38 protein-coding genes and 2 pseudogenes (1 of these 40 running past the window's edge) are annotated in these 55,344 nt (G+C 68.3%); 14 read left to right on the top strand and 26 right to left on the bottom strand.

Annotated features, from left to right (window positions below; genetic code table 11):
• Positions 1-5,140 carry the 3' portion of a malto-oligosyltrehalose trehalohydrolase gene (gene treZ, locus A6A40_RS20170; protein WP_108547668.1) on the top strand. The gene continues 467 nt to the left of window position 1, outside the view, so only the last 5,140 of its 5,607 coding nucleotides appear in the window; the start codon falls outside the window, past its left edge; it ends in the stop codon at positions 5,138-5,140.
• Between the two features lie 39 nt (positions 5,141-5,179).
• On the top strand, positions 5,180-7,960 hold the full coding sequence (gene treY, locus A6A40_RS20175) for a malto-oligosyltrehalose synthase (protein ID WP_108547669.1): 2,781 nt from the start codon (positions 5,180-5,182) through the stop codon (positions 7,958-7,960).
• A gap of 234 nt (positions 7,961-8,194) precedes the next feature.
• On the opposite strand, the gene A6A40_RS20180 is transcribed toward treY, so the two are convergent.
• On the bottom strand, positions 8,195-8,641 hold the full coding sequence (locus A6A40_RS20180; protein WP_108547670.1) for a response regulator: 447 nt from the start codon (positions 8,639-8,641) through the stop codon (positions 8,195-8,197).
• 229 nt (positions 8,642-8,870) lie between these two features.
• On the opposite strand from A6A40_RS20180, the gene A6A40_RS20185 reads away from it, so the two are divergent.
• On the top strand, positions 8,871-9,089 hold the full coding sequence (locus A6A40_RS20185; protein WP_108547671.1) for a hypothetical protein: 219 nt from the start codon (positions 8,871-8,873) through the stop codon (positions 9,087-9,089).
• 26 nt (positions 9,090-9,115) lie between these two features.
• Here the strand turns inward: A6A40_RS20185 and A6A40_RS20190 are convergent, their stop codons facing one another.
• The 9 genes from A6A40_RS20190 to A6A40_RS20230 all read right to left on the bottom strand — a co-directional run bounded on the left by A6A40_RS20190 (position 9,116) and on the right by A6A40_RS20230 (position 17,651).
• A complete protein-coding gene (locus A6A40_RS20190; protein WP_108547672.1) occupies positions 9,116-9,898 on the bottom strand; it encodes an oxepin-CoA hydrolase, alternative type in 783 nt (260 codons plus the stop codon).
• Complete coding sequence (locus tag A6A40_RS20195; protein WP_236783912.1) at positions 9,895-10,341, bottom strand: PaaI family thioesterase; 447 nt, start codon at positions 10,339-10,341, stop codon at positions 9,895-9,897. Before A6A40_RS20195 ends, A6A40_RS20190 begins: the two co-directional genes overlap by 4 nt.
• Positions 10,342-10,352: 11 nt before the next feature.
• Positions 10,353-11,075 (bottom strand): ABC transporter ATP-binding protein, encoded by a 723-nt coding sequence (locus A6A40_RS20200; RefSeq protein ID WP_108547674.1) that lies wholly within the window; start codon positions 11,073-11,075, stop codon positions 10,353-10,355.
• A complete protein-coding gene (locus A6A40_RS20205) occupies positions 11,072-11,797 on the bottom strand; it encodes an ABC transporter ATP-binding protein (RefSeq protein ID WP_108547675.1) in 726 nt (241 codons plus the stop codon). Before A6A40_RS20205 ends, A6A40_RS20200 begins: the two co-directional genes overlap by 4 nt.
• On the bottom strand, positions 11,784-12,755 hold the full coding sequence (locus A6A40_RS20210; RefSeq protein ID WP_108547676.1) for a branched-chain amino acid ABC transporter permease: 972 nt from the start codon (positions 12,753-12,755) through the stop codon (positions 11,784-11,786). Before A6A40_RS20210 ends, A6A40_RS20205 begins: the two co-directional genes overlap by 14 nt.
• Positions 12,752-13,630, bottom strand: a complete 879-nt coding sequence (locus A6A40_RS20215) for a branched-chain amino acid ABC transporter permease (RefSeq protein WP_108547677.1) — start codon at positions 13,628-13,630, stop codon at positions 12,752-12,754. The genes A6A40_RS20210 and A6A40_RS20215 overlap by 4 nt, the downstream gene beginning before the upstream one ends.
• A gap of 88 nt (positions 13,631-13,718) precedes the next feature.
• Complete coding sequence (locus tag A6A40_RS20220; protein WP_108547678.1) at positions 13,719-14,897, bottom strand: ABC transporter substrate-binding protein; 1,179 nt, start codon at positions 14,895-14,897, stop codon at positions 13,719-13,721.
• A gap of 37 nt (positions 14,898-14,934) precedes the next feature.
• On the bottom strand, positions 14,935-16,503 hold the full coding sequence (locus A6A40_RS20225; protein ID WP_108547679.1) for a class I adenylate-forming enzyme family protein: 1,569 nt from the start codon (positions 16,501-16,503) through the stop codon (positions 14,935-14,937).
• On the bottom strand, positions 16,500-17,651 hold the full coding sequence (locus A6A40_RS20230; RefSeq protein ID WP_108547680.1) for an acyl-CoA dehydrogenase family protein: 1,152 nt from the start codon (positions 17,649-17,651) through the stop codon (positions 16,500-16,502). Before A6A40_RS20230 ends, A6A40_RS20225 begins: the two co-directional genes overlap by 4 nt.
• A 263-nt stretch (positions 17,652-17,914) precedes the next feature.
• Here A6A40_RS20230 and A6A40_RS20235 point away from each other — a divergent pair, with 263 nt between their 5' ends.
• The 4 genes from A6A40_RS20235 to A6A40_RS20255 all read left to right on the top strand — a co-directional run bounded on the left by A6A40_RS20235 (position 17,915) and on the right by A6A40_RS20255 (position 23,314).
• Positions 17,915-18,622, top strand: a complete 708-nt coding sequence (locus A6A40_RS20235) for a glutathione binding-like protein (RefSeq protein ID WP_108547681.1) — start codon at positions 17,915-17,917, stop codon at positions 18,620-18,622.
• Between the two features lie 155 nt (positions 18,623-18,777).
• Entirely contained in the window at positions 18,778-19,107 is a 330-nt protein-coding gene (locus A6A40_RS31050) for a hypothetical protein (RefSeq protein ID WP_174718537.1), read from the top strand.
• Positions 19,108-19,178: 71 nt separating this feature from the next.
• Positions 19,179-20,801: a bifunctional metallophosphatase/5'-nucleotidase gene (locus A6A40_RS20250; RefSeq protein ID WP_108547682.1), complete on the top strand. Its 1,623-nt coding sequence runs from the start codon at positions 19,179-19,181 to the stop codon at positions 20,799-20,801.
• An 8-nt stretch (positions 20,802-20,809) separates the two neighbouring features.
• Positions 20,810-23,314: a PAS domain-containing sensor histidine kinase gene (locus A6A40_RS20255; protein WP_236783913.1), complete on the top strand. Its 2,505-nt coding sequence runs from the start codon at positions 20,810-20,812 to the stop codon at positions 23,312-23,314.
• A 301-nt stretch (positions 23,315-23,615) separates the two neighbouring features.
• On the opposite strand, the gene A6A40_RS20260 is transcribed toward A6A40_RS20255, so the two are convergent.
• The 4 genes from A6A40_RS20260 to A6A40_RS20275 all read right to left on the bottom strand — a co-directional run bounded on the left by A6A40_RS20260 (position 23,616) and on the right by A6A40_RS20275 (position 31,528).
• A complete protein-coding gene (locus A6A40_RS20260; RefSeq protein WP_108547684.1) occupies positions 23,616-25,664 on the bottom strand; it encodes a hypothetical protein in 2,049 nt (682 codons plus the stop codon).
• Entirely contained in the window at positions 25,661-27,070 is a 1,410-nt protein-coding gene (gene flgK, locus A6A40_RS20265) for a flagellar hook-associated protein FlgK (RefSeq protein ID WP_108547685.1), read from the bottom strand. Before flgK ends, A6A40_RS20260 begins: the two co-directional genes overlap by 4 nt.
• Before the next feature lie 128 nt (positions 27,071-27,198).
• Positions 27,199-29,808 (bottom strand): flagellar hook-basal body complex protein, encoded by a 2,610-nt coding sequence (locus A6A40_RS20270; RefSeq protein WP_108547686.1) that lies wholly within the window; start codon positions 29,806-29,808, stop codon positions 27,199-27,201.
• 229 nt (positions 29,809-30,037) lie between these two features.
• A complete protein-coding gene (locus A6A40_RS20275) occupies positions 30,038-31,528 on the bottom strand; it encodes a tetratricopeptide repeat protein (protein WP_108547687.1) in 1,491 nt (496 codons plus the stop codon).
• Between the two features lie 94 nt (positions 31,529-31,622).
• Here A6A40_RS20275 and A6A40_RS20280 point away from each other — a divergent pair, with 94 nt between their 5' ends.
• Positions 31,623-31,961 (top strand): DUF1491 family protein, encoded by a 339-nt coding sequence (locus tag A6A40_RS20280; protein WP_108547688.1) that lies wholly within the window; start codon positions 31,623-31,625, stop codon positions 31,959-31,961.
• Between the two features lie 8 nt (positions 31,962-31,969).
• Here the strand turns inward: A6A40_RS20280 and A6A40_RS20285 are convergent, their stop codons facing one another.
• From A6A40_RS20285 to A6A40_RS20300, 6 genes and pseudogenes are all read right to left on the bottom strand, one after another.
• Positions 31,970-32,383, bottom strand: a complete 414-nt coding sequence (locus tag A6A40_RS20285) for a hypothetical protein (protein WP_236783914.1) — start codon at positions 32,381-32,383, stop codon at positions 31,970-31,972.
• A 19-nt stretch (positions 32,384-32,402) separates the two neighbouring features.
• Entirely contained in the window at positions 32,403-34,004 is a 1,602-nt protein-coding gene (locus A6A40_RS20290) for a tyrosinase family protein (RefSeq protein WP_108547689.1), read from the bottom strand.
• A 367-nt stretch (positions 34,005-34,371) separates the two neighbouring features.
• Positions 34,372-34,762 (bottom strand): type 2 periplasmic-binding domain-containing protein (locus tag A6A40_RS31555; protein WP_472240642.1); only part of this gene is annotated, 391 nt, incomplete at its 5' end.
• Between the two features lies 1 nt (position 34,763).
• Positions 34,764-35,098, bottom strand: a pseudogene (locus A6A40_RS31560) (ABC transporter substrate-binding protein); the annotation flags it as partial.
• A 1-nt stretch (position 35,099) separates the two neighbouring features.
• A pseudogene (locus A6A40_RS31565) lies at positions 35,100-35,369 on the bottom strand (ABC transporter substrate-binding protein); the annotation flags it as partial.
• 188 nt (positions 35,370-35,557) lie between these two features.
• Positions 35,558-37,219, bottom strand: a complete 1,662-nt coding sequence (locus tag A6A40_RS20300) for an alpha-amylase family glycosyl hydrolase (protein ID WP_236783915.1) — start codon at positions 37,217-37,219, stop codon at positions 35,558-35,560.
• A gap of 227 nt (positions 37,220-37,446) precedes the next feature.
• On the opposite strand from A6A40_RS20300, the gene A6A40_RS20305 reads away from it, so the two are divergent.
• Positions 37,447-39,072: a DUF4384 domain-containing protein gene (locus tag A6A40_RS20305; protein WP_108547691.1), complete on the top strand. Its 1,626-nt coding sequence runs from the start codon at positions 37,447-37,449 to the stop codon at positions 39,070-39,072.
• 15 nt (positions 39,073-39,087) lie between these two features.
• Here A6A40_RS20305 and A6A40_RS20310 read toward each other — a convergent pair whose 3' ends face one another.
• Positions 39,088-39,942, bottom strand: a complete 855-nt coding sequence (locus A6A40_RS20310; RefSeq protein WP_236783916.1) for a PP2C family protein-serine/threonine phosphatase — start codon at positions 39,940-39,942, stop codon at positions 39,088-39,090.
• A 247-nt stretch (positions 39,943-40,189) separates the two neighbouring features.
• Between A6A40_RS20310 and A6A40_RS20315 the strand changes: the two genes are divergently transcribed.
• Positions 40,190-40,624 (top strand): flagellar basal body rod protein FlgC, encoded by a 435-nt coding sequence (locus tag A6A40_RS20315; RefSeq protein WP_108547693.1) that lies wholly within the window; start codon positions 40,190-40,192, stop codon positions 40,622-40,624.
• A gap of 32 nt (positions 40,625-40,656) precedes the next feature.
• Here the strand turns inward: A6A40_RS20315 and A6A40_RS20320 are convergent, their stop codons facing one another.
• Positions 40,657-40,857, bottom strand: a complete 201-nt coding sequence (locus tag A6A40_RS20320; protein ID WP_108547694.1) for a hypothetical protein — start codon at positions 40,855-40,857, stop codon at positions 40,657-40,659.
• Positions 40,858-40,882: 25 nt separating this feature from the next.
• Positions 40,883-41,461, bottom strand: coding sequence for a hypothetical protein (locus A6A40_RS20325; protein WP_108547695.1), 579 nt, complete (start codon positions 41,459-41,461; stop codon positions 40,883-40,885).
• 209 nt (positions 41,462-41,670) lie between these two features.
• Between A6A40_RS20325 and A6A40_RS20330 the strand changes: the two genes are divergently transcribed.
• A complete protein-coding gene (locus tag A6A40_RS20330) occupies positions 41,671-42,573 on the top strand; it encodes a tetratricopeptide repeat protein (RefSeq protein ID WP_108547696.1) in 903 nt (300 codons plus the stop codon).
• A gap of 9 nt (positions 42,574-42,582) precedes the next feature.
• Here A6A40_RS20330 and A6A40_RS20335 read toward each other — a convergent pair whose 3' ends face one another.
• The gene (locus tag A6A40_RS20335) at positions 42,583-43,836 is read right to left on the bottom strand and encodes a methyltransferase (RefSeq protein ID WP_108547697.1); all 1,254 of its coding nucleotides are present in this window, start codon (positions 43,834-43,836) and stop codon (positions 42,583-42,585) included.
• Between the two features lie 122 nt (positions 43,837-43,958).
• Between A6A40_RS20335 and A6A40_RS20340 the strand changes: the two genes are divergently transcribed.
• From A6A40_RS20340 to A6A40_RS20350, 3 genes are all read left to right on the top strand, one after another.
• Complete coding sequence (locus A6A40_RS20340; RefSeq protein WP_236783917.1) at positions 43,959-47,510, top strand: tetratricopeptide repeat protein; 3,552 nt, start codon at positions 43,959-43,961, stop codon at positions 47,508-47,510.
• Positions 47,510-48,202: a tetratricopeptide repeat protein gene (locus tag A6A40_RS20345; RefSeq protein WP_108547699.1), complete on the top strand. Its 693-nt coding sequence runs from the start codon at positions 47,510-47,512 to the stop codon at positions 48,200-48,202. Before A6A40_RS20340 ends, A6A40_RS20345 begins: the two co-directional genes overlap by 1 nt.
• Before the next feature lie 233 nt (positions 48,203-48,435).
• Positions 48,436-48,615 carry a YdcH family protein gene (locus A6A40_RS20350; protein ID WP_108547700.1) on the top strand — a complete coding sequence of 60 codons (180 nt, stop codon included), beginning with the start codon at positions 48,436-48,438 and terminating at the stop codon, positions 48,613-48,615.
• A 106-nt stretch (positions 48,616-48,721) separates the two neighbouring features.
• On the opposite strand, the gene A6A40_RS20355 is transcribed toward A6A40_RS20350, so the two are convergent.
• A complete protein-coding gene (locus A6A40_RS20355; RefSeq protein WP_108547701.1) occupies positions 48,722-54,721 on the bottom strand; it encodes a tetratricopeptide repeat protein in 6,000 nt (1,999 codons plus the stop codon).
• Entirely contained in the window at positions 54,718-55,164 is a 447-nt protein-coding gene (locus tag A6A40_RS20360; RefSeq protein ID WP_108547702.1) for a flagellar biosynthesis repressor FlbT, read from the bottom strand. The genes A6A40_RS20355 and A6A40_RS20360 overlap by 4 nt, the downstream gene beginning before the upstream one ends.
• Between the last annotated feature and the right edge of the window lie 180 nt (positions 55,165-55,344).

Below are 55,344 nucleotides of genomic sequence, written 5' to 3' on the forward strand. Positions count from 1 at the left end.
GTTGGGCGACAGGCTCAACGCGGACGCCCCGCTGCACCGGATGACGGCGGAACAGTCCAACACCTCCATCCGCATCGGCGACGCCGCCATCCTGAAGGGTCTGCGCAAGCTGGAACCCGGCACCCATCCGGAACTGGAGGTCAGCCGCTTCCTGACCGAGGTGGCGCAGTTCCCCAACACCCCGGCCCTGCTGGGCTGGGTCGAGCGGGCCAACAGCTCCGGCTCCACCACGCTGTGCGTCATGCAGGCACTGGTGCCGGATGCCAGGGACGCCTGGGGCCATGTCACCGGCTACCTGAACGACCGCGTCGCCCGCTTCGACGACGACGAGGCGTCGCAGGCGGCCGATGCCGATAGTGTCGCCTTCCTGCGCCTGCTCGGCCAGCGGACGGCAGAGCTTCACCGGGCGCTCGCCACTCCCGGCGGCGGCGACGCCTTCACGCCCGAACCGGCGACGGTGGGGCGGCTGAAGGACTGGGCTGGCGGCGTGCGCACCCTGGCCAAGCGCGTGCTGGAACGGCTGCGCGCGGCGGCGCCGTCCCTCGACCCCGCCATTGCGCCTCAAGCCACGGCCCTCGCCGCCGGCGAAGCGGCGATGATGGCGCAGATCGATGCGCTGATCCCCGCGACAGCCGACCTCAGCGCCATGCGCCTGCACGGGGACTATCACCTGGGACAGATTCTGGTGTCGCGCGGCGACGTGCAGATCGTCGATTTCGAAGGCGAGCCGATGCGTCCGCTGGCCGAACGGCGGGCCAAGCACTGCATCCTGCGCGATGTCGCCGGCATGCTGCGCTCCATCTCCTACGCCGCCGCCATGGCCCGCGACGCGATGCCCGGCGACCTCGACGGCCCGTCCCGCGACGCCCGCAAGGCGTGGCTGTCCTGGTGGGAAGGCGCGGCGTCGGCCGCTTTCCTCGACGGCTACCGCAACGCCATCGGCGACTGCCCCGGCTTCCCGCAAGACGCGCGGGCGGCCCCCATGCTGCTGAAGCTGTTCCTGCTGGAGAAGGCGCTGTACGAGGTCGGCTACGAGCTTGCCAACCGGCCGGACTGGGTGGCGATTCCGTTGGCCGGCGTCACCGCCATCATCCGCGCCGATGCCGGGCCGGAGATCGCCAGCCGCGACCGTGACCGCATCGCCCCGGTGGACGAGCGCCGCCGCTGCCATTCCATGCCCTTCGGGGCGGAGGTGCAGGCCGACGGTTCCGTCCGCTTTTCGATCTGGGCGCCGACGGCGGCGTCCGTCCTGCTGTCGCTCGACGATGGCGGCCCGCCGGTGTCGATGGAGAACCAGGGCGACGGCTGGTTCAGCCTGACCACCGCACGGGCGCAGGCGGGCAGCCGCTACCGCTTCGTCCTGCCGGACGGGCTGGCGGTGCCGGATCCGGCCTCGCGCTACCAGCCGGATGACGTGCATGGCCTTTCGGAGGTGATCGACCCCGGCCTCCATGCCTGGACCGATGCCGCCTGGACCGGCCGGCCCTGGCACGAGACGGTGCTTTACGAGCTGCATGTCGGCACCTTCACGGAGGAAGGCACCTTCCTGTCGGCCATCGAACGGCTCGACGATCTGGTCGAATTGGGCATCACCGCCATCGAGCTGATGCCGGTGGCCGACTTCCCCGGCTCCCGCAATTGGGGTTATGACGGCGTGCTGCCCTTCGCCCCCGACAGCGCCTATGGCCGGCCGGAGGATTTGAAGAGTCTGGTGCAGGAGGCGCACGCCCGCGGGCTGATGGTCTTCCTCGATGTCGTCTACAACCACTTCGGACCGGAGGGGAACTACCTCCACGCTTTCGCCGACAGCTTCTTCACCGACCGCCACAAGACGCCCTGGGGGGCGGCGATCAATGTCGATGGCGAGCGCAGCGGATCGGTCCGCGACTTCTTCATCCACAACGCGCTCTATTGGCTGGAGGAGTTCCATCTCGACGGCCTGCGGCTGGACGCCGTCCACGCCATCATCGACGACAGCGACCGCCATGTGCTGGAGGAATTGGCGGAGCGGGTGCACAGCCATTTCCAGAGCCAGCGCCATGTCCATCTGGTGCTGGAGAACGACGCCAACCAGGCGCGCTTCCTGGCCCGCCACCGCGAGGGCGACCCGCTCTGGCACTCCGCCCAATGGAACGACGACCTGCACCACTGCCTGCACAGCGCGGCGACCGGCGAGGGTGGCGGCTACTACGCCGACTACGCCCATGATCCGGCCAAATGGGGCCGCGCCCTGGCGGAGGGCTTCGCCTTCCAGGGCGACCCGTCGGCCTACCGCGACGGCGAGCTGCGCGGGGAGCCGTCGGCCCATCTGCCGCCGAGCGCCTTCGTCACCTTCATCCAGAATCACGACCAGATCGGCAACCGCGCCTTCGGCGAACGCATCTCCCACATCGCCAAGCCCGAAGCTGTGCGCGCGGCGACCATCCTCTATCTGCTCGGTCCCGGCATTCCCATGCTGTTCATGGGCGAGGAATGGGCGTCGGCCAAGCCCTTCCCCTTCTTCTGCGACTTCGGCGAGGAATTGGCGGAAGCCGTGCGCAAGGGGCGGGCGGAGGAGTTCGCCAAATTCCCCGAATTCCAGGACCCCGACGCCCGCGCCCGCATCCCCGATCCCACCGCGCCGGAAACGGCAGAATCGGCCAGGCTTGATTGGGAGGCCCGTGAGACGGGCGAGCATGCCGATTGGCTCGACTGGTATCGCCGGGCCCTCGCCTTGCGGCGGGCGGAGATCGTGCCGCGGCTCGACGGCGTTCCCGGCGGCGCATCCAGCCATTGCGTGGTCGGCAAGACCGGCCTGACCGTCTGCTGGACGCTGGGCGACGGCAGCCGGCTGCATGCCTTCGCCAATCTGGCCGATTCGTCGGCTTCCGGCTTCCCCGAGGCCACGGGCCGCGTTCTGTGGACCGAGGGCGCCGGGCTGACCGGCGATACGCTCGGCCCCTGGTCGGTGGTTCTGTGGTTGGAGGACGCCTCGGCGCTCGACCGCTTGGCCGACCGCATGGGGATCGAACGCTCCTTCGACAACGCAGCCGGGGAGACGGTGACGGCCAGCGGGGAGACCATTCGCGCCCTGTTATCGGCGATGGGGGTCGAGGCGGGGGACGAGGCCGCCGCGCTTGCCCTTCTCGACCGGCTTGACGAGGAGGACTATAGCCGCGCCCTGCCCCCGGTGGTTGTCCGCCGCGCCGGGGAGGCGGTGACTGCACCGGTCACCCTGCCCCACGGCACCCGCACCCTGCGCTATACCCTGACACTGGAAAGCGGGGAGACGCAGAGCGGCGTGGTCGGCTTCGGCAGCCTGCCGCGCTGCCGCTGCATCACCGTCGGCGACGTGACCTATGCCGAGCGGCGCCTGCCGCTGGGAAAGCTGGACAAGGCCGGCTACCACACGCTGCGGGTGGAGACGGAGCATGGCGTGGCGGAAACCCGGCTGGTCCTGGCACCGTCCCGCTGCCATCTGCCGACGTCGATGCTGGTGGGTGAGAAGCTGTGGGGCCTGTCGGCGCAGCTCTACACCCTGCGCAGCGACCGCAACTGGGGCATCGGCGATTTCGGCGATTTGCGGACGCTGGCCGACATCGCGGCGGCGCGCGGGGCCGCGGTGATCGGGCTGAATCCGCTCCATGCCATGTTCCTCGACAATCCCGAGCATGCCAGCCCCTATTCCCCGGCCAGCCGGCTGTTTTTGAACCCGCTCTATATCGACGTCACCGCGGTCCCGGAGTTCCTGGACGACGCCGATCTGCGGAAGGAGGTTGCTTCGCCCGGCTTCCGGCAGGCGCTGGAGGCGGCGCGTGCCTCGGCCAATGTCGACTACACCGCGGTGTCCAGGCTGAAGCTGCCGATCCTGGACAAGCTGTTCCTTCGTTTCCAGGCGTCGGCCAAGCCGGACCGCCGCGCCGCCTTCGATTCCTTCCGGACCGAGGGCGGCATCGGGCTGACACGCTTCGCCACCTTCCAGGCCCTGCGCGAACATTTCGCGCAGGAGGGCAAGGCCGATTGGCACCGATGGCCGGCGGACTACCATGACGCCACGGCGCCAGCGGTGGAGCGCTTCGCCGAGGAGCAGTCCGGCCGCGTCGCCTATTTTGCCTGGCTGCAATGGCTGGCGGACGACCAGCTGCGTCTGGCGGCGGAACGGGCGGCCGAACTCGGCATGGCCATCGGCTTCTACCGCGACCTTGCGGTCGGAGCCGATGCCAGCGGAGCGGAAACCTGGATGACGCCGCAGGCGGTGGTGGACGCCGCCCATGTCGGCGCCCCGCCCGACCTGTTCAACCCCGCCGGCCAGGATTGGGGGCTGCCGCCCTTCCACCCGCGGGCCTTGCGCGATGCCGGCTATCGGCCCTTCATCGATCTGGTCCGCGCCAACATGCGCCATGCCGGTGCGCTGCGCATCGACCATGCGATGGCGCTTCAGCATGTCTATTGGATCCCCGACGGCCACCCGCCGGGCGAGGGCGCCTATGTCGGCTATCCGATGGAGGATCTGCTGGGCATCCTGGCGCTGGAGAGCCAACGTCACCGCTGTCTCGTCGTCGGCGAGGATCTGGGCACCGTGCCCGCGGGATTCCGCGAGCGGATGACCGCGGTCGGGGTGCTGAGCTACCGCGTCGTCTTCTTCGAATGGACCGAGGACGGCGCTTTCAAAGGGCCGGACGAGTATCCGGAGCTGGCGCTCGCCACCATCGGCAGCCACGATCTCGCCACCCTGCGCGGTTGGTGGGAAAGCGACGACATCGCGTTGAAGGCCGAAAAGGGGCTCTACCCGGCGGATGACGAGGAGGAAAAGCAGCAAACCCGTCGGTCGGCCGACCGCGGCGCCCTGGTCGATGCGCTGCGCGCCGCCGGGATCGCTCTGCCTGCCGGCTTCGGGCCGGACAGCCCCCATGACGAGGCGCTTGACCTTGCCGTGCATGCCTTCCTCGCCCGGACCAACGCCGCTCTGGCTGTGGCACAGCTGGACGACCTGACCCGCGAGCGCGAGCAGGTCAACCTGCCCGGCACCACCGACCAGTACCCCAACTGGCGCCGCAAGCTGTCGATGACGCTGGAGGAACTGGCCGACGCGCCGGAACCGGCGGCGGTCGCCGACATCCTGGCTGCGGCGCGCCCATCCGCCGCCCCCGCCCGCCGTTGATCTAAATACGCCACTCCATACTCCGAGGAGCACACACCCATGGCCCCCGCCGCCGGCAAGCCCATCCCTCGTGCGACGTACCGGGTCCAACTGAATGGCGAGTTCGGCTTCGGCCGCACCGCTGCCATCGCCGACTATATCGCCCGGCTGGGTGTCAGCCATCTCTATGCCTCCCCCTACATGAAGGCGCGGCCGGGCAGCACCCACGGCTACGACATCGTCAACCACAACGAGTTGAGTCCGGAGGTCGGCGACCAGACCGATTTCCGCGATCTGGTGGAGGCGCTGAAGCGCAACAACCTCGGCCAGATCCTGGACTTCGTGCCCAATCATATGGGTGTCGGCGGGTCGGACAATGAATGGTGGTTGAATGTGTTGGAGTGGGGGCCTGATAGCCCGTATGCCGGGTATTTCGACATCGAATGGGACTCCGACTACCGCTATCTCCAAGGCAAGCTGCTGGTGCCCTTCCTGGGCGACCAGTATGGCGCGGTGCTGGTGTCGGGCGGGCTGGAGCTGCGCTTCGACAAGGAGACCGGCAGCTTCGCGGTTTGGGCCTATGGCAGCCACAAGCTGCCGGTTCGGCCGCAGGATTACGGCACCATACTCGGCAGCGACCACCCGGATCTGGAGCGGATCGGCGACGCGTTCGCCCATCTCGCCTATGCCCGGCCCCACCAGATCGCGCGGGCCGGCGTTCAGAAGGTGGAACTGGCGACACTGGTGGCGACACGGCCGGACGTGGCCGATGCGATCAACCAGCGGCTGTCCGTCTTCCGAGGCTATCAGGGAGAAATCGACAGCTGGAGCCATCTGCACGCGTTGATCGCCTGCCAGAACTGGCGGGTCGCCTATTTCAAGGTGGCGGCCGACGACATCAATTACCGCCGCTTCTTCAACATCAATGAACTGGCCGGACTGCGCATGGACGAGCCGGAGCTGTTCGACGTCGCCCACCGCATGGTGCTGGGGATGGTGGAGGACGGCACGCTCGACGGCATCCGCATCGACCACATCGACGGGCTGATCGACCCCAAGGGCTATTGCGAGCGGCTGGTCGCGGCGGCGTGCAAGCCCTTCTATCTGGTGGTGGAGAAGATCCTGGCCCGGCATGAGCGGCTGCGCGAGGATTGGCCGATCGACGGCACCACCGGTTACGAGTTCGCCAACCTGATGGGCGGCCTGTTCGTCGATCCCAAGGCGGAGGAGGCCTTCACCCGCCTCTATGCCGACTTCATCGGCCAGCGCGACGATTTCGAAGAGGTGGTGCGGCAGTGCAAGATCCGAATCATGGAAAGCGAGATGGCGAGCGAGCTGAACGTGCTGTCGCGCAAGGCGGCGCGCATCGCCCGCTCCAACCCGGCCACCGCCGATTTCACCGCCAACATCCTGCATCAGGCGTTGAAGGAGACCATCGCCCGCTTCCCGGTCTACCGCACCTATGTCGATGGCGGCGTGCCGAGCGATCTGGACCGCCGTGACATCGACTGGGCGATCTCCCGGGCACGGCGGGCCGACCAGGGACCGGACGGCTCGGTCTATGATTTCCTGCAGCGGCTGCTGACCAGCGATCTGGTGGCGGCACCCAAGAGCGGCTACAGCCACCGGCAGGTCACCCGCTTCGCCATGCGGTTCCAGCAGTATAGCGGGCCGGTGATGGCCAAGGGGCTGGAGGACACCGCCTTCTACCGCTACAACCGGCTGGCGGCGCTGAACGAGGTCGGCGGCCATCCCGACCATTTCGGCGTCAGCGTCTCCGCCTTCCACCGGGCCAACCAGGACCGCGCCCGCAACTGGCCGGGCAACATGCTGGCCAGCACCACCCACGACACCAAGCGTGGCGAGGACACCCGCGCCCGCCTCTACGCCCTGTCGGAGATGCCGGAGGAATGGGAACGGCAGGTCCAGACCTGGAGCCGGCTGCTGCGCGCCCGTCGCGGCGACGTTGAGGGCACCGCTCCCCCCGACCGCAACGATGAGTATCTGTTCTACCAGCTGCTGCTCGGCGCCTGGCCGGCGGAATTGACCGGTGCGACGGTCGAGCGGATCGAACAGCCGGCGATGACCGCCTTCGCCGAGCGCATCGTCGGTGCCATGACCAAATCGATGCGCGAGGCCAAGGTCCATTCGACCTGGGCCGCACCCAACGAGGCCTATGAGGGGGCGGTCGTCAGCTTCATTCACGATGCGCTCGATGTGACCCGGCGCAACGCCTTCCTGGAGGCCTTTCTGCCCTTCCAGGCGGCGCTGGCGCGCATCGGCATGGTCAACGGGCTGTCCCAGACCCTGCTGAAGCTGACCAGCCCCGGCGTGCCCGACATCTATCAGGGCTGCGAGCTGTGGAATCTCAGCCTCGTCGATCCCGACAACCGGCTGCCGGTGGATTACGATGCCCGCCGCACGCTGCTTGAGGAGGTGGAGGGGGTCGTGGAGCGCGGCGCCGTCTCAACCCTGCTGGAGCGCTGGACCGACGGTGCGGTGAAGCTGGCGGTGACCCGGCAGGCGCTGGCTGTGCGGGCGGAGAAGCCGGAGGTCTTCAGTGCAGGCGAGTATCTGCCGCTGGACGCCACCGGCGACCGTGCCGACCATGTGGTCGCCTATGCCCGCCGGGCCGGCGACGACACGGTGCTGGTGGCGGTGCCCAGGCTGGTCGGACAGTTGGGAGAGGCGCCCGACTGGGGCAATACCGCCATCCCGCTGCCGCGCGGCACCCGCTGGCGCAACCGCCTGACCGGCGCGGACGTGGAGGGCGGCGACGCGGTTTCCGCCGGGACTTTGTTTGCCGACCTTCCGGTCGCCCTTCTGTCGCGGGAGGGGTGAGGGGCGCAGCAGACCTTGCTCCTGATCATCAGTCCCCGGCCATCGGTGATGGAAAAGGGCGCCTGCCGGGTCCGTCCCCGTATTCCACCCCACCAACAACGGCCGGGCGGAGTGATCCCGCCAAATTCGATCCGGCCCCGAAGCGTCCGCCGATGCGCCGACCGGGATGCGCCGAAAACGAAAAACGCCCACCGGATGGCGGGCGCTTTCGAAGGTTGGCTTTCCGTGTGCGGTTCAGGCCGAGCGTACCTTGGGAAGGCCGGCGGTGAAGGGGGCGGACCCGTGGAAGATCTCCAGCGCGTCCGGCTTGGAGGACGGGCGCAGGCCGCCCAGGATTTCCCCGACGGCGCCGATGGCCTGGACCAGCGCGTCCGGCATCACCGGCTTGCGCAGCAGACCCATGGCGAAGCTGCGGGCCTCCGCCGCATGGTGATCGAAACCGGTCATCAACAGCGACGGAATGCCATTCTCCTGCCACAGCCGCCGGGCCAGCACGAGGCCGTTCTCCCCACCGGCGAGATTGACGTCGACCAGCGCCAGGTCGGGACACTCGCGGGCACCGACCCGCGCGGCCTTGGCGGCATCGCGCAGGGGGCCGACCACGGTGTAGCCCGCATTCTCCAGAACGGCCTTCACGGCCGGACCGATCAGCGGATCGTCCTCGACGACAAGCAACTTCAAGACGGCATGCTCCCTTGATCTAACCGAGCGGGCTTATAGCCCGCCCCGTCCGGTTTTCGAAGCCCGTTCGGCTTCGATCCACTGAACCGCCCATGTTTGTCGCGGTTCCGCCCCGTTCAAGAGGTCGAAGGGGTACCCCCTTCCGATCATAGGGTTTCACCGAACATCCGGTTTGGAAACATACACCATTGCCGCCTGTTTTACCCGTACGCGTGAGAGGAAAGAAGCCATGGCATTTGTCGAGCTGACAGAGATATCGGGGGAAACCGTTCTGGTGAACCCCATCGCCGTCGCCTATCTGCGGACGACGGCCGATGGCGGGACGGCACTGCATTTCACCGGGCGGGCGGAGCCGCTGCGGGTGCCGGGCGCGCCGTCCGATGTCGCCCGCTCCCTGGAAAACGCGGCGCCCACCCCGCCCGACCCCACCCTGTCACTGCTGGCCTGAGAGGCGCTGCCGGCCTGTGGAACGGTTCAGCCGCGGGGATAAATGGGCGCCCGCTTTTCGAAGAAGGCGGTGATGCCCTCCGCCGCCTCCGCCCCATGCAGCGCCTCGACGAAGAAGGCGGCCTCGCGGTCGAGCTGGTCGTCAGGTGCGCCGAAGCCACTCTCGATCAGCCGCTTGGCCCTGCCGATGGCCAGCGTCGGCCCCTCGGCCAGCCGCTCTGCCCAGGCCATCGCCTCGGCGAGAGCGGTGCCGGGCGCCACCACCCGGTTGACGATGGCGAGCTGCGCCAGCCGCGCCGCGCCGATCCTGCCGCCCTCGAACATGATCTCTGCCGCCAACTGCGGCGTCGCGGCGCGGGCGAGAAAGGCCGACGCCCCGCCGTCCGGGTTGAGGCCAACCTTCACATAGGCCAGGGTGAACACCGCATCCTCCGCCGCAACGATCAGGTCGCACCCCAATGCCACGGAGAAGCCCGCCCCTGCGGCGGCCCCCTCGACGGCGGCGATCACCGGCTTGGGGCAGGCGCGCATGGCGCGGGTCCAGCCATGGAAGCGCTCCAGGCTGGCACGGGTGACTTCGGGATCGGCCTTGGCGTTGCCGAGCAGCCGGCCCAAATTGCCGCCGGAACAGAAGCTGCCGTTGGCCCCGGTCAGGACGATGGCGCCCACGCCCGGATCCTCGGCCGCCTGAGTCAGCGCGTCGCGGGCGGCGGCCATCATCTCCGGCCCCAGCGCGTTCTTGGTGGCCGCGTCGTCCATGGTCAGCACCATCACGCGGCCCTGGCGCGCGACGGTCAATTGTCCGCTCATAGCTCGGTTCCCTCCCGGTTCTCGCTGCCCGGCCGGTATTTGAACATGCCTTCCGACGTGGCGATCAGGGCGCCGGTATCGCCGTGGCGGATCTCCGCCGCGATGCCGACGATCTTGCGCCCGCCGCCGCGCAGCCGGCCGGTGGCGACCAGCGTACCGGTGCGCGCCTGCCCCAGGAAGCTCGTCGACAGCGACAGCGTCACCACCCGCCGCACCCGGCCGGGAAAGGGACAGTATGTTGCCGAGAATCCGGAAACCGTGTCCAGAAGCGTCGCCAGAACCCCGCCATGCACCACCCCGGCCCGGTTCAGGTGGCGCTCGCCGATGGCCATCGTCAGCTCCGCCTCCCCCTCCTCCCAGCGACTCAAGGCGTAGCCCAGCAGGCGCTGGAATCCCGATTCCGGCTCCCCGTTCAGCAGATCGTCCATACCCAGTTCGTCCATCCCCTGCCCCATCACGCGGCTGTTTCGTGCGCGAAGTAAAGCGCGTGCAGGCGCTCCAGGTCCACCCGGTCGCCGCGTTCGGACAGCACGACCTTGCCCGACTGCATCAGATGGACATGGTCGGCGATCTTCAGCGCGCGGCTGGTGTTCTGCTCCACCAGCAGGATGGTCAGCCCTTCCGCCCGCAGCCGGGCTAGGATGCGGAAGATCTCGTCCACCACAACGGGGGCGAGGCCGAGAGACGGCTCGTCGATCAGGCAGACGCGGGGCTGCTCCATCAGGCCGCGGCCGATGGCGAGCATCTGCGCTTCGCCGCCCGACAGGGTGCCGGCGATCTGGCCGCGCCGTTCGGCCAGACGGGGGAACATGTCCATGACCATCGCCTTGTTGCGCTTCCACTCCCTGCGGCAGCCGGGTGGGAAGGCGCCCATCATCAGGTTGTCCTCCACCGTCATGTCGGGGAAGATCATCCGGCCTTCGGGGATCATCACCAGCCCGTCGGCCACCCGGTCCCAGGTCTTCATCGCCTTGCGGCTCTGGCCGTCGACGCGGATGTCGCCGGAGGTGGCGGGCACCAGCCCCATGATGGCGCGCAGCAGCGTCGTTTTGCCGGCACCGTTCGGGCCGACGATCACCGTGGTCTTGCCGGTCTCCACCGACAGGGACACGTCCCACAGCACGTTGATCGCGCCATAGCCGGCCCGAAGCGTCAGGATATCGAGCGCGTTGGTCATGACGCCTCCGCAAGCGTGGTTTCGCCGGTGTAGCTGCGGATCACCTCCGGGTCGCGGAACACCGCATCCGGAGAGCCGTCGGCGATGATCTGGCCGAAATTCAGCACCAGCACCCGCGGGCAGAGCGCGGCGATGGTGGCGATGTCATGTTCGATGATGACCATGGCGAGGCGGTAGCGGTCGCGCACCGCCGCCAACCGTTCCATGAAGGCGCGCTTGCCGCTGGTCTCCAGCCCGGCCAGCACCTCGTCCAGCAGAAGCAGGCTGGGCTCGGTCGCCAGCGCCTTGCCGACCTCCAGCGCCTTGTGCTCGGTCAGGGCCAGTTCGGTGGTGGCGTCGCGGTCGGCCTTGTCGCGCAGGTTCAGGATGTCGAGGATCTCGTCGATCCGCTTGGGGTCCTTCTTCCCGGCGCCGAAACGCTGGGCGACCAGCAGATTCTCCCGCACCGTGCAGTGGCCGAAGGGGCGCGGGATTTGAAAACTGCGGCCGATGCCGAGCCGCGCCCGCTTCCATTCCGGCAGCTTCAAGAGCGAGGTGCCGCGGAAGTCCAGCCGCCCGGCGGTGGGGCGCACCACGCCGGAAATGACGTTGAACAGCGTGGTCTTGCCGGCGCCGTTGGGGCCGACCAGTCCGATGCTCTCGCCCTCCGCAATGGAGAAGCTGGCACTCTTCAGCGCCTGCACCCCGCCGAAATTGACCTGGACGCCGTCAAGCGTGAGCATGGCGGTTCTCCTTCGCCGGGCGGCGGCTGAGCGCCGGCATCAGTCCGCCGGGGCTGAACAGGATCATGGCGCAGAGCAGGACGCCGAGGATCATCTGGTGGCCGTGCGGCAGGATCGGCTTGAACAGCAGCTGGTCGACCAGATAGATCGCCAACGCCCCCACCACCGGCCCCCACACCGTGCGGTAGCCGCCGAAGATCGCCGCGGCGATGGGCAGCACGGTCCATCCGCTGGAAAAGGCGTAGTCGGGATCGAGGAAGCTGATGAAATGGGCGTTGAAGGCGCCGACCACCCCGGTGATGAAGGCCGACAGCACCAGCATCGCCGCCTTCAGGTGGGTGCTGGGCACGCCGACGACGCGGGTCGCCACCTCCGTATCGTGCATCGCCTTCAGGGCAAGGCCCCAGGTGCTGCGCCGGATGGCGTCATAGGCGAAGGCCGCCAGCACGACGATGGTCAGGACGATCAGGTAGCCGCCGGTCTTGTCGCCGAAATCGAAGCCCAGCACGGTGGGAAAGCGCGGGATCGACAGCAGACCGCCGGCCCCGCCGGTGATGGGGGTCATCTCCGTCGCCAGAATCTGGAAGATGTGGGCATAGGCCAGGATGGCGAGGGCGAAATAGGGGCCGCGCAGCCGCAGCGCCGGCAGCATGGCGATGGAGGACACCGCCGCCCCCACCCCGCCCAGCAGCATGGATGCTGTGACCGGCACCCCCAGCTTCATCGCCAGCACGGCGGAGGTGTAGGACCCCACCCCGAAGAAGGCGGCGTGCCCAAAGCTGACCATGCCGCCGAGATTGCCCAGCAGCGCCCAGGCCACCGCCACTCCGGCGATGGTCAGCGCCGCCACGATCAGCCCCAGCACATAGGCGTTGCCGCCGAAGACCAGAGGCACGCCGACATAGGCAACCGCGAGCGCCACGATCAGAAACAGACGGTTCATCAGGGAGTTGCTCATCGCGCCAGTGCCCTCCCGCCGCCGAACAGGCCAGAGGGCGAGACGAACAGCACGACCAGGAAAAGGATCATTCCCGCCAACTCCTGCAGCGAGGCCGACAGATAGGTGACCGTCAGCGATTCGATGACGCCGATCATGACGGCGCCGATCAGCACGCCGGGGATCGAGCCCATCCCGGCCAGCACGGTGATGATGAAGGCCTTGACCGTCAGCACATGGCCCAATGCCGGGAAGACGGTCTTGCCGGTGTAGATGGCGAAGCCGGCGAAGGTGGCGAGCAGAGCCGCGATCATGAAGGACAGGATCTCGATCCTGCGCGGGTTGACGCCCATCAGCGTCGCCGCCGCCCGGTTCGACGACAGCGCCCGCACCGCCCGCCCCTGCCAGGAATGGTTCAGCCACCACCAGACCCCGGCCATCAGCACCAGCCCGCCGATGAAGGCCGCGACCTCCGCATTCATCGCGAACAGCGTGTCGGCGATCACCATCGAATCCTGGAACCACGGATCGGAGGTCGACCGGATATCGGCCGCCCAGATCGACAGGATGGTGTTGGTCAGGATGATCCCCAGCCCGAAGGTGAGGATCAGCGAGTTGATCTCGCGGTCCTGCTCGATGCGGCTGAGCAGGGCATAGACGAGGGCCGATGCCGCCGCGACGATCACCAGCGCCACCGGGATCGCCAGCACCGGAGAGACGCCATAGTTGGATTCGGCGGCGTAGGCGACATAGGCGGCCAGCAGCACCAGTTCGCCATGGGCGAGGTTGATGACCCGCATGGTCCCGAACACCAGCGCCAACCCGACCGCCACGGTCGCGTAATAACCGCCGGCGAGCAGGCCGGAGAACAGTGCCTGGAGCGTCAGTTCGAACATGGGTTGCGCCCTGTTGGAGGTGGCGGGGGCGACAGATCCCTCTCCCGTCCCGGGAGAGGGAGTATCAANCGGGAGAGGGGCTATTTGCTCACCAAGGCACCGCCGGGAAGTTCATCTTTCCGTTGGCGGCGTCCGGCGGCCAGACCAGCACCACCTTGCCGCCCTGGTGCTGGCCCATGCGGTGGGTGAAGTTCAGGTTGTCGCCGTTCCTGTCGAAGGTGACGCGGCCGATCAGGGTGTTGGCGTCGGTCTTGCGCAACTCGTCCGGCAGGCCGCCCTTGCCAAGCGTCCCCGCCTCGTCGGCGCGGACCACGGCGTCGATCAGCAGGCGGGTCTGGACATAGCCGAACTGGCCCAGATAGTCGGGGTCCTTGTTGAACAGTTTCTTGTAGGTCGCGGCGAATTCCACCGCCTCCGGCTGGGTGAATTCCACCGGGTAGGGCAGCATGGAGGTGCCGTAGACATTCTCCATCAGGTCGGGGAATTCCTTGGCCATCTGCGCGGTGGCGAGCGACCAGACGCCGACCACCGCCTTGACCTGCGGCTTCAGCACCTTGGAGGCCCGCAGGATGCCGACATAGTCGTTCTCGTAGCCGACCATGGCGATGGCGTCGGGGCGGTCCTGCAGCTTCACCTTGTTCATCAGCGGCTTGAAGTCGCTGGTAGCGCCGTCGAACTCGTGCATGCCGACGGTCACGCCCTTGGCTGTCAGCGCCGTGTTGACCTGTTTGGCGAGGCTGCTGGTGGCGTCCTTGTTCAGATAGACCACCGAGACCTTCTTGGCGCCCAGGTCCTGCAGCAGGCCGATCATCGCCAGCGCATAGCCGTCGGTGTTGTTGATGCGGAAGAAGGTGGGATAGCCGCGCTGGGTCAGTTCCGGCGACACGCCGCCCGAAGTGATGTAGACCAGCCCGGCCTTCTGTGCCGCCTCAGAGGCCGGACCGATGATGTTGGAGCCGTAGCCGCCGGTGATCGCCACCACCCCGTCGCCGACGAGCTTCTCCACCGCGGCCACCGCCTTGGCGGGGGAGGTCTCGTCGTCGATGGTCTGGACCTTGAAGCTGTGCTTGCCGGCATAGCTCCTGTTCGCCATCTCGACGGCGACGGCGATGCCTTCATGCATGCCCTGGCCGACGCGGGCGAGGCTTCCGGTCAACGGCAGTTCGGAGCCCAGCAGGAATTCCCTGGCCTGTGCCGCCCCGGCACCGAGCGCCACGGAGAGGGCCAGGGCCGAGACTGTGACGAGATGGGCAAGTGTCCGCTTCATGGTCTTTTATCCTCCCACAGGATTTTGTTCGTTGACGTCAGGCGGCCATCACCTCGGCAGCCAAGGCCCTGAGGCCGCTTTTCAGCAGCTTGCCGGTCGGGCTGGCCGGCAGGGCGTCCATGGCGACAATGCGCGAGGGGCGCTTGTAGGGGGCGAGCCGGTCGGCGGCCCAGGCCTTCAACTCGTCCTCGCTGGCACTGCGGCCGGGAACGAACTGGACGAAGGCCACCACCTCCTCGTTGCCGGCGACGGCATGGCCGACGACGGCGGCCAGCGTCACCGCCGGATGGCTGGTCAGAACGCCTTCCACCTCCTCTGGATAGACGTTGAAACCGGAGCGGATGACGATCTCGCGGATGCGCCCGACCACCGTGACGCAGCCGTCCGGCTCCAGCCGGGCGACGTCGCCGGTCTTCAGCCATCCGTCGTCGGTGATGACCTCAGCGGTCAGCGCCGGTTCGCGGTAGTAGCCGAGCATCACGTTGGGGGCGCGGACCCACAGCTCCCCCGGCTCGCCCTCGGCGACGTCCCGGCCGGTGGCATGGTCGACGAAGCGCATCTCCACCAGCGGCAGGGCCGGGCCGATGGAGGTGTCGCCGCGCGGCGCGTCCAGCCGGGTCTGCGTCACCGTCGGCGAGCATTCGGTCAGGCCGTAGCCGTTGTGCAGCGGCAGGCCGAACACCCGCTCGACCGCCAGCTTGAGGTCGAGGTCCAGCACCGAGCCGCCCGACGACAGGTAGCGCAGGGCCGGGGCATCCGGTGTCCGGCCGGTGACGGTGGCATGCTCCACCAGCTTGGCGTACATGGCTGGAACACCCTGGAACACGGTCACGCCATCCTGTTCCAAGGCCTGCCAGACGGCAGCGGGGGCGAAGCGGGGCACCGTGTGCAGGCAGCCGCCGGCATGGAGCGTACCGAGGCAGGTGGAAGCGAGCCCGAAGACGTGGCTGACCGGCAGCACGCCATAGGTGCGGTCGCCGGCCCCCAGCCCGCGCATCCAGCCCGAAACCGACGCGACGAACAGCAGGCCGCGGTGCGACAGCATCACGCCCTTCGGCTTGCCGGTGGTGCCGGAGGTGTAGATCAGCGCGCCGACCTGCCGCTGATTGCCGGCATGGACCGGCTCCGGATCGGCATCCAGCAGAGGACCGACCGCCATCGGCGGCAATTCCGCATCGCCCAGCGGCCCGGCACCGTGGCGGGCGGCATGGGCGGCGGCATCGGGGGATACCGTATCGGTATAGAAGACCCGGCGCGGCCGGCAATGGTCGCGGATGCTGTCGATCTCACGGTCGGACAGTCGGGCGTTGACGATGACCGGCCAGGCGTCGCGCTCGCTCGCCGCCAGGATCAGGGTGACGGCGGCGAGGCCGTTCTCGCAGACGATCATCACCCGGTCGCCGCCGACCACCCCCAGCCGCTTCAACTGCGCGGCGGCGCTGTCGACCGCCTGGGCGAGGCGGCGGTAACTCCATTCCTGGGTTCCGTCGAACAGGGCGGGGGCGTCCGGCGTCCGTTCCGCCCAGGCGAGTGCCGCGTGGCTGAAGCGCGGCGGCAGCGCCGCCACCATCGCCGCGAAATCGGGAACCGGCCGCCCCACAGTCATGCCGCCTCCCGGATCATGTTGCGGGCGATGACGAGCTGCTGGATCTGGGTGGTTCCCTCATAGATGCGGAACAGGCGGACGTCGCGGTAGAAGCGCTCGATCCCGTAATCGGCGATGTAACCGGCGCCGCCATGGATCTGCACCGCCCGGTCGGCGACGCGGCCGACCATCTCGGTCGAGAACATCTTGCAGCAGGCGGCATCGGTGTTGACGTTCTGCCCGGCATCGCGGCGGCGCGCGGTCTCCAGCACCATGCAGCGGGCGGCATAGGCCTCCGCCCGGCTGTCGGCCAGCATCGCCTGGATCAGCTGGAATTCGGCGAGCGGCTGGCCGAACTGCTTGCGCTCCATCGCGTAGGACAGGCTGTCTCGGATCAGCCGCTCCGCCAGACCGACGCAGACGGCGCCGATGTGCAGCCGGCCGCGGTCCAGCACCTTCATCGCCGTCTTGAAGCCCTGCCCTTCCCGCCCGCCCAGGATGGCGCTGGCCGGAACCCGGCAATCCTCGAAGATGACGTCGCAGGTGTGGGCGCCCTTCTGGCCCATCTTCCGGTCGATGGGGCCGAGCGACAGGCCGGGCGTCCCGGCCTCCACCAGGAAGGCCGACACGCCGCGGGCGTCGCGGCTGTCCAGATCGGTGCGGGCGAAGACGGTGAAGAGGCCGGCCTGCGGCGCGTTGGTGATGTAGCGCTTGGTGCCGTTCAGGATGAAATGGTCGCCGTCGCGCCGCGCCGTGGTGCGGAGCGAGCCGGCATCCGATCCCGATTCCGGCTCGGTCAGGGCGAAGGCGCCGACGATCTCGCCGGCGGCCAGACGCGGCAGGTAGGTGCGCTTCTGCCCCTCCGTCCCGTCGATGACGATGCCCTGGGAGCCGATGCCGTTGTTGGTGCCGATCAGCGAGCGGAAGGCCGGCGAGGTCTGGCCCAGCTGGAAGGCGACCTGAACCTCGTCGGTCATCGACAGGCCGAGCCCGCCATATTCCTCCGGGATCGACAGGCCGAACAGGCCCATCTCGCGCATCGCGGCGATCACCTCGGCAGGGATGGCGTCGTCCTCCGCCACCTTGTGCTCCAGCGGGACCAGCTTTTCGCGGACGAAGCGCCCCAGCGTGTCCAGCAGTTGATCCAAAACGTCCTTGTCCAAGGCCATGCGTGCTCTCCGTCCGGGGAGAATGATTTCGGGGGAAATAAAAAATCGAGGGGCGCCACCTCGTCTGTTCGTTGGCCACGCTGACAGATGCGGCAGGGGCTGTCAACAAAATGAAATTGTATTTCGAGATACGAAATAATAGCGGCGGTTCGGGGGGCTGCTGCGCGTCGTTGCGGGCTTGCCAGCCGGAATGAAGCGGTTAACTTCTGTGGCAAATCGCGGGCCCGGCAACGGCCTGCCGTGAATTCACTGGAGGGTTTGGGATGATCGACCTTTATTTCTGGCCGACGCCGAACGGCCACAAGATCACGATCTTTCTGGAAGAGGCGGGGCTGGATTACCGGTTCGAACCGGTGAACATCTCCAAGGGCGACCAGTTCAAGCCGGAATTCCTGGCCTTCTCGCCCAACAACCGCATGCCGGCGATCATCGACCATGCCCCGACCGATGGCGGCGAACCGGTCACCGTCTTCGAATCCGGCGCCATCCTGGTCTATCTGGCCGAGAAGACCGGAAAGTTCCTCCCCACCGATGTGCGAGGCCGCAAGACCGTTCTCGAATGGCTGTTCTGGCAGGTTGGCGGCCTCGGCCCGATGGCCGGCCAGAACCACCATTTCGTCCAGTACGCGCCGGAACGCATCCCCTACGCGATGGAGCGCTACGTCAAGGAGACCGGGCGCCTCTATGGCGTGATGGACAAGCGTCTGGCCGACAACGAGTTCCTGGGCGGCTCGGAGCTGTCGATCGCCGACATGGCCAGCTATCCCTGGATCGTCCCGCATCAGCGCCAGCAGCAGGATCTGGACAGCTTCCCCAACCTGAAGCGCTGGTTCACCGCGATCAAGGAGCGGCCGGCGGTGGTGCGCGCCTATGAGAAGGGTCAGGCCGTGAACCCCAGCGGCACCCCCACCGTGAATGACGAGAGCAAGAAGATCCTGTTCGGCCAGTCCGCCGACACGGTCAAGCGCTGATCCATCCAGCAGCCGGCCCGGTTCCATTCGCCGGGCCGGCGTTTTCGTATAGTCGCATGATCTATTGCGACACCCTTTCGCGCCGCACAAGATTTCGGGTGTCCCCGGTGTAGACAGGACCGCATCCGCTGCCTCCCCTGCCCACGCTGGCGCAGATGCCGGCGGGCATCGAGGCGAAGCTGCTGCTCGCCCGACAGGATGGCGAACCGGTCGGGCTGACCCCGGCGGCGGAGCGTGCCGCCCGGCGCGTGGCGGCGCGGACCGGCCACACGCTGCAACTGCGCATCGCCGATTCCGCGCAATGGGAGGATCTCGCGCCGGTCGACGCTCGCCAAGACGCAACGGGCTGGATCGGCGCCACCTTTTGCCGCAGTCCCGGCGCCGGTGCGCATGGGGTTGATTGGAATTTTGCGGACTCTCGGTGTGTACGAATGGGTAGAGCGGGCACTTCCTTCCCGCGTGTCATCAATATGACAGTCCCGTAACGCGGCTTTGCTTCTACAGCGGCATCGAATTGCGCATAATCCGGAGGGGGGGCCAATGGTGACGCCGGGCTATGGACAACATCGGTATTGGAAGCGGCGCTGCCGACGGGCTTCGGTCCCGGCCCGGCAGGACACTGTCATCCCTGATCGTCCCGCTCGCGCTGGGTCTTGCCCTGTGCCTTGCGTTCGGCGCCGCCCCGTCGCGCGCCCGGCAGGCTGATCCCGCGGCGCCGGCTCCGGCCGCGGAAAGCGGCACGGTCAAGCTGACCATCCTCTATGCCCAAGGCACCACCGACCTGGAGGAGACCGCCGGGCGCGGCGGAATGGCCCGTCTGGCCGGTGCGATCCGGCAGGAACGAAACAGCCGCGAGCTTGTCCTGGCCCTGCATGGCGGTCAGACGCTGGCGCCGTCGGTGCTCGCCTTCTACGACCAGGGCGCGCATGTCATCGACCTGCTGAACGGCATGACCATCGATGCGATGGCCGCGCTGAACCGCGAATTCCACCATGGCGACGACCAGCTGAGCGCCCGCGCCTTCGAGGCCGGGTTTCCGATCGTCACCACCAACACGGTCGACCGGTCGACCGGCCGCACGCCGGACGGACTGGAGGAGGCGGTGGTGCTGACCGCCGGTCCGTTGCGCATCGGCGTGCTGGCTGCGACCCCCGTCCTGACGCGGGAGACCACCCGCACGCAGCGAACGGAGTTCCGCGATCCCGTCGCCGCACTGGCTGCCAAGGCCGCGGCGCTGCGGGCCGAGGGGGTGGATCTGGTGGTGGCGATGACCGGCTATGCCGGCGACACCCACCGCAGCATCCTCGCCGCCCGCCCGGCCGACATCGTGCTGTATCAGGACCGCAACCGCCCCTTCGCCGTCGACTATGACGGCCGGTTCCTGTCGGCCACCGTGGGGCCGCAGGCGGGATGGGTGCTGGCACTCGACCTGACGGTGGAGCGGACGGCGCAGGCCGACGGCAAGATGCGGGTGACCTGGGCGCCGTCGCCCCGGCTGATCGACACCGCCGCCGTTGCGCCCGACGCCGCCATCGACATCCAGGCCAAGGCCTATGCCGCGCGGCTGGACACCATGCTGAGGATGGAGGTGGGACGTCTCACCGGGCCGATCGACACCCGCAAGGAAGCGGTGCGCACCGGCGAAAACGCGTTCGCCAACGCCGTCGTCGACATGCTGCGGGAGGCGCTGGACGCCGATGTGGCGCTGATCAACGGCGGCGGCATACGCGGCGACCGCCGTTATCCGGCCGGCGCCCTGCTGACCCGCCGCGACATCTATGCCGAGCTTCCCTATCACGATGTCGGCGTGGTGCTGGACGTCACCGGACAGCAGCTGTGGGATGCGGTGGAGAGCGGCGTGTCGGCGGTGGAGCAGTTGCAGGGCCGTTTCCCTCACCTGTCCAATGCCCGTGCCGAGATCGACCTGAGCCGCCCGCAAGGTCAAAGGCTGCGCAGCCTGTCGGTCGGCGGCAAGCCGGTCGGCCTTTCCACCCGCTACCGGCTGGCGACCAGCAGCTTCCTGGCGGCCGGCGGCGACGGCTATGTCATGCTGGCCGGAGCGCCGCGGCTGGTGGAGGACCGCAACACGGACTTCTTCTCCACCCAGCTGATCGGCCAGATCGTCCGCGATGGGGAATTCACGCCGCGGCTGGACGGCCGGATGACGGTGAGGCGGTGATGGACGGCATGGCATCCTCGATCGCCGAGAGCCCGCCGCGGTCCGGCACATTGCCCCAACCGGGGACCACCGCCGGGCCCCAGCCGCAGGTGCTGCCGGCGCCGCAGATTCCGCCGTCGAACCAGCCGCGGCGTTTCGGCATCGCCGTGCGCATCACGCTGGGGCTCTCGGTGATGGCCCTGCTGGTGGTGCTGATCGGCGGCGTTTCGATGTCCTCCTTCCGGCTGTTCCGGGCGGAGGTGACGGCTTTGTCGACCACCACCCTGCCGGAGGTCATCGCCAGCGCCGATCTGCACGGCTCCCTGCAGAAGCTGGTGGCGCAGCTGCCACAGCTTGCCGCCGCCACCTCGACCCCGCAGCGCCGCTCCATCTATGACGGGTTGGTGACGGAGCTGGACTCCATGCAGCTCCTCGTCGCCCGCATGCGCGGACTGATGAAGGAGAGCGGCAATGAGGACGGCGAGCGCGACGGCAATGTCCGCCTGCTGGAACAGACCCGGTCCACCCTGCTGATCCTGGCCGCCACCGTCGCCGACCTGAATGCCGAGGTCACGCGCCAGATCGACTATGGCGACCGCCAGGCCGAGGCGACGCGGGGGTTGAGCCGGCTGGCCGCCTCCATGGAAAGCATGCCCGATACCGGCGCCTGGGCCGTCCGCATCGGCGCGCTGATGGCGCGGGCGGCGGGCGCCACCCAACTGGACCATCTCAGCCGCCTGAAGGGCGAAGCGCGGGCGGCCGAACGCACGCTGGCCGATCTGGCGCGCCTGCCCGCCGATGCGCCGGACACGACCGGCCAGATGATGGCCACCGTGCAGGAGGAGCTGTTCTCGCTGCTGATCGCGCCGGGCGGGCTGTTCCACAGCGCCATCGACCGGCTGCAGGCGCGCAACCGCGCCCAGGCCCTGACCGGACAGGCCCGCGTGCTGGTGGAGACGGTCGAACGGTCGACCCGGACGCTTTACGATTCGATCCGCGACCAGTCGGCCCAGCGAACCGACGCCCTGGCCGAATTGATCGCCGAGCGGTCGCGCACCGTGATGATGCTGGCAGGCGCGTCGATCATCCTGGCGGTCTGCGTCTATTTCATCTTCCGGCGCTTCCTGTCCTCGCGGCTGGTGGCGATGAACCGGGCGGTGCTGGCCCGGCTGTCGGCGAGCCACGGAGACGCCGGCCGGCAGCGGGCCGACGGTGGTGCGCCTGCAGGACCGGCAACGAAGGCTGCCGTACCGGTTCCGGTGGATGGCGACGACGAGATCACCGACATCGGCGCCTCGATCCGCTATTTCATCGAAGAGATCGACCGGCGCCAGCGGGCGCTGGCCGACAACGAGCGGCGGTTCCGCGATCTGGTCGAAGGATCGATCCAGGGCATCATCATCCACCGCGACTTCCACCCGCTCTATGCCAACGACAGCTTCGCCGCCATGCTGGGTCTGACGGTGGCCGAGGTGATGGCGCTGCCGTCCCTGCTGTCGCTGGTGCCGGTGGACGAACGCAACGGTCTGATCGACAATTACGACCGGCTGCTGGACGGCGGGTCGACGCCGCGCCGCCGCATCCGCGCCTGCCGCCCTGACGGCGGCCGCCTGTGGGTGGAGTTGACCGGCCGGCGGGTCGACTGGATGGACGGTCCGGCGATCCAGGCGGTGGTGGTCGACGTCACCCGCGAGGTTGAGGCGGAAAATGCGCTGCGCCAGTCGCGCGATGCCGCCGAGCGGGCGCTCTGCGAGTTGAAGGCGACCCAGACCAGCCTGATCCAGGCGGAAAAGATGGCCTCTCTGGGCCAGCTGGTCGCCGGTGTGGCGCATGAGGTGAACACCCCCATCGGCATCACGATCACCGGCGCCTCCCAGCTGCAGACGCTGATCGAGGAATTGTCGGAGCGGCATGCCGCCGGCGCGCTGAAGAAGTCGGACTTCCAGCGTTTCCTCAGCGACGGCATGGAGATGGCCAACCTGATCCTGTCCAACAGCACCCGCGCCGCCAATCTGGTGCAGAGCTTCAAGCTGGTTGCTGTCGACCAGTCCAGCGACGAACGCCGCGCCTTCCTGCTGCGGGACTACATCGACGAGCTTTTGCGCAGCCTGCATCCGACCTACAAGGCGCGGGCGGCGCTGACGATTTCGATCGACTGTCCGGGAGACCTGGAACTGGACGGCTATCCGGGAGCCCTGTCGCAGATTCTGACCAACCTGATCATGAATGCCCTGATCCATGCGCTCGACCCGGAACAGCCCGGCCGCATCGCGATATCCGCCCGTCCTTTTGCCGGTGACATGGTGGAGCTGTCGGTGGCCGACGACGGCAACGGGATCGCGCCGGAGGTTCTGCCGAAGATCTTCGATCCCTTCTTCACAACCCGTCGCGGCAGCGGTGGCAGCGGGCTTGGGCTGCACATCGTCTACAATCTGGTGACCGGCCGCCTGCATGGCACCATCGGGGTGGAAAGCCGCCCCGGCCAGGGCACCCGCTTCATCCTGCATTTCCCCCGTGTCATCGCCGCGGCCTGAGCCGGACTTTGGCCAACTTTGTGGTGTTGGGATCAGGCATGGATCCAGAACTGCGGCTCATTGGCGACGTGATCTTGCCCCGGTTGGGTGGACACCTCAGTTAAGCTCCGGGTGGAGAAACCTGCTACAATCGCCAACACACCCATTCAGCCATCGGATACATCACCCCCGGACAGGCCGAGCTAAGATCTGCGTGAATCCGTGTCCACCCGACCGGGGCAAGATCAATGCAGGTTTCGCCCTGATCGAAGCGCAATCGGGTTCCGGGAGCGTCCCGGCCACTGCCGGATCCGATGCGGCATTACGCCAGATAGTTCAGCAGCGACAGCTTCTTTGTCTGGCCGGCGACGGCGTAGGTCGCCTGCTGAACGTTCATCGCACTGCTCAACCGCGCTGCGACCTCGTTCTCGTCGATGCCCTCGATCTTGGCGATGCGCTCGGTCAAGGCGGCGACGGACTGGGTGTGCGAGGTCTTGATGGTCTCCAGCGTCGCGCTGTCGGACGCGACCTTGGCATGGATCGACCGGATCTGATCGGTAGCCTGGGTCAGCATCTCGCGTGCCTGGGTGCTGTATTCGGTCCATTTTCCGGGGTTCGCCGCCGCGGTGCGGACCATCTGCATCGCCTTCACCAGGGTCTGGAACGCCTTGTCGTCGGCGCTGACCCCGTAGGCGATGTTCAGGTTGTCGTCGATGGTCACCTGCGACTTGCGGTATGCCTCGGCATTCTTGCCCTTGGTAAGGTATTCTGTGTCGTAGAAGGGCAGGTCGGGCGGATCGGCATAGGGGACATTGACCAGGCTGTCCTGCTCCGGCGGCAGGGTTCCGACCGTGATGGTGTTCTCCAGCGACCCGTTCGTCACCTTGGCGGAGGTGGTGAACAGCGATGTTCTGTTGGGATGGTTGGGGTCGGCGTTGGCCGTGCTGGTCAGCGAAATGCCGGGGCCGCTGCCCACCGCGTCGATGGTGACAGGCGGCGCGGGGTTCAGCGTTGCGAACTGTTGGCGCAGCCTGTCGGCGACCTGTCCCACGTTGTTGACGCCGGCCGCGTAGTCGGTGTCGCTGACGGTGTAACGCACAGTGTAGGTCTGGTAGGGCGGCAGGTCGTGCGGCGCGGTCGGGTTCCGGGTATAATAGTTCTGATTGTACGGATCGTCGGGATCGCCGACCGCGACCGTGAACTCGAAGGTGTCGCCGATGTCCACCGCGGCGCCGTTCAAGGTGAAGCGGTCGATCTGCGGCAGGCCGGCCGTCGGCGCCTGGGTGGTCGTCGGTGAGGTGGCGGTGTTCACCACCGTGGCGGAGTTCACCACGCGCGCCGACAGGTCGAACTTCTGGCCCGGATCCTGGCCGACCAGCGTGATGATGCCGTTGGAGGTCGAAACCGTCATCGGCAGCGCGGGATTGGCGGCGTTGATCTGCGACGTCAGGGTCTGCGCGACGAAAGTCAGAGATTTCGGATCGGCCGCCTGGACCTGATAGCCGAAGGTCTTGCCGCTGACCGTCACCTCAAAGTAATCGTCGGCGTTCACCACGGCGCCGTTCAGGGTGATCTTGCTGGTCTGCTTGGTCGCCAGCAGGTCGGTGACCGGCTCCGTGTCATAGCGCGAGCCGGCGAACAGGTAGCGGTCGCCGAAGCGCTGGTTCAGCAGCGCCTGGATGTCGCGCATGGCGCCTTCCGCACGGTCCTTCACCTGATCCGCCTGCGGGAAGGAGACGGTGAAGCTGCTGCTGGACGATGCCTTCAGCGTGTCGAAGGTGAGGTTCAGCATGGCGCCCTCGCCCGGGCCGCCGGAGATGTTGAAGTTGTAGCCCTTGCCGTCGTTGGGCGGGGTGGTGCCCAGGTTGATGGCGCGGGTGGTCTTGCCGCCCAGCCCGTCCGTCACCGTCACGTCGAAGGTGCCGTTTCCGCCCTGCTGCGACGGCACGGCGGTGACCGTGTATTTCGCGCCCACCGTCAGCTTCGACTTGGCGCTGTCGATCGTCACCTTCATCCCGTCGGGATTGGTGTTGGTCGGCGAGGTGACGCTGGCCGGGCCGGGCTGGAAGGGAAAGGTCGTGCTGGAGGTCCAGCTCGACAGCGTCTTCTCCAGCGACGTCAGCACCGTGTCCGTCGCCTTGACGCGCGGGGCTGCGGTGTCGATGCTCTGGATGTAGTTGGTCTTTGTCGCCATCTCCGCCCGCAGGTCCAGCAGCTTCTGAACCTCCGGCCCATAGGCGTTGAGATCGACCGACTTCTTGCCGGTGGTCAGCTGTTCGGACAGCCGGTTGATGTCGTTCTGGCCGCCGGACAGGTTCCGGACAAGGCTCAGATAGTTCGAGTAGCTGCTGACTCCCGTTATCGAGCTCATCGGACCACCGCCTGTAATGCATCAAACATTGCATTGGCCACTTGCATAACCCGTGCCGAAGCCTGGTAGGAGGTCTGGAGCTGCTGCAGCTGGGCGATTTCCTCGTCGATGTTGACCCCGGTCTGCGACTGGTAGCGTTCGGTCAGCAGCTGCATCGAGGCCTTGTTGGACTCGCTGGCGGTGTTGGCAGTCTTGGCCGCGGCCATCCAGGTGCCGGTGATGGCACTGCCCATGGCGCTGTAGCTGGTGTCCTTCATTTGCAGGCCGTCGGCGCTGAAATTGCGGCCGGACGCATTGATGGCCGTGACCATGCCGTCGATGGCCGCCCGCTTCACTTTGGCGGTGTTGTCCAGCAGCTTGGTGTTCACGGCGATGGTGAAACGGTCGTTCCCGGTGAAGAACTGGTTGGTCTGCTCGCCGTCCGCGGCCGGGGAGGACTCGTCGTAGGCGTCGGCGAAGCTGGTCGGCTCGCCGGGACGGGTGGGGCCGGTGAAGGCCTTGGCAAACTCGTCCAGCTGGGAGCGCAGCTTGCGGATCACCTCCGTCGCCGGATCGCCGCTGGCCGGCGTCGGCGGTTCGGTGGTCGAACCGTCCTTGCGCATCTGGATCAGCGAGCCGAGTTTGCCGGTGGTCAGGTGATTGTTGATCGAGGTGACTTGATTGCCGACCTGTAGGTTGATGTTGCCGCCGTCATAGGAAAGATTTGCCGGCTGTGCATCGACCAGGGCCAGACCCGACGGGGTGAAGATCGCCAGACGCCCGTCCGGCCGCTCCACAGTGCGCACGGGCATGTAGGAGCTCAACTCGCGGATCAGGCCGTCGCGCTTGTCGGCCACCGCGTTGGCGGCCGACCCCTGGCCCAGCAGCGACACCGTGTCGTTGTTGATCGTGTTGATCTGCTTCAGCAGGTCGTTGACCTTGTCGACCGACTTGGTGATGTCCGTCTTCATGTCGCGGTCGAGCTGCTCCACCCCTTCGGAGACGCGGCGGATCTCGCGCGAGAAATTATCGGCGGCCTGGACCAGCTGGTACTGCGCGGTTTCGTCCTCCGGCGAGGTGGCGAGCGTCTTCACTGCCGCCTGGAACTTGCTGGCATAGTCGTTCAGCAGCGGCGTGCCGTTCGACGTCCGCATCAGGTCGCCCAACTGCTTCATGTAGGTCGCCGTCGCCTGCGATCCGCCGTCGCGGGCGGTCAGGTCCATCACCTGCGCCATCAGCGCCTTGTCGACTTCCCGCCGATAGGTCGTGCTGATGACCTGACCGCTGGCGTCCACCGTCTGCTGGGCGGTGTGGCGCGTGCGGTTCGGGTCGTTGGCCTGCGCGATGTTGTCCGAAACCAGCTTGACGTTGGTCTGGACGGTGCGCAGCCCGGCTGTGGCGCTGTTCAAGGCTGCGAAGAGGGACATGGCAGGAAACCTTTCGCGGATCGGGAGGATCGGGGCGGTGCCGGAATGGCTGCCGCCCCCCTCAGGCGATCAGGGAAACGGGCGATGGAACCCAGGCGATCAGAAACCCGGGAGATCAGGGCCGCGGCTTAGCGCTTCAGCCCCAGAACTTCCTGAAGCATTTCGTCCGACGTGGTGACGATCTTCGCGTTGGCGGAATAGCTGCGCTGGGTGACGATCATCTTGGTGAACTCGTCGGCGATGTCGACGTTGGAGCTTTCCACGCTGTTCGCCACCACCGCACCGGCGCCGTTCGTCTCCGGATCGTTGAAGTTCGGCTTGCCGGCCTCCTCGCTCTCGACGAAGACGCCGCCGGATTCGCGCTGCAGGGCGTTGGGGTTGTTGAAGGTGATGATCGGCACCTTCGCGATCATCTTCGAGCGGCCGTTGTCGTAGTTGACCATGACGGCGCCGTTGTCGCCGAAGACCACATCCTTGAACTGTCCGCGCGGCGCGCCGTTCTGGACCAGCTGGGTGACGTTGATCTCCTCGCCGGCATATTGGGTCAGACCGCCCGGCTTCTGGTACTTCCCGAGGTTCAGCGTGACCTGCTGCGGGCCGAAGCCGTAATCGACCGTGAAGGTGACCGTGGCGTCGGCGCCGGAGGACTGGTTGGCGGAGCTGACCGCGGTGCCGGTGCCGACCAGCGCGGTGGAGATGTTGGTCAGCGTGCCGACCGTCTCCGGGGTCTTGCCGAAGGTCAGGCCGATATGGGCCGGCGTCTGGCCGGCGACCGCGCTCTGGTCCAGGGTGAACTGGGCGGGGGCGGCGTCGGTCACGGCACCGCTCGCACCGGCCGCGGTCAGCGTGTTGCCGCTCGCGGTCGCACCCGGAACGACGGAGGCGAAATACTGCATGACCTTGGCCGGCGTGTCGTACAGGCCGTAGTTGGCGGTGGTGATCGTCAACGGATAGGTCGTCGCGCCGACGGTGATGTTGTAGGTGTCGCCGATGTCGACGGTGGACCCGTTCAGCGTGACCGTGCCGGTGCCGGTCATCGTGTTGGTGCCGGTCGGGCTGGCCGCGGTCTTGGCGGTGACGGTGATGACGCCGCCCTGGGCACTGGCGGTCACCGGCAGCGAGGTGTTGGAGTTGATCTTGTTCGCCAGCGCCGCGGTGATGTCCTCCATCGTCATTTCTTCGCCGGTGGTGCTGTAGGTCACCGCCGTGCCGTTGATGCTCAGCGTGTATTGCGTGCCGATGTCGCCCGGCGTGCCGGTCAGCGTCACCGTGCGGCTCTGACGCACGCCGGCCACGCTGGCGACCGACGGCAGCGAGCTCATCGTGTTGACCGCGGTCGCGGAATTGGTGACGGTTGCGGAGCTGGTGACGTTGGTGTTCGCCGTGTTGGACTGGATCGACAGGATGTTGCCGGCGGACGAGGCGGTGACGGTGGTTCCGAGCTGCTGGTTGATTCTGCCGGCGAGCTGCGCAACGACGTCGCTCACCGTCGAGTAGCTCTGATAGGTGGCGGCGGTCACCGTGTAGCTGATCGGGGTGCCGTTCACGTCGATGGTGAAGGAGTCGCCGATCTCGACCTGTGTCTGCGGGAACTGGAACTTGTCGATCTCGCCGGCGCTGGCCGTTGCCGCCGTCGAAGTCTGGGCGACAATGGTGTTGACCGTGTTGGTGCCGGACGTCACCTCCGTGTTCAGCTTGAACGGCGTTCCGGCGTCACGGGCGGTCACGCGGATCGTCTGGCCCGACGAGGTGGCGAGCACCGACGCCGCCGGGGAGGCGGAGTTGATCTGGTTGGCCAGCGCGCCGGCCAGACCCGAATAGGTGCGGATCGAGCCGATGTTGTCGGCGGTGATCTTCAGGCTGTAGTTGGTGCCGTTGACCTTCACCGAATAGACGTCGCCGATGCGCAGGTTGTCCTGGCCATTGGTGTTGTTGCCGGAGATGGTGATGACGTTCACCTGCGCCACCGCCGTCTGGCCGGCGATGTTCTGGCCGAAGGTCACGGTGGCCGGATTGCCGCTGAAAGTGCCGTCGACCGGCTTGGTGTTGGAGCCCGGCGCATCAAGGACCATGCGCCAGCTGCTGTCCGCCTGCTGCCGCCACTTGAAGTTGACGGTGCGCGGGTTGCCCTGGCTGTCGAAGATCTGGATGCTGCTGTCGGGCACCTTTTCGCCCGCCTTCGGCGTCGCCGGCAGGTTGGCGGACAGGTCGATGGTGCTGGTCGCCACCGGCTTGTCGATCAGGCTGTTCACCTGGATCGGCGCAACCTGGTCCTTCTGCAGGACGCCTGTCACCGGATCGACCACCCAGCCGTTCAGGGCGTAGCCGGCGCTGTTGACCAGATAGCGGCTCTTGTCCAGTTCGAAGTCGCCGGCGCGGGTGTAGAAGGCGGCTGAGGAATTGACCGTGCCCGTCTGGGTCTGCACCAGCGTGCTCGATCCCTGGGTCGCCACCTTGGTGACGCTGAAGAAGCCCTGGCCCTGGATGGCGATGTTGGTCGGGCTCTGCACCTGGGTCAGGCTGCCCTGGATGTTGTTCATGAAGACCGGCTGCGCCGTGACCCCGCCCGGCTCGTGCAGACGCTGGCTGGACTGCAGGACCATCGTCTCGAAGGCCGAATCGACGCGCTTGTAGCCGATGGTCGAGCTGTTCGCGATGTTGTCCGAGATATGTCCGAGCGCCTTCGATTGGGCATTCAGGCCGAGAACGGCGGTTGTCATCGAACCGAAGATGCTCATGGCCGGGGTCTCCGAAAGAATAGGGCAAAGGTCTTCTGCGCCCTATCTAGCAAGCGGAGTGCCAACTGCCGCCCCTCCAGCAACCTATTGAATTTGCTTGTTCCTCTGTATGAACAGTGCGACGGCGCCCGAATTTGCCGGGAGGTGGGAAAGTTTCGCCTAGTGCCGGCGGAGCCGGGCGGGCAGAAAGCTCCCGCCGACGGTGCCGCCTGCCTTCAGCCTTCGGGGCTTATCGTGCTGCCGCCCTGGCGGCACGCAGGGCCTGCGCCTTCAGCACCGCGGCGGCGGTGCCGACCACCGTGCTCCAGTCGCCGGGCCGCGGCTGGCGGAACAGCCGGAGCGACGGATACCAGGGGCTGTCGGCCCGGTCGAGCAGCCAGCGCCAGTCCGGCACATGGGGAAGCAGGAGCCAGGAGGGTACGCCCATCGCCCCGGCCAGATGGACCATGGCGGTGTCGACGGTGATGAGCAGGTCGATGTTGGCGAGGATGGCGGCGGTGTCGGCGAAGTCGCGGACCCGTTCCACCACGTCCTGCACCCCCTCGCCGGGGAGACGGTGCAGGTCGGCGCGAGCGTCGCCCGTCTGCAGACTGACGAAGCGCACCCCCGGAACCGCCAGCAGCGGGCGCAGGACCGCGACCGGAATCGACCGGTTGCGGTCGTTGCGGTGGCGCGGGTTGCCGGCCCAGACCAGTCCAACACGCAGGCCCGCCGCGCCGTTCCCATCGCCGTCCCCGCCCTGCTCCGCCAACCGGTCGCGCCAGCGGGAAATGTCGGCGGGGTCCGGAGCGAGATAGGGGGTGGCGGCGGGAATGCTGGCCAGATCGGTGCCGAAGGCGCGGGGCAGGCTCATCAGCGGACAATGGAGATCGTGCGGCGGCGGTTCCTCTCCCCGCACCAGGACCTGGACCGACTGGCCGAAGGCCCGGTTGAACAGGCGGTAGAGCAGCAGGTGCGTCTCCAGGACCACCCGCCCGCCACCGCCCGCCGCGATCTGCGCGACCAGCGGCGCATAGCGGACGAACTGCATGGCGTCGCCGAACCCCTGGTCCATGTGCAGAAGGATGGTGGCGGCACCCGGCGGCCGTCCGTCCCATGGCGGAGTGGCAAAGCGGTGCCAGCGCTGCTCGAACCCTTCCCAGCCGGCGCGCAGGTCGCCGCGCACCAGCCGCCCCACCGCACGGGCGAGATGGACGTCGGCGCGGGCGGGGGTGTTGCCCAGCACGGCATCGAAACAGGCGTCCGCCTCGTCGAAGCGGCGCAGGTCGCGCAGCACGGTTCCGAGATTGAGCAGCGTCTCCGCATGTCCGGGCCGCAGCCGGGCCGCACGGTCAAGCCAACGCCGGGACTCCGCGTAACGGGCGAGTGCGTGCAGCGACGCCCCCTGTGCGTCCAGCGCGTCGCCATTGGCCGGATCGAGCGCCAGGGCCCGCCGCAGCACAGGCTCGGCCCGGTCCGGCAATTCGGCCGCGCGCAGGGAAGCACCGAGGTGACCCCAGGGAAAAGCCGCTTCCGGACGGGCGCGGATGGCCCGGCCGATCGACCGGATGGCGGCGGCGATGTCGCCGGTCTGCGCCTGCAGCACGCCGGAGAGGTGCAGCGCGTCGGGCTGCGCCGGCTCCGCCGCCAGGACGCGGGCGTAACCGTCGGCCGCCGCATCGGCGTGACCGGCCATGTGGTGGTTGACGGCGGCGTTGAGAGCGTCCACGAGTGTCGTCATGGCGTCTTCTCTACACCGGCTCGCCGGGCAGGGCGAGGGGCGACGTGACCGCCACGCTGGGCCCATGGCCTCGAAACAGGAGCTGTACACGGGAATGGACGACCGTCTTCCGACGCATCTGTGGGTTTCGGCCCATATCCGCGCCGCCGATGCCCAGGGGGTGGCGATGACCGTGGTCCGCAAGGGCGATCCCAGCCGCGGAACGGTGATCCTGAAGCTGAACCGGCTCGACCGCAGCTTCACGGTGCTGGTCCAGACCCGCGAAGGCGATGGCGACCGCCTGTTCTGGGCGCGCGGCACCGGCGGCGATCCGGTGCCCGAGGCCGAGGCCGACGCCTACATAGCCCGCCAGACCCGCTACGATCCCGATGTCTGGGTGGTCGAGGTCGAGGACCGCCAGGGCCGACACTGGTTCGAGGGGCCGGTGCGCTGACCCGGTCGTCAGGGTGGTGGGCCGATGATGGACAGCCGCAGGTCCGGCACTTCCTCCGCCGTCGGCGGGCGGGGCGGCGCCCCATGGGCGGTGGTGACGCGCAGGCGCAGCGCAAGGCGGCCGTCACGCAGGGCCTCGGCCGGGACCGGGATGCCGAAGGTCCCGGCGCCCTGACCCCGCTGCGGACCGAAGGGAGCCGCGGTGCCGATGGGGCGGCCGTCCGCCGTGGTGATCTCCACCGCCTGTCCGCGGGAAATCCGGCCGACGGTCACCGCCAGGACGACGGCCTCGCCCTGCCGCAGCGGATGCGGCAGGGCGAGCGTCATCTCGCCGCTCCCGTCCGGCGGGGCGGGAGCGCCTGCCGGGTCCGCAGCCGCGGGCTGGCCGGCAAGGACCAGCGCCGCGAGCAGGACGGCCGGCAACAGGCGGCTTCTCGACCGCTTACAGGGGGTGGAGCGAAACCCCCTTGATCGACGGCGCTGCGGCGGCCGGGCTGTGGGTGGGGACAAGTCGGACCTCCAACGTGGTCGGCGCCGGCTGGGCGTTCGCGGCCGGTCCGGACTGGCTCGCCGCCAGGGCTGCGGTGCGCGTCGCCTGCGGCAGAGGCAGGGTGAAGGTCGCGTCATCGGCCATGCCGTGCATCGCCGGACCGAAGAAGCCGACGGTGCCGCCATAATAGGGGCTGTCGGCCTCCACCTTCGTCACGCCGGCCGGTGCATTGATCAGCAGGTCGAAGGTCCGCGGCGCCGATTTGCCGGCTGGACGGGTCACCTTGACCGCCATCACCACCGGACCGGCCGCGGACGACAGCTGGACGGAGCCGACGCCCTTCGCCACCGTCCCCTTGACCGCGGCGGACGGCTTGGCCGCCGCCACCTGTGCCGTTTCCACGTCGCCGAAGCCGTGCCGGTACTCGTACTGGAACCGCTCGGTGCTGAGATACTCTCCGGCCCTGCCGTCGAGGACATAGCTGCCGTCGGCGCGGACGAAGAACAGGAAGGGCTCGCGCGACAGCTGCGACAGCTCCTCCTTGTCGGTCGGCAGGATCGGCAGGCCCAGCCGCTGCTGCTTGCGCGTCCACACGTCCCACAGCCGGTCCATGTTGGCATGGTGCAGGAAGAACACCGGATCCACCGGCGACAGGAAGTTAGTCATGTTGCCGTAGGGACCCGGATCCCATGGGCCGACGCCGCCGATATAGTTGTGGACAAGGTTGTGCGGCTGGCCTTCGAGGACCGAGAACTGGGTGTCCTTGCCCGGCATGACGTTGTGCGACACCGTCTTGGAACTGGTGAAACTGCGCGTCGCGTCCTGATTGTAGTAATCGACCGGCAGCAGCCCGGTCAGTACCGTATGCGGCGAGCAGGCCTTGGCCGTCTTGTCGTCCAGCTTCGGATTCTCGCGGGTCAGATAGCGCGCCCGATTCGTTGCGGCGAAGGCCTCGTTGCCTGGATCGCAAGTGCCATGGCTGCAGCCGGTGACATCGTCCCACAGCTTGTCGAAGCTGCTGTAGCCGCGGATGTCCAACTGCTTGCGCTGGGCGGCGTTCAGCGTGTCCCAATACGTCTTCATCGCCGGCTTGATGTAGGCGGTGAAGGTGTTCAGATCCTTGGTGTAGGGCAGGAAGCTCTCGCTGACCGGCGTCAGCGCCCCGTCGAACATCTCATCGGGAATCTGGGGCAGCACCGTCCAGTCCCAATAGGGGAAGGCGAAGCTGTCCGGCCTGTCGCTGTACTTGCGCACCGTCTCCTCGAAATAGCCGACATATCCGCGGTGCCAGACGTAGAACCACCAGTTGCCGTGCGGGCAGTCCATGAAATGGACGAAGGCATTCCGGAACCAGTTGTGTGGATGTTCCGGCGGAAGCTCGACCATCCGGCGGACGGCGATGGCGTAGCTGCGGAGCATCGCCTTGCCTTCGTCACTGGTCGCGCTGTAGCGGATGTATTTGGCCGTGGCGGCCCGAGCCGGACCGAAGGGCAACATGGTAGCGCCCGCAACGGCGGTTGCAGACGCCATGAAATCGCGCCGTGTGAAACTCATTTGGGCCAAGCTCCCTTATAACGAGAAGAACCATGGAAGCCTGTATAGGAAACTGGCGGTTTGCACGCATTTTCGGCCGAGCGCCCGGACCTGGGACTCTTCGGCTGCCGGCGGGCATGCGCGGGCATGTTCTGGCCGGTCCGCGCATGTCACCGGCGGCGGGCGGCCCTCAGACACGCCGGGAGAGCCAACCTTTTTCAAACGGTCTCTGACCGCTGCCATCCGCGCCGACTGGGACGGCGGGTGGTATGAGCACCCGCCGGCTTTCCAAACCTGGAGTGCGGTGGAGGCTTGTATTCCTGGGCATTGCCAAAGGATAAGGAGCGGAAGTCCGATCCGCCCCCTATCAACAATCAATCAGAGACTGTTACTTCGAACGGCTGGCCGACTGCACGAAATTGTCGTAGGGCAGTTCCGCCACGCGGAACCACAGCTGCACCTCGTCGAGGAATGGCTTCCAGCTGTCGTAGACCGCCTTGAAGTCCGGATTGGTCTTGGCGATGTCGTCGTACAGCTCGTAGGCGATCTTGTGGGCAGCTTCCATCAGGTCGCGCGGATAGGGGCGCAGCAGGGCGCCCTTGGCGACCAGACGCTTGAGCGCCCGGGCATTCTCCGCATCGTAACGGGCGGTCATCGCGCTGTTCGCCTCGGCGCAGGCGGCGGTCAGGATCGCCTGGTAGGATTTGGGCAGCGCGTCCCATTCCTTCTGGTTGATGTAGAGCGAGACCTGCGGGCCGCCTTCCCACCAGCCCGGATGGNCGACGAACTCGACGGCGTCGATGGTGCCTTTTTCCAGTGCCGGATAGATGTCGCTGCCGGCGATCTGGGTCGGGGCGGCGCCCAGCTTGGCCATGATCTGGCCGGTGATGCCGGCGATGCGGATCTTCAGGCCGTTGAAATCGGCCAGAGACTTGATTTCCTTGCGATACCAGCCGCCCATCTGGGCGCCTGTGTTGCCGGCCGGGAACTGCACGATGCCGTGCTTGGCAAAGAAGGCGCGCATCACCTCCTGGCCGCCGCCATACTGGAACCAGGCGTTCTGCTGGCGGGCATTCGGGCCGAACGGGATCGCGGTGTCGAAGGCGAAGGTCGCANCTGTACGGCATCCAGCACCTGCAGGCCGGGCACGATCTCACCGGCGGCATGCACGCGGATCTGGAACTTCCCGTCGGTCGCCTCGGACACGCGCCTTGCGATCAGTTCGGACGTGCCGAGGAGGATGTCGGTGCTCTTCGGAAAGCTCGACGCCAGACGCCACTGGATGGCCGGCTGGGTCTGGGCGATGGCCGGGGCCGCGAGGGTCGAGGCGGCAACGGTCGAAACGGCACCGACGCCGGCCTTGGTGAGAAACGCTCTTCTTTCCACTCCCGCTACTCCGCAAGATTATTTCTGTCGCTGACAATATCCATGACCCGCGATGAATCAGGGAATTACAGTGACTTAGGCGAGAGTGTAACAAACCACCCGAAGCAACGCCCTGCATCGCATAATTGTGCATGCCTGCCTTTCGAGGGTGTCGACATCCCTCTCCCCGAACGGCTCTTGCGGCCGGGTCAGGATGGCAGCCGCAGGCGTCCCAGGAAGACCGACAGCGGCGGCATCACCAGCGTCCGGCCGTCGGCGGTCGGCTCCGGCGGCAGGGCGCCCGGTGCACGCGGCACAGGCAGGGCTTCCGGCTCGCCGCGCCCGCGCAGCGCGAACTCTGCCGGACGGTCGGCCATGTTGAAGACGGCGAGCAGACGCTCCTCCCCCATGACACGCTCGAAGGACAGCACGTCGCCATGCTCCTCCACCGCAGCCACCGCGCCGGTGCGCAGCGCCTCCAGGTTGCGGCGCAGGGAGAGTGCGGCACGCCACACCGCCAGCCGGCTGCCGGCGGTCCGGTCCTGCCGATCGACCGCCAGTTCCAGATGGGAGACCGGCACCGGCAGCCAGGGCTCGCCAATCGTGAAGGCGGCGTTGGGTTCGTCGGCGCGCCAGGGCATCGGCGTGCGGCTACCGTCGCGCCCCTGGAAATCGGGCCAGTAGGTGATGCCGAAGGGATCGCGCAGTTGGTGCCGGTCCAGCACAGCGTTGGGCAGGCCCAACTCCTCGCCCTGGTAGAGGCAGACCGTGCCGGGCAGCGCTGCGGCCAGCATCGCCAGCAGGGCATTGAAGGATTGCGGGTCGGCACCGGCCGGAAGCCAGCGGCTGGCGGCACGCTCCACATCATGGTTGGACAGACTCCAGCAGATCGCCTCCGGCCGCGGCAGCGCGGTCAGTGCCTGGGCGAAGCCCTTGGCGCTGAAGGGCTGCTTGGCGAGCGACAGGCTGTAGGCGGCGTGAAGCCCCTGCGGCGAACAATAGGCCGCAATGCGCTGACCGGCGCCGGGCTGACTCGACAGTTCGCCCAGCAGGACCCGGCCGGGATGGCGCTCCACCGTCTCGCGCAGACGGGCCAGGATGCCGCCGATGGCCGGGTTCATCATATCGTAGACATGCTGCTGCAGGGCAAAGGGCTTCAGCGGCGGCAGAGGTTCGCGCCAGAGGGCGGCGGGGTTGGAGCGAAGCTGCGGGTCATGGGCGAAGAAATCGACGGCATCGATGCGGAAACCGTCGACGCCGCGCTCCATCCAGAAGTCCGCCGTCTCGCACAGCGCGTCCATCACCGCGGCGTGGTGCAGGTTCAGCGCCGGCTGGCTGGATAGGAAATGGTGGAGGTAGTATTGCCGCCGCCGCGGCTCCCAGGTCCAGGCCGCGCCGCCGAACACCGACAGCCAATTGTTGGGCGCGGTGCCGTCGGGTTTGGCATCGGCCCAGACATACCAGTCCGCCTTCCCTCCCTCGCGCGACCGCCGGCTGTCGATGAACCAGGGGTGGGCGTCGGAGGTATGGCCGCAGACCAGATCGACCAGCACCTTCAGCCCCAGCCCATGGGCGCGCTCGATCAGCCGGTCGAAGACGGCGAGGGTGCCCATGCGGGGATCGACCGCCCGGTGGTCGGCGACGTCATAGCCGAAGTCGGTCCGCGGCGACGGGTAGAAGGGGCTGATCCACACGCCGTCCACCCCCAGCGACGCCACATAGTCGAGCCCCTCGATCACGCCGTCGAGGTCGCCCCAGCCGTCGCCGCCGCGGTCGCGGAAGCTGAGCGGATAGATCTGGTACAGCGCCGCCCCGTTGAGCCAGGAGACGTTCGGGCCGGACGACCGGGACAGGGTGATGGAGTTGGTCAAGGCAGCAGGCTCCGCGCCAGGGTTGGCGTTCCCGGCGCAGCGCGGCCGGTTCACCACCCAAGCTTCCCCTGCCATGGCTAATGAAAGGTTACCGGTCGATCATGGTCACAGACCCTGCCCTTTCGCACAGATCGGCCGGACGGACAGGATCTTGCGGCCGGGTGCCGGGAGACTTGGCCGTTCCTCCGCACTGCGGCTATATCAGCGCTTGCTACATGGGAGCGGACATGCAACGCGGCAGCGAGACGGCGACAGCGACGGCCGATGCGGAGCGGCGGCTCGGCCGTTTCCGGCTGCGCGAGCTGATCGGCCGGGATGGCGATGCCCGCCTGTACCGCGCCCTCGATGCCAACGGGCAGGCGGTGGCGCTGTGGACCATGCCGCTGGCGCGGCTGTGTGCCGATGCTGCGGCACTGGAGCGGTTCCGGGGCGTCGCCACCGCCGCCGCCCGGCTGTCCCACCCCGCCATTCCCGCGGTCCTGGCCTCCGGCGAGCATGCCGGCACCGCCTTCGTCGCCACCGTGCCGGCAGACGGGCCGACCCTGGCCGACCTGCTGGCAGATGGCGCGCTGAGCCTGGACGACGGCCTTGCGACGCTCGACCGTGTGCTCGGCGCGCTGGACGCTGCACACCGGGCCGGGGTCGTCCATGGTGCGCTGAGGGTGGAGTCCGTCCGAAGCAGCGGGGGCGCCGCGATGATCACCGGGTTCGGCCGGACAGCGCTGACCGCGGTGCAGGCAAGCCGCAGCGACGATCTTGCCGCTGCCGGCCGGTTGGTCGAGCGGCTGCTGTCCGGCCATGCCGACCGGCCGGCGGTGGCGTCGCTGCTGGAGACGTTGCGGGACCGCGACGCCTTCCCGGATGCTGCATCGCTTCGGCTTGCGGTCACCGGCCTGAGCGGAAAGCCCCTCCCCGTGTCGGCGGTGACGCCGAAGCGTGCGCGCCGCTGGCCGCTGTGGTTCGGCGGTTTGACGCTGGCGGCCGGGCTGGTGGCCGGCGCGGTTCTGATGGACCGGCCGGCAATGCTACCGCCCCCATCTCCGCCCCAATCTTCGCCGCCGTCCGCGACCAGGGCAACCGCAGCCGCCGAGGAGATCGTGCCATCGTTTCCGCCGTCTCCCGCCCCCATGCCCGAAGCGCCGATCACGCCGGAGCGGCCCCCGGTGGAGGTGGTGGCGCAGGCATTGCGGTCGATCCCCTGCGGATTGGTGACGGTGGAGGAAACCGGCGGCCGGCTGCTCGTCACCGGAACCGCGGCGGGGGAGCGGGCCGAGGCCGCGGTGCGCGAAGCGGTTGAGGCGGCCGCAGGCGGCTGGGAGCATGGCTTCGACCTCACCACCGCCGATGCCCGGCTCTGTGCGCCCCTGACCGGCATCGCCGCGGCGCTGGACGCGAACAGGGGACTGGCGGAACCGCTGACGGCGGCTCTGGCAACGGCAGCAGCGGCACCAATGGAGGAAAGCGGACCGCAACTGCACGCAGGAGACCCGCTGATCCTGGAGATACGGGGCCCGGCGCGTCCGGTGCGGATCCAGGCCGATTACTTCACCATCGACGGCACCGTCATCCACCTGCTGCCCAACCCGTCGGACAGCGGCACGGCACTGGAGGCCGGAGAAACGCGCCGGCTGGGCGACCGGGCGGATGGCGGGCGTTACTGGACCATCGGCCCGCCTTATGGCGCAGAACTGCTGCTGGTCATCGCCACGTCAGAGTCGCTGTTTCCAACCCCGCGGCCGGAGCAGGAAGCGGCGGCCGACTATCTGGACGCCCTGATGGAAGCGCTGGCGACGCTGCCGGACGACGCGCCGGCTGCGCTGGCCGTCGCCCGCTTCATCACCACCGGGCCGTGAGCGCGCCTGTCCGCGTCAGGCATCGGCGGTGAAGCGCCCGACCACCACCGTCACATTGTCCTGCCCGCCGGCCATGTTGGCGGCATCGACCAGGGCGGCGGCGGCACGGGCGGGATCGCGCTCCTCCGTCAGGATGCGGGCGATGGCCCTGTCCGTGACCATGCCGTTCAACCCGTCGGAACAGATCATGACGACGTCGTCGGGCAACAGCGAATGGACGGCAACCTCCGGCTCCACCTCCTCGCCGGTGCCGAGCGCCCGGACGATGATGTTCCGCTGGGGCGGCGTTCCACGTCCGCCATTGTCGAGCCATATCTGATAGAGGCTGTGGTCGCGGGTCAGCGTGCGCAGGTCCCCATCGCGCAAGCGGTAGACCCGGCTGTCGCCGGCATGGAAGGTCACCATCTGGGGCGTGCCCGGAACCCGCCAGAGTCCAGCAACGGTCGTGCCCATGCCGCGTCCCTGGGCAAAACCGCGGGCAAGGTTCAACTCGTGGATCGTCCGGTTGGCCATCTGCACGGCCGACCGCGCGACCGACAGCGCGCGCCCCACCGCCGGCTTCGCCGCCGCCGGGTCGGTCTGGGTCTGGTCGCTGTCGTCGCGGTCGACCACGGTGATCGGCTCCGACGGCGCGTAATCCTTCAGGAAGCCGGAGATCACCTCAACCGCCTTGCGGCTGGCGATGTCGCCGCCGGCGTGACCGCCCATCCCGTCGCAGACGATCGCGAATTCACCGATCGCATCGACGTGGAAATCGTCCTCGTTGCGGGTCCGGGTGCGCCCGACATCGGTCAGTCCGGCGGCGGTCAGGACAAAGGCGGTGTTGGGCATGCAGGCGGCGGCTCCCGTCTCGCGAACGTCTGGATCCATGCAGGCTGGACCGATTTCTTGGGCCGGCTCCATCGGGACCGGAGCCTCGACCGTTCGCCCGATAATGGCGCAAGCATTTGAAAAGATACAGCGGGGATTGCGAGTGATGGACGATTGCGCCGGGAGATAGTCCGCCTACGGAGCCGATGCCGCCGAATGGCCGGCTTGTGCATCCTGACCAACTGTTCTTGGAAGACGGATGTGGTAGTGTGGTCGTGGATACCCGTAGGACGGAGGATGACCCGCCATGGTCGGCAGCATCGGCATCGCGCTCAGCGGCTTGACCGCACAGACGCGCCGGCTCGACGCGTCCGCCTCGAACGTGGCAAACGTCCGCTCCACCGGCGCCGTCCCGACGGCGGACACCACGACCGCGGCCGGATCGGCGGCAGCTGGATCGGCGGGAGACCGCCGCGCGGCCTACCAGCCGCTGGCTGTGGCCCAGACCGATGCCAACCCCGGCACGCGGGCAACCTTCACGCCGATCACCCCGGCCTATCTGCAGGAGTATGCGCCGGACGACAGCGCCGCCAACGCCGACGGCATGGTCGCAGCGCCGAATGTCGATCTGGCAAAGGAGCGCGTCAATCAGATCGCGGCCAACCGGGCCTATGGCGCCAACATCGCCGTGGTCCGCACCCAGGACGAGATGCTGACGTCCTTGCTGGATTCGAAAGTCTGAGGGCTGGATGCCAGCTGGTCGGACCGTATCGGTCAGACGGTGATGTTCAGGTTCTGCCCGCGCGTCGGCGTGACGTTGCCGCCGCCGGATCCGCCCTCTACGAGCGTTGCGAGCGCCGCCTGCTGCAACTCGGCATTCTGGTTCAGTGCCTTGACGCCGAAATCCATCTGCCCCTGTGCCTGCTTCAGGGCCATTGCCGCACCAGCGGTCGAGGAGGTGATGTCCATGCCCATGACGGAACCCTTGGAGAGAACGCTCTCAGATCACCACATTCACCCGCGCGGCGGAAGTGCCGGCGGAAACGGCGGTGGCCGATACAGACTGTGACACAGACGCGGTCGCGGCGGAAGAGCCGACACCGCCGGCCGAACCGGTCGGGCCACCGGGAGGCTTGCCGCCACCGATGGAATTGGCCACGGTTCCAAGTGCCGAAGCGGGGGAGCCGGCGCCGTCGGCCCGGCCATTCTCCGGTCCGTCGCCGCCCTGCCCGCCGCCGACCGTCAGTTTCAGCAGGGCCGCGCGTTCCGAGTTCTTTTCCTGCTGCTGGGCTTCCTTGTACTGCTTCAAGGCCGCTTCGGTCGGGATCTGCGAGACGGTCTTTCCGTTCGCCGGATCGCGGTACAGCATCACCAGCCGTGACGCATCGGTGTCATAGCTGAAGGCGATGGTCGGGAAACGGTTGACGAGCGGAGACGCCTCCCCCGTATCGGCGCTTTGCCCACGGGTGGCGGACGACGGAGTCCGGGTGCCTGCCCCACCATCGACGGCATCGCTGCCGCGGGGCGTCATGAAAGCGAACGGCCGCGAGACCGTCGATGTGGCGGATGCCACGTTCATGACCGGCTTACCCAAATCCGTGATAACCGGACATTAAATTACCGTAATCCTGCTACGCCGTAAAGGCTTTCTTTACTCTTATTCGGGTTTTCGAAACGAACCCATGTGGCGAAAGAGGAGTACCCGATACGGGAGTATTCCTGCCGGATTCCCTGACTCCCCTTGCGCGGGCTTGCGGAGATACCGTCCGGCATCCTAAAGCGTTGCCCATGGCCACGATCCTCGAAGCCCTGACGCTTGCGCTCGACCTCCACCTCGCCGGCCGTTTCGGCGAAGCGCAGGAGCTCTATACGCGCATTCTCGATGCAGAGCCGGAACAGCCCGACGCGCTGCATTATCTGGGCGTCCTGGCCGGGCAGATCGGCCAGGGCGACTTCGGCCTGACCCTGATCGGCAAGGCCATCGCCCTGCGGCCGGAGGCGGCGGACATCCATGCCAACCGGGCGAACCTGCTGCGCGGCCTGGACCGACTGGACGAAGCGGAGGCCGGCTATCGCCGCGCGATTGCCCTGCGCCCCGACTTTGCCGAGGCATGGACCGACCGGGCCTTCGCCCGGCATGGCCGGGGCGACGCCAGCGCCGTCGATGTCTCGGCGGACCTGCTTGAACGCGCCCTGCGGATCGACCCGGCGCTGGAGCCGGCACGGGAGAAGCTTGTCGCCCTGCTCCACGCGCGCGGCCGGCTGCGGTTGGAGACGGGACAGGTGACGCCGGCCCTGGCCGACCTGATCCGCGCGGCGTCCCTCGACCCGCAGGACGCAGACATCGCCTTCCTGCTGGGCAACGCCCTGTTTGCTGCGGGTCTGCGGGCGGATTCGGTGATCGCCTTCCGCAACGCCCTGGCGCTGGTGCCGGATTTCCTGTCGGCGGCGCTGAACCTGGGGATCGCGCTCGCTGCCACCAACCGCCCCGATGCCGCCCTGGCGCCGCTGCACCATGCCGTCCGCATCGATCCCGCCCATCCGGCCGCCCGCGAGACGCTGGCCCTGGCGCTGCGGTCGCTCGGACGAGCCGCTGATGCCGACGCCTTGACGGTGCCGTCTGCGGAACCCGCACCGGTGCGCAAGGCGGCCGGCAAGCGCCCCTTTCCCCGCAGGCCCCGGCGGAGCTGAGCGGCGCGTTTACCCGGCGGACCGTTCGGCCAGGACCACCAGCCCCATCACCGGCTCCCCGCTTTCGAAGCGCAGCCGGTCATGGTCGCAGCGCCGCACCTCAAGTCCCGCCCCCGTCAGCGCGCCACGCACATAGGCTTCGGCATGGGCATAGCGCCCATGGGTGGCGACGCGGTGCGGGCGGCTGTCCGCGGCCGTCAGTTCCTCCACCGTGAAGGCCAGCCGGCCGCCGGGACGCAACGCCGCGCGGGCCGCCGCGAAGGCCTCGTCCAGCACGCCGAAATAGCAGAACACGTCGGCCGCCACCACGAGGTCGAAGGCGCCCGGCGCACCGGCGAGGAAGCCGACCAGCTCGGCAGTCTGCAGTTCGTCGTAAAGGCGGCGGGCACGGGCGCGCTCCAGCATGCCGGCCGACAGGTCGACACCGACCAGCCATCGGGCGCGTGGCCGCAGCGAGGCGGCGCACAGCCCGGTGCCGCAACCGGCATCCAGCACGTCCAGACTTCCGTCCGCAGTCTCGCCCGCCAGAAGCCCGGCCAGCAGAGCCGGCGCGCGATAGTCCAGCTCCGCCAGCTTGCGGTCGAACTCCTCCGCGAACAGGTCGAAGGTCTGGCGCACATAATCGTCAGGCGCGCGCGGGTCGGCATCCTCCCCGGCGATGGCGGCGCCGATATGGCGGGCCAGCGGGTTGCCGGGGTGGTCGCGCCGCCAGCGTCGGGCAAGCTCCGCCGCCTCCTCCGCACCGCCCTGCTCATGCAGCAGATAGAGCACGGCGCCGAAATTGTCGTGGGCGTCGGCCCAATCCGGCCGCAACGCCAGCGCCCGCCGGTAGCCCGCCGCCGCCTCCCCGAAGCGGTCGAGGTCGCGCCACAGGTTGCCACGGTTGTTCCAGGCCTCCGCATGGTCCGGCCGCAGGGCCAGCGCCTGCTTGAACGCGTCCTCCGCCTCCACCCGCCGTTCGGCCTGCCGCAGGACGGAGCCGAGATTGTAGTGGGCCATCCCCTCGTCCAAGCCCTGGGCGATGGCCGCGCGGTAGGCGGCGGCGGCCTCGTCCAGCCGGCCCAGCGCGCGCAGGGCGTTGCCATGGTTGTTGTGGGTTCCCGCCAGCGTCGGGTCGGCGGCCAGCGCGCGGGCGTAGAGCGGCTCCGCCCCCGCCGGATCGCCGGCGGCGGCCAGCGCGTCGGCCTGCCGGCTCAGCCGGACCGCCGGCGGCAGGGCGCCCGCCCGCATCCCCCCGCGCAAGGACAAGCGTGACCCGGCCATTGCGTCTTCCCCCGCCATCAATCGATCGTCGATATCAATGGCATCTTTACCGTGATCCACCGATGATGGCACTCCCTTTGAGGGACGGGCATCTGGGACGGGGCGGAACCGTGGCGAAGGACATGAGCAGGCTTGCGCAGGCGGTTGCGCACCATCAGGCCGGGCGCCTCGCCGAGGCGGAGCGCGGCTACCGCGCGGTGCTGTCCGTCGACCCGCGGCACGCCGATGCGCTGCACCTGCTGGGCGTGCTGTCCCTGCAATCGGGGCGCGCGGCCGAGGCGGTCGACCTGATCGGCAAGGCGCTGGAACGCGCCAAGGGAGTTGCCGACTATTGGGACAATCTGGGCAGCGCACTGATCGCCTGCGGGCGTGCCGCCGAGGCAGCCAAGGCCCACCGCACCGCTGCGGCGCTCGATCCCGGCGGGGCCCAGCGGCGGCACAATCTGGGCAACGCCCTGGCCGCCCTGGGCCGTCACGGCGAGGCGGAACGGGCCTTCATGCTGGCGCTGGCGCTGAAGCCCGACTATGCCAAGGCCTGGTACAATCTCGGCAACAGCCGCGCGGCCGGTCATCGCCATGCCGATGCCGCCGTCGCGCTGGATCGGGCGGTCAGGCTTTCGCCCGGCATGGTGGAGGCGCACAACAATCTGGGCGACGCGCTGGCGATGATCGGCCGGCTGGACGAAGCGGTCGCACAGCACCGGCTGGTGACGCAGATCAGGCCCGACGACGCCACCGCCCATTACAATCTGGGCGCCGTCCTGCAACAGAAGGGCGCCTATGAGAGCGCCGAGATCGCCTATCGTCAGGCGCTGAAGCGCAATCCACGCCATAGCGCCGCGCTGAACAATCTCGGCAGCGTCCTGAAACGGCTGGGCCGCCCCGATCAGGCGGAGCAGTGCCACCGACAGGCGCTGGACCTGCACCCGGACTTCGTCGAGGCGCGATACAATCTCGGCAACGCCCTGCAGGCGCAGGGGCGCTACGAGGAGGCGGCCGCCTGTTTCGAGGAGGCACTGGCGCAGCAGCCCGATCTCGCCACCGCCACCTACAATCTGTCGCTGCTGGCCCTTCTGCATGGCGACCTTCCGCGCGGCTGGACAGGCTACGGGAGGCGTTTCGCCGCCGGAGAGGTGATGCCGAACCGCCGGATCGCCGCTCCCCGTTGGGAAGGCGAGCTGCTGCGCGGCAAGCGTCTGCTGATCTGGCGGGAGCAGGGGGTGGGCGACGAGATTCTGTTCGCCTCCTGCTATCCCGACGTCATCGCCTGGGCAGGCGGGCCGGTGACGATCGAATGCGACCCCCGGCTGCTGCCGCTGTTCCGCCGCTCCTTCCCCGGCGCCACCGTCCGGGCGGAAAGCTGCACCGGTGACGCTTTCGGCGCCATCCCGCAGGAAACCATCGAACCGCCCGACTGCCACCTCCAGGTCCCGGCCGGCGATCTGCCGCACCGGTTGCGCGAAGGCCTGTCCGCCTTCGAACCGCAGGGGCCCTGGTTGACGCCGGATCCGGTGCTGGTGGAGCGCTGGCGCGAGCGGCTGGCGGCGCTGGGGCCGGGACTGCGGGTCGGCATCGGCTGGCGCAGCCAGCTGATGACGACGGACCGCAAGGCCTCCTACGTGATGCTGGAGCATTGGGGACCGCTGTTCGCCGTTCCGGGCGTGCTGTTCGTCAACCTGCAATATGGCGACTGCGAGGCCGAGCTTGCGGCGGCCGAACAGCGCTTCGGCATCCGCATCCACCGCTGGACCGACCTGAACCTCAAGGACGATTTCGACGGGGCGGCGGCGCTGACGGCGAATCTCGATCTGGTGATCTCGCCGGCGATGTCGGCAGGGGAACTGGCCGGGGCCCTGGGCGTGCCGGTCTGGCGCTTCGGCCATCGCGACTGGACGCAGCTCGGCACCGGTGTCCGCCCCTGGTTCCCGACCATGCGCCTGTTCCAGCCCAAACCCGGCGAGGGGCTGGAGGCGACGATTCTCGCCATCGGCAAGGCACTCCGCACCGCGCTGCCCGAGCACCCCGCGCCACAGCCCATACAGCCCCCCCTGCCCGAGCCGGACGCGACCCGATCTCCACCGGCCGACTTCGACAGCCTGCTGAACGATGCGGTGGCTCTGCACCGCGCCGGCCATGTGGCGGAGGCGGAGGCCGCCTACCGCGCCGCCATCGCCGCCGACGCCTCGCGCGCCAACCCGAGCCACGCCGATGCGCTCCATTTGCTGGGGCTTCTTCTGCATCAAACGGGGCGAAGCGCCGACGCCCTGACCCTGATCTCCGAGGCGCTGCGCATCGATCCCGTCTTCCCCCATGCCTGGAACCATCTGGGCCTGATCCACGAAGCCGGTAAGCGGCATGGCGAGTCCTCCCACGCCTTCACCCGCGCACTGGCGCTGAACCCGGCCTTCCCCGAAGCATTGACCCATCTGGGCCTCGTCCATCAGACCGGCGGGCGCGTCGCGGAGGCCATGCGGCTGCACCGCCGTTCCATCGCGCTCCTGCCCGAGAATCCGCCGGCCTTCGCCAATCTCGGCCATGCCTGCGAACTGGAGGGGCGGAGCAGCGAGGCGACCGCCCATTACCGGCGCTCCCGGGCCCTCCAGCCGGACTCAGCCGACGCCCACAACAACCTCGCCACCATAGCGATGCTCGCCGGGCGACAGGACGAGACGCGGCATCATCTGCAACATGCCTTGCGGATCGACCCGGACTTCGCGCTCGCCGCCTGGAATCTCGGGCTGATCGACCTGACCGACGGCAGCATCGCCCGCGGTTGGGACGGCTATGCCCGCCGCTTCTCCGCAAGGCAGTTGCAGCGTGCCCGCAACATCGACCGACCAGCGTGGACAGGCGAGGAATTGCGGGGGCGCCGGCTGCTGGTCTGGTCGGAACAGGGGGTGGGCGATGAAATCCTGTTCGCCTCCTGCTTCGACGCGCTGAGGGGACTGGACGGTCCTGTGACGGTCGAATGCGACCGACGGCTGGTCAGCCTGTTCGCCCGCTCCTTCCCCTGGCTCTCGGTGCGGGCGGAAACCGCCGATGCCGCCGGAAGGGAGACGGTGGAACCGCCCGACTGCGACCTGCAGTTCCCGGCCGGCAGTCTGCCCGCCCTCGCCCGCGACCGGCTGGACCGCTTTCCGCCCCGCCCGGCCTATCTGCGCCCCGATCCGGACCGGGTCGCCCAATGGCGGGAGCGGGTCGCCGCCCTTCCCGGCCTGCGGGTTGGGCTGGCCTGGCGCAGCCAGATCGTGACGGCCCAGCGCGCCGCCGCCTACACGGGCCTGCCCGATTGGCTGCCCCTGCTCGACCTCCCCGGCGTGACCGTCGTTTCGCTGCAATATGGCGACTGCACTGCCGAGCTGGCGCGGGTGGAGACGGCGACACGCCGTCTGCATCGTTGGAACGACCTGAACCTGAAGGACGATTTCGAAGGGGTGTCCGCCCTGATCGCCAATCTGGATCTGGTGATCTCGCCGGCGACGGCGGTGGGCGAACTGGCCGGGGCGCTGGGCGTTCCGGTCTGGCGGCTGGGAACCCGCGACTGGACCCAGCTTGGCGCCGGCGTGCGGCCCTGGTATCCGTCGATGCGGCTGATCCAGCCCGCTCCTGGCGTGGGGCTGGCGGCTGCGGCCATGCAGGCGGTGCGCGCACTGTCCGCGCTGGCGCCGGCCTGATGCCCGCCACCGGCACGCTGCTGTCGCGGGCCTTCGATCACCACCAGAGCGGCAGGTTCGTAGAGGCCGAAGCGCTCTACCGCCATGTCATGACGAGCGATCCGGCCGACACGGAAGCACTGCACCGCTATGGCCTGCTCGTCGCCCAACTCGGCCGACTGGAGGAGTCAGACGCACTGCTGGCCCGCGCCCTGGGGCTGGAACCCACCGATGCGGAGGCCGCGGTCAATCACGCCAAAATCCTGCGCGCGCTGCGGCGGCCCGACATGGCGGCTCGCCGGTTCCGCCATGCCCTGTCCCTGTCCCCCGCCTTGCTTGCCGCACAGGAGGGGCTCGGCCATGCGGAGCGGGAGCGCGGTGACGACCCGTCAGCGGCAACGGCCTATGGCCGGGCGGCACGGCTCGGCGCCGGGGCGGCCCTGCTGCGTCAATGGGGAAACGCACTCGACGGGCTCGGCCGCTTGGAAGACGCCGTGCGGGCTCTGCGCCGGTCAGCCGGCCTCGACCCGACTGTTCCGTCGGTCGCCGCGCGGCTGGCTGCGATCCTGTCCCGGCTTGGCCGCCATGACGAGGCGGCATGCTGGTATCGCCGCATGCTGGTCCTCCAACCCGGCCACACGGAGGCCCGGCACGCACGAAAGGTCATCGCCGGTCGCAGCATCGGCAAGGGCGATGAGCCAACTCAGGCATAACCCTTCGGGTCAAAGGGTCGGATGGCCTCCGGTTGGTGTTGCGCAAAGTGATTTCAAGACCCCACCCCTGCGACCCACTGTCATACAACCGAGCGGTTGAGGCACTTTTTCGCATGGTTTGGCTCCATCAAACGCAAGATTAGGGTTGTTCTGCGCTTCGGATGGGTGAACACTCATGTCACCGGCCCGTCACATTGCGGCGGGACACGGACTGATCCTATGGAGAGCGACTGATGCACACTGAAGCTCGCCTTTCGTCCCTGCAAGAAAAGCACATGCGCCTCGATCGCGCGATCCTCGACGAGGAAAAGCGATCCTGGCCGGATGACAGCGCGGTGAAGCGCCTCAAGCTCGAGAAGCTGCACGTCAAGGAAGAGATCGATCGCCTGACGCGCTCCGGCACGATGAACTAATCCCCCCAATCACAGCATCGCCCCGCAACGGGGACTTCGAAGGCCGGGTTGAGGCGATTGGCCTCACCCGGCTTTTTTAGTAAGCGGCGGCTTTTCGGATTTCCGATCAGCCATCCGGCTTCTCAAGGCGCAACAGCTCCGCCGCCACCGTCGGCAGCAGATCGGCGACCTGCTGGCCCGGACGGGTCTGGAACAGGCGCATCGACGGGAACCAGGGCCGTACCGCCGTCCCCAATGCCGTCCAGTCTCCCGTCCTCGCAAGGCGCCAGACCGGCACCCCCAGCGCAGCGGCCAGCTCGCCTGTCGAGGTGGCAGGCGCAATCACCAGATCGAGCGCTGACATCAGCGCCGCAGTGCCGTCAAGGTCTTCGCGCAGATCAAGGTCGGGAAACCGCCGCGGCGCCCGGCCGAAGGCCTTGGCGGCCACCGCGAGTTCCGCCCCGCAGTCGCCATATTGCAGAGTGACAGGCACGAGTCCGGGCAGGGTCAGCACCGGCCCCCAGTCCTCGATCCGCGTGTAATCGGGCATGCGGTCCGGATCCAGCTGGCCGCTGCGCCAGGCGATGCCAACCCGCAAGCCGTCGCCCAGTGCGGCCAACCGCCGCCGCCATTCCGACACCGCCGCCGGATCGGCCCGCAGAGCCGGTCTGACATCGCTGAAGCCGGCCAGACTGCCCCGAAGGTGGCGCGACAGCGAACCGATCGCGACATGGCAGTCCACGTCCGCAGCGGGTTCATCCGACGATGCCGGAACGGCACGGACCGTCGCCTGCGGAAAAGACCTGGCGAACAGCGGAACGAAGCGTGGATCGCATTCCACCACGACATGTCCGGCACGGGCGATCAGGTCCGGCAGGCGCTGCGCGAACATCAGCTCATCGCCGATTCCCTGCTCGCGCCAGACCAGGATCCGCTTGCCTGCCGGATCCTCTCCTCCCCAAGCCGGTACACCGGGACGGCGGGACGCCGTCACGAGATCGCGCGTATCGAAGCGGCGGTCGTAGCCGGCCCACCCCTCCGCCAACTGTCCGGCGGCCAGATGCAGCACCCCGCCGTTGAAGGCGGCGGAAGCGTGGCCGGGTTCCACCGCCAGGGCGCGAGCACAGGAGAGGCGGGCCGCTGTCTCCTCCCCCAGCTCGCGCAGCAGCCTGCCGCGGTTCGCCAAACCGTCGGCCAAGGCCGGTTGCAGCGCCAGCGCCCGGCACCCGGCGCGCTCCGCCGCATGAGGACGCCCAAGGCGCCGCAGAGCCAGCGACAGGTTGACCCAGCCGGCCACCAGTTCAGGCGCCAAGCGCAGCGCCTGGACATGCGCCTGCTCCGCCTCGCCCCAGCGGCCGAGCCTTGCCTGCATGGCGCCCAGATTGTCATGCGCTTCCGCCAGTTGCGGAGCGGCCGCGATCGCCCATCCCTGGACCCGCAGGGCTGCCCCGCTCCGCCCTTGACCGTCCAGCGCGTTGCCGAGATTGGTCAATGCCACGGCGTCGTCCGGCTGGAGGACGAGCGCCGCCCGGAAGCTCGCCGCCGCCGCCGCCGCCCTGCCAAGCGCCAGACGGACATTGCCCAGGCTGATATGCGCCGTCGCATAGTCGGGAGCGGCGGCGACCGCGGCGGCGATGCGCGGCTCACCCCTTTCCGATGCACCAGACTGGTGGTCGAGCAGGCCGGACAGGTGCAAGGCGACCGGGTCGCACGGACGGCGGGCGAGCACACGACCATAGAGACCGGCGGCGCTGACCGTATCACCACCACGGTGGGCGGCGACGGCCTGCTCCAGCAGCCGGTCGGGATCATCGTCCGGAGCCGGGTCGGAAAGCGGGTCCGGATCGGCCGTTTCGTCGCCTCGCGCGTCCAGGGCAGCAGCCGTCACGCCTCCACCGGGGCCAGCTTTGCCCCTTGGCGAAGCCGCGCAGGCGCGCAAAGCCTTGGCAACCTGCCCGATCGTCGCCTCCAGCGCCTCGCCGGGTTTGGGCTGGAACAGGCGCATGGTCGGGAACCAGGGGCGGACACCGGTGCCGAGCTGCGTCCAGTCGCGATGGCCGAAACGCCAGACCGGCACGCCCAGGGCTCCGGCCAGTTCCCCTGCCGACATCGCCGGCGAGATCACCAGATCGAGATTCGCCGTCAGCGCCGCCGCCCCGTCGAAGTCGTCCTTGAGGTTCAGGTCGGCCCAGCGGTGGATGCGGATGCCGAAGCGCTGTTCGGCCGCCGCAAGCTCGGCCTCGCAGTCGCCATATTGCAGGTTGACGAACAGCACGCCCGGAACGGCGAACAGCGGTCCCCAATGCTCCAGCATCACATAGGAGGCCTTGCGGTCCGCCGTCATCAACTGGCTGCGCCAGCCGATGCCGATCCGCAGTCCCGGCCCCAGCGCCGCCAGCCGCTCGCGCCAGCGTTCCACCAGTTCCGGGTCGGGAACCAGCCAGGACGGTCGTCCGGGAAAGCGCTTCAGGTCGGCCCGGAGCAGCCTCGGAAGACTGCCGGCAGCGATCTGGACATCGGCGTCGCGCGGGTCCGCGCTCTCCGGCCGGACATCGGCGCCGGGGAAGGAGCGTGCGAACAATGGCACGAGGCGGCGGTCGCATTCGATCACCAGCCGGCCGGCCCGGCGCATCGCCTCTTCATAGCAGGAGGCGAACAGGATTTCGTCGCCCACCCCCTGCTCCCGCCAGACCAGCAGACGGCGGCCGGCGATGTTCTCGCCACGCCAGGCCCGCATGGGAAATTGTCGGCGCTGCTTTTCGAAGTCCCGCGTCCCGAAGCGCCATTCATGGTCGCCCCAGCCCGAGCGCATCGCACCGTCCTCCAGCAGCAGAAGGGCCCGGTTGTAGCGGACCTGAGCATGCTTCGGGTCGATCTCCAGCGCAGCATCGAAGGCGGCAAGCGCCTCCTCCCGCCGACCCTGCCGTTGAAGCAGATGAGCGAGGTTGCCATGGGCCTCGGCCAGGGAGGCATCACGGTCGATGGCGGCCCGGTGGCAGGCCTCCGCCTCCGCAATGCGCCCGAGCGGCTCCAGCACGGTCCCCCGGTTGGTCCAGGCGACCGCAAAACCGGGATCGCACCGGGTTGCGCGGTACAGAAGCCGCTCGGCCTCGGCAAAGCGTTCCATCCTCCGCAACGCGGCACCAAGATTGCTGAGGGCATCGGCGCTTCCCGGCGCGAGGACGACCGCGACGCGATGGGCCGCCACCGCGTCCTCCGGACAGTCCGCAAGCTCCGCGAGATGGCCGTAGGCGGGCGCCAGATCGGGGCGCAGACGCAAGGCATGGCCGACCGCCGACCGCGCCGGACCGCCGTGCCCCATGCGACGCAGCAAGGCGGTCCGGTTGACCCAATGGCCCGGCCCGTCGGGCTGTAGCGCGACACAGGCGCGGGATGCACGTTCGGCGGCGTCGTACCGGTTGAGTCCCTGCAGGACTTCGCACAGGGCCGCGTGGGCGGCAGCATTGGCCGGGTCGGCGTTTGCCGCAGCGGACAGATGCAGCGCCGCCTCTTCCAGCGCTCCACGCCGCTTTGCCAGAACACCCGCCAGATGCAGGGCCACCGCGTGGCCGGGCTCGGTGTCGAGCACCGTCCTCACCGCCGCTTCCGCCGCCGCTGCGTCGCCACCACGATAGAGAGCAATGGCGTCGGCCGTGCGCCGATCCGCTTCGACCTCGGATGCGGCCTTCCCCTGGGCGACGGGTTGGGGCGCAGCATGTCGGGGGGATGCCAGTCGCACCAGTTCCTTCGCCATGCCGGTCAATGCCGTCTCCAGCCCCTCACCGGGTTTGGGCTGGAACAGGCGCATGGTCGGGAACCAGGGGCGGACACCGGTGCCGAGCTGCGTCCAGTCGCGATGGCCGAAGCGCCAGACCGGCACGCCCAGGGCCCCGGCCAGTTCCCCCGCCGACATCGCCGGCGAGATCACCAGATCGAGATTCGCCGTCAGCGCCGCCGCCCCGTCGAAATCGTCCTTGAGGTTCAGGTCGGTCCAGCGGTGGATGCGGATGCCGAAGCGCTGTTCGGCCGCCGCAAGCTCGGCCTCGCACTCGCCATATTGCAGGTTGACGAACAGCACGCCTGGAACGGCGAACAGCGGTCCCCAATGCTCCAGCATCACGTAGGAGGCCTTGCGGTCCGTCGTCATCAGTTGGCTGCGCCAGCCGATGCCGACCCGCAGCCCCGGCCCAAGCGCCGCCAGCCGCTCACGCCAATGCTCCACCAGGTCCGGGTCGGGAACCAGCCAGGAGTCCTGCTGCTCGAATGTGGACAGGCTGTCGCGCAACAGCCCCGGCAGGTCGCCGGCCGCCACATGGGCATCGACATCCGGCGGATCGATCAGTTCCCGGCCTGCCTCGCAGACCGACTGCTCCCGCACCGTCGCGGCCGGGAAGGAACGCGCGAACAGCGGCACCAGACGGCGGTCGCACTCGATCACCACATGTCCGGCACGCGCGATGAGCGGCGGAAAGCAGGAGGAGAACAGGATCTCGTCGCCCACCCCCTGCTCCCGCCAGACCAGCAGGCGACGGCCGGCACTATTCTCGCCGCGCCAGGGAGGAACGGCGAGGCGCCGGCTGACATAGCCTTTCGCCCGGAAGCGCCAGCGGTAATCGTCCCAGCCGCCGGCCAGATCGCCACCGGCGAGCCGCAGCAGTCCGCGGTTCAGATGGGCGCTGCCCAATGACGGATTGATCGAAAGGGCCAGCGACATCCAGGGCTCGGCAACTTCCGCATCCTGGCGGTATTGCCAGATCAGCATGCCGAGATTGCATGCCGCATCCGCATGGCGGGCATCGATCGCCAGCGCCCGGCGGTGGGCCGCCTCCGCCTCTTCGATGCGGCCGCGCATCTGGAGGGCCAGACCATAGCCCGTCAGCGTCGCCGGCCGGTCGGGGTCGATCGCCAGCGCCCGCAGGTACAGCCGCTCCGCCCCGGCCAGGTCGTCGCGGTCCAACCGCAGGCTGGCCACATTGGCATAGGCCTCGGCATTCCTCGGTTCGGCCGCCGCCGCGCGACGATAGAGATCCTCCGCCGCCGCGGTCTGCCGCAACGTGCCCTGGATCCCGGCCAGATTGATCAGCGCCTTCCCGTAATCGGGACGCAGCCGAAGGGCGCGGCGGTACCATCGGGCCGACGGCTCCGGATCGGCATCGGGATCGTACCGGTTCTCCAGCGCCGTGCCGTGGTTGTTGACCACCATCGCATCGTCCGGAGACAGCGCCATCGCCCGGCGCAGGACGGGCACGGCCGCGTCGGCATCCCCCAGGTCGAGCAGTGCCACGCCCAGGTTGTTGCAGGCGCCCTGCATCGCCGGATCGCGCTCCAACGCATGGCGGAACCTGGCCACGGCCTCCGGCAGGCGCCCCAAGCCTTGCAAGGCAGTACCGAGCGTGAAATGCAGCAGTGCGTTGCCGCCATGAAGCTCAGCCGCCGGTGCCAAGGCATCGCGGGCTTCTCCATAGCGTCTCCGGGCGATCAGTATCATCCCCAGTTCGAGCGATAACTCCTCGTCCGCCGGGAAATCGGTCAGCGCACGCCGCAGGCACTCCTCGGCGTCCGGATGACCGAGCCCGCGCAGGCAGATCGCCAGATGGCGCCAGGCGTCAGAATGGGATGGGTCGGCCTGCACCACCGCATAGAAGGCGTTGGCCGCCTGTGGAATCCGGCCAAGCTCCCGCTGCAGGATGCCGTAACTGACGCGGGCCGCGATGTTGTCTGGTCCGTGGGTCAGCGCGCGGACGTAATCCTCGACCGCCTCCTCCCGCCGGCCCAGGCGCCGGAGGACCGCCCCGCGGTTGCTGTAGGCCTCGACATAATGGTCGTCCTGCCGGATCGCGAGCGCATAGGCCTCCAGCGCCTCCTCCGCCCGGTCCATATCCGCCAGGATATTGCCGAGGCTGTTCCACGCCGCCGGGAAATTGGGCTGCACCGCAAGCGCAGCCCGCAAGCGCCGCAATGCCGCAGCCGGCAGCCCGGCCTGATGGATGATCAATGCCGACAGGTGCAGCGCATCGGCATTTGCCGGATCATCGACCAGGATGCGGCGATAGAGGGCCAGCGCCCCGCCAAGCCGGCCGGCACGGTGAAGCGGCAGTGCGGCGTCGAACAGTTCGGCGAGGGTCACGGCATCCGATCGTCGGCCGGTGCGTCGTCGTCGTCACCCGCCCCGGCGTCTCCGGTTCCGCCGGTGGTGGTGGCGCCGTCGCCGGACCTGAACATCTTGCGGCAGAGCTTCAGCGCCCGGTAGTAGTTGCGGGCTTCGACGAGGCGTTCGATCTCGTCCAGCACCTTGGCGGCGTCGGGCCGCGCCTGGCGCGTCTCATCCAGGATCGACGCGAAGCGCTGGAGGTTCAGCATCGCATCTTCCGGGAAGATATAAACGAGCTGGATGACGAAATAGAGCTTCTTCTCGATGCAGTCGATCTGCTCTTCCTTCAGGACTTCACGGCCCCTCAGGAAGTTCGCGGTGTTGTAGAGGAAGAACGAGCCCGGACGGTCGCCGGCACCGATGACGGCGCCGTTGATGATGACCTTCTCGTTGGGACGAAGAACGAACTTGAGCGGCATGAGTGCGGAACCCGGGGCTTGCGGGCCATTGCCGTCCGGCCTTTGCCGACCCGGTCAGGCCCAAAAAAGAAACGGGCGGCGGCCTGATGCCGCCGCCCGCCGGGCGTGATCCTACCCGAACTCCCTACCCGAACTCTACGCCTTAGAACAGACGCAGGATCGACTGCTGTGGAACAGGCG

This window comes from Azospirillum humicireducens, from assembly GCF_001639105.2.
Lineage (GTDB): Bacteria > Pseudomonadota > Alphaproteobacteria > Azospirillales > Azospirillaceae > Azospirillum > Azospirillum humicireducens.

Coding starts and splice junctions, on each gene's coding strand:
- A6A40_RS20270 (WP_108547686.1), bottom strand. CDS start 29,808: ATGAGCATCTTCGGTTCGATGACAACCGCCGTTCTCGGCCTGAATGCC.
- A6A40_RS20275 (WP_108547687.1), bottom strand. CDS start 31,528: ATGACGACACTCGTGGACGCTCTCAACGCCGCCGTCAACCACCACATG.
- A6A40_RS20280 (WP_108547688.1), top strand. CDS start 31,623: ATGGACGACCGTCTTCCGACGCATCTGTGGGTTTCGGCCCATATCCGC.
- A6A40_RS20185 (WP_108547671.1), top strand. CDS start 8,871: ATGGCATTTGTCGAGCTGACAGAGATATCGGGGGAAACCGTTCTGGTG.
- A6A40_RS20345 (WP_108547699.1), top strand. CDS start 47,510: ATGCCCGCCACCGGCACGCTGCTGTCGCGGGCCTTCGATCACCACCAG.
- A6A40_RS20310 (WP_236783916.1), bottom strand. CDS start 39,942: ATGGATCCAGACGTTCGCGAGACGGGAGCCGCCGCCTGCATGCCCAAC.
- A6A40_RS20215 (WP_108547677.1), bottom strand. CDS start 13,630: ATGTTCGAACTGACGCTCCAGGCACTGTTCTCCGGCCTGCTCGCCGGC.
- A6A40_RS20220 (WP_108547678.1), bottom strand. CDS start 14,897: ATGAAGCGGACACTTGCCCATCTCGTCACAGTCTCGGCCCTGGCCCTC.
- A6A40_RS20200 (WP_108547674.1), bottom strand. CDS start 11,075: ATGACCAACGCGCTCGATATCCTGACGCTTCGGGCCGGCTATGGCGCG.
- treY (WP_108547669.1), top strand. CDS start 5,180: ATGGCCCCCGCCGCCGGCAAGCCCATCCCTCGTGCGACGTACCGGGTC.
- A6A40_RS20305 (WP_108547691.1), top strand. CDS start 37,447: ATGCAACGCGGCAGCGAGACGGCGACAGCGACGGCCGATGCGGAGCGG.
- A6A40_RS20195 (WP_236783912.1), bottom strand. CDS start 10,341: ATGGACGAACTGGGTATGGACGATCTGCTGAACGGGGAGCCGGAATCG.
- A6A40_RS20360 (WP_108547702.1), bottom strand. CDS start 55,164: ATGCCGCTCAAGTTCGTTCTTCGTCCCAACGAGAAGGTCATCATCAAC.
- A6A40_RS20255 (WP_236783913.1), top strand. CDS start 20,810: ATGGCATCCTCGATCGCCGAGAGCCCGCCGCGGTCCGGCACATTGCCC.
- A6A40_RS20290 (WP_108547689.1), bottom strand. CDS start 34,004: ATGAGTTTCACACGGCGCGATTTCATGGCGTCTGCAACCGCCGTTGCG.
- A6A40_RS20340 (WP_236783917.1), top strand. CDS start 43,959: ATGAGCAGGCTTGCGCAGGCGGTTGCGCACCATCAGGCCGGGCGCCTC.
- A6A40_RS20225 (WP_108547679.1), bottom strand. CDS start 16,503: ATGACTGTGGGGCGGCCGGTTCCCGATTTCGCGGCGATGGTGGCGGCG.
- A6A40_RS20350 (WP_108547700.1), top strand. CDS start 48,436: ATGCACACTGAAGCTCGCCTTTCGTCCCTGCAAGAAAAGCACATGCGC.
- A6A40_RS20235 (WP_108547681.1), top strand. CDS start 17,915: ATGATCGACCTTTATTTCTGGCCGACGCCGAACGGCCACAAGATCACG.
- A6A40_RS20250 (WP_108547682.1), top strand. CDS start 19,179: ATGGACAACATCGGTATTGGAAGCGGCGCTGCCGACGGGCTTCGGTCC.
- A6A40_RS31050 (WP_174718537.1), top strand. CDS start 18,778: ATGCCGGCGGGCATCGAGGCGAAGCTGCTGCTCGCCCGACAGGATGGC.
- A6A40_RS20210 (WP_108547676.1), bottom strand. CDS start 12,755: ATGAGCAACTCCCTGATGAACCGTCTGTTTCTGATCGTGGCGCTCGCG.
- A6A40_RS20320 (WP_108547694.1), bottom strand. CDS start 40,857: ATGGGCATGGACATCACCTCCTCGACCGCTGGTGCGGCAATGGCCCTG.
- A6A40_RS20205 (WP_108547675.1), bottom strand. CDS start 11,797: ATGCTCACGCTTGACGGCGTCCAGGTCAATTTCGGCGGGGTGCAGGCG.
- A6A40_RS20230 (WP_108547680.1), bottom strand. CDS start 17,651: ATGGCCTTGGACAAGGACGTTTTGGATCAACTGCTGGACACGCTGGGG.
- A6A40_RS20325 (WP_108547695.1), bottom strand. CDS start 41,461: ATGAACGTGGCATCCGCCACATCGACGGTCTCGCGGCCGTTCGCTTTC.
- A6A40_RS20260 (WP_108547684.1), bottom strand. CDS start 25,664: ATGAGCTCGATAACGGGAGTCAGCAGCTACTCGAACTATCTGAGCCTT.
- A6A40_RS20335 (WP_108547697.1), bottom strand. CDS start 43,836: ATGGCCGGGTCACGCTTGTCCTTGCGCGGGGGGATGCGGGCGGGCGCC.
- A6A40_RS20330 (WP_108547696.1), top strand. CDS start 41,671: ATGGCCACGATCCTCGAAGCCCTGACGCTTGCGCTCGACCTCCACCTC.
- A6A40_RS20190 (WP_108547672.1), bottom strand. CDS start 9,898: ATGAGCGGACAATTGACCGTCGCGCGCCAGGGCCGCGTGATGGTGCTG.
- flgK (WP_108547685.1), bottom strand. CDS start 27,070: ATGTCCCTCTTCGCAGCCTTGAACAGCGCCACAGCCGGGCTGCGCACC.
- A6A40_RS20315 (WP_108547693.1), top strand. CDS start 40,190: ATGGTCGGCAGCATCGGCATCGCGCTCAGCGGCTTGACCGCACAGACG.